A 55,182-nucleotide genomic window follows, 5' to 3' on the forward strand; every position below is an offset into this window, starting at 1 on the left:
GGGGGTCATCACCCTCGGCAAAGATCATTCGGGCCTGGGCATTGCGGGCCCGTGCATTGATCGACCTCATGATGGACGCGGTTGGATCGAGCCGCGATTTCAACGCAAGTTCATAGGCGTCCATATCCACGATCGGTCGCCGTGCGGCGCCGGTATCCATACAGGCGCGGGCCACGGCCGGCGGGATCGTGTGGATCAGGCGCGGGTCGAAGGGTGTAGGAATAATGTAATCGCGCCCGAAAGACAGTTTCCTGCCATAGGCTATCGCCACTTCATCAGGCACGTCTTCTCGCGCCAACCGGGCAAGGGCATGAGCGCAGGCGATCTTCATCTCGTCATTGATCGCCCGTGCATGCACGTCGAGCGCGCCGCGGAACAGGTACGGAAAGCCCAGGACATTGTTCACCTGGTTGGGATAGTCCGACCGGCCGGTTGCAACGATGGCGTCGGGCCGAACCTCGTGCGCATCTTCCGGGGTGATTTCCGGATCAGGGTTGGCCATGGCGAAGATCACCGGATCGGGAGCCATCGACTTGACCATGTCCTGCGTCACCGCACCTTTGACCGACACGCCGAGGAAGACGTCGGCATCCTTCATTGCCTCTTCCAGCGTCCGCAGCTCGGTACTCACCGCGTGGGCCGACTTCCACTGGTTCATGCCGTCCTGGCGGCCCTGATATATGACTCCCTTGGTATCGCAGGCTATGCAGTTTTCGTGCCGTGCGCCCATGGACTTGAGCAGTTCGATACAGGCGATGCCTGCGGCGCCGGCGCCGTTCAGAACGATACGGCAATCTTCGATCTTCTTACCCGAGAGGTGCAGCGCATTGATGAGCCCCGCCGCACATATCACCGCCGTGCCGTGCTGATCGTCGTGAAAGACCGGAATATCCATCTGTTCCTTGAGCGTTTGCTCGATGATGAAGCATTCCGGTGCCTTGATATCTTCGAGATTGATGCCACCGAAGGTCGGGCCCATCAGCCTGACCGCCTTGATGAAATCCTCCGGATCTTCGGTATCGAGCTCGATATCGATGGAATTGACGTCAGCGAACCGCTTGAACAGCACCGCCTTGCCTTCCATCACCGGCTTCGAGCCCAGAGCGCCGAGATTGCCGAGACCGAGCACCGCCGTCCCGTTGGAAATCACTGCCACCAGGTTGCCCTTGTTCGTGTAATCGTAGGCAAGTTCGGGATTTCGCGCGATCTCTTCACAAGGCACCGCCACACCGGGAGAATACGCCAGCGACAGGTCGCGTTGCGTGGTCATCGGCACGGTCGCCGTTACCTCGAACTTGCCGGGCGTGGGTTCGAGGTGGAAGGCAAGCGCCTCTTCACGGGAAAACTTGGGATTGGGCATGGTGTCCGCTGTCATTTGTCGATGTGTCGGTTGATCCTTACCGGGGGTTTGCCTGCGGCTCAACAGTGGTGAGAATTGGGTTTCGCCCGCGACGCGCCGTTTGTAAGGTCTGGCGAAGTAGGAACGGGGGAAATCGTGACGTCGCAGAAGCCAGCCGTGACGCCGATGATGGCGCAGTACCTGGAGATCAAGGGGCAGTATCCCAATGCTCTCCTGTTCTATCGGATGGGCGATTTTTACGAACTTTTTTTCGACGATGCCGTTGCGGCAGCCGAGGCGCTGGATATCGCGCTGACGAAACGGGGCAAGCATCTGGGAGAAGATATCGCAATGTGCGGGGTGCCGGTGCATTCCGCCGAGGGATATTTGTTGACGTTGATCCGCAAGGGCTTTCGCGTGGCGGTGTGCGAACAGATGGAAGACCCGGCCGAAGCAAAGAAGCGTGGGTCGAAGTCGGTGGTGAAGCGCGATGTCGTGCGTTTGGTCACGCCGGGCACCCTGACCGAAGAGAGCCTGCTGGAGGCCAGGCGTCATAATTTCCTCGCGAGTTTTTCACGCGTCCGCGGGGAAAGCGCGCTGGCATGGGTCGATATCTCGACAGGTAGCTTTCACGTCATGCCTTTGCCCGAGGTTCGCTTGGGGCCGGAACTGGCGAGATTGGCGCCCAGCGAGCTGATCCTTTCGGAAACCGATGAGTTGAACCTGGAGGACGTGACCGCCGAGGCCGGTGTTTCGGTGACACCTCTGGGTCGGTCTGCCTTTGACAGTACGGGTGGGAACGATCGGCTTTGCGCGTTGTTTGGTGTCGAAACGCTCGAGGCCTTCGGCAGTTTCACGAGGCCGGAAATTGCCGCCATGGGCGCACTGGTCGAGTACCTGGAGATAACGCAGAAGGGCAAACTGCCGCTGTTGCGCACGCCTGTCCGCGAAGCGCAGGCACGTGTCATGCAGATAGACGCTGCCACGCGCCGCAATCTCGAATTGACCCACGCGCTTTCGGGCGGACGGTCGGGTTCGCTTCTGGCTGCGGTCGACCGGACGGTGACAGCCGGTGGCGGACGACTTATGGAGCGGCGTTTGTCATCTCCATCACGCGTGCTCGACGTGGTTCAGCAACGGCAGGATTGCGTGGCTTTTGCCGTGGAACAGTCTCGTTTCTGCAATGATCTGCGAGAGGCCTTGCGGCGCGTACCGGACCTTGATCGGGCCCTTTCACGGCTTGGTGTCGATCGTGCCGGACCGCGAGACCTTGCCGCGATCCGCAATGGTCTGACCCAAGCCGCGCAGATCGCCGGTTTCATCGGCGGGATGGACCTGCCTGATCTGATGACGCGTGCCGTGCGCGACCTGTCTGGCCATGACGAACTGCTCGATCTTCTTGACCAAGCCCTAGTTGCGGAGCCTCCACTCCTCGCGCGCGAGGGGGGGTTCATCGCGGAAGGATATGACCAAGAACTCGACGACGCGCGCCGCCTTCGGGATGAAGGTCGTGGCGTGATCGCGGGCATGCAAGCAGATTACGTCGAGCTTACCGGCATTCAGAGCCTGAAGATCAAGCACAACAACGTTCTGGGTTATTTCGTCGAAGTCACGGCGACGCATGCCGAAAAGATGCTTTCTGCTCCACTGAACGAAACCTTCAAACACCGCCAGACCACTGCCAATCAGGTCCGGTTCACCACGGTTCCGCTAAGCGAGATGGAAACCAAGATCCTGAATGCCGGCGGGCGAGCTCTCGATATCGAAAAAAGGCTCTACGAAAGCCTGAAAGCGTCGATACTGGACGAGTCGGCATCGCTATCCCAAACCGCGACGGCCTTGGCAGAGCTCGATCTGGCGACCGCGCTTGCAGATCTCGCTCGATCCGAAAACTGGTGCCGGCCCAAGGTCGACGCGAGCCGCGCGCTTCTGATTGAAGGAGGGCGCCACCCGGTGGTGGAGCGCGCGCTTCGGTCGCAAGGCGGCGACCCTTTCATCGCAAACGACTGCGCCCTCGGCGACGACAGCGATATCTGGCTTCTTACCGGCCCGAACATGGCCGGCAAGTCGACTTTCCTTCGCCAGAACGCACTGATCGCCGTGCTGGCCCAGATGGGCGCCTACGTTCCGGCGCGTTCTGCTCATATCGGCATGGTCAGCCAGCTCTTCAGCCGGGTCGGCGCGTCTGACGACCTGGCCCGTGGGCGTTCGACCTTTATGGTCGAGATGGTGGAAACCGCCGCCATTCTCAACCAAGCCGACGATCATGCCCTGGTCATTCTCGACGAGATCGGGCGCGGCACGGCGACGTATGACGGCCTTTCCATTGCTTGGGCCACGCTGGAGCATTTGCACGAAATCAATCGCTGCCGCGCCCTGTTTGCCACGCATTATCACGAACTGACCAATCTCAGTGACAAGCTGGAGCGCGTCGACAATGCCACGGTCGCCGTCAAGGAACACGAAGGCGACGTTATTTTCCTGCATGAGGTGCGCCGTGGCGCTGCAGACCGGAGTTATGGGGTTCAGGTGGCCAAGCTGGCCGGTTTGCCGCAATCCGTGGTCGATCGGGCGCGCGTCGTTCTGGACGCCCTGGAAAAAGGCGAACGCGAAGGACACGGCAAGCGAGAAGCCTTTATCGACGACCTGCCGCTCTTCGCCGCGAGCCCGCCGCCGCAACCCAAGGCACCGACAGAAACCTCACTTGCGGAGAAACGGCTCGGTGAAATCCTACCCGACGAGTTGACGCCGAGAGAAGCGCTCGAACTTGTCTACGAATTGAAAGGCCTTCTGAAAGGCTGACGCATCAGCTCTGGAAAGAAGACACGCCCACCTGTGCCGGCCGCAGAATTCGATCGTAAAGCATGAATCCCTGTGCCGAGACCTGGATGATGTCGCCCTGCTTCGTGCCAGGCAACGGCGCTTCGAACATCGCCTCGTGCTGTTGCGGATCAAACCGGTCGCCGACCTGCGGATCGATGACCCGGATGCCGTGCTTTTCGAAGACCTTGATCAACTCGCGCATGGTCAGCTCGATCCCCTCGATCATGGGGCCAGCCACCTCGCGCTGTTCATCGGTCACGGATTCGACGGCACGCTTCATGTTGTCATAGACCGGCAACATGTCACGAGCCAATTTGGAACCGCCGTAGTTCTCCGCCTCTGTCCGGTCTTTCGCCGCGCGTTTCCGCGCGTTTTCGGCATCGGCGAGCGCCCGCATGAATTTGTCCTGCAGGGCATCGCGTTCCGCCCTTAGCGTTTCGACCTCGTCCTGTTCCTCCGGGCCGTCATCCGCCATGGAAGCTTCTACTTCTGCCTCCGCCTCGGCGATATCGTCCAGGAACCGGTCTTCGTCACGCTCTGCCATTCTTGCACCTCTAACTTCGGTCCGCGATCAGTTTGCCGACGATCTGCGCCGTGTAGTCAACGATCGGCACGATGCGGCCATAGTTCAAGCGCGTCGGGCCAATCACGCCCACCGCGCCAATAATCTTTCGGTCAGCGTTCATATATGGAGAGACCACCAAAGAGGAACCCGAAAGTGAGAAAAGTTTGTTCTCTGAGCCAATAAAAATTCGCACGCCCTCGCCCTCATCGGCGAGTTCGAGAAATTCAGCGATGTCACGCTTGCGCTCGAGGTCGTCAAACAGCGTTCTGATACGGTCGAGGTCCTCTTCCTCGGTCTCGGGGTTCAGCAAATTCGAACGTCCGCGCACGATCAGCCTTTCGTAGTTGTCTGATTCGCCCTCCCAGATGGCGAGGCCGCTTTCGACCAGTTGCTGGGCCAACTGGTCAATCTCCTGCCGGCGTGACTCGATCTCCTTGGCGATGACCGATTGAAGGCCGGACAGCGTCTTTCCTTCGACCAGCGCGTTCAGGAAATTCGCCGCCTCCCGCATCGAACTGGGCGTTTGGCCCGGTGGCGGCGTAAATATACGGTTTTCGACATGTCCGTCGGCAAAAACGAGGACGACAAGCGCGCGATCATGTCCGAGGCCGACGAACTCGATATGCTTGATCGGCGCTTCATGCTTTGGCGCCAGCACCAGGGACGCGCCGTGGGTCACACCGGAAAGTGCCGAGCCGATCCGGTCAAGCGCCGTGCCAACATCATCGGAATTGCTTCCGAGTGTGGCATCGATCATCTGCCGGTCCGTGCTATTCAGGTCGCCGACTTCGAGTAGCCCGTCCACGAACATCCTCAAGCCTTCTTGCGTCGGGATACGGCCTGCGGAAACGTGCGGGCTATTGAGGAGGCCAAGATACTCCAGATCCTGCATCACATTGCGGATTGTCGCAGCGCTGACCTTCTCGCTCATGTTGCGCGTCAACGTGCGAGAGCCCACAGGATCGCCCGTTGCGAGATAAGTTTCGACGACGCGACGAAACACTTCGCGCGAGCGCGCGTTCATCTCTTCGAGAACCTTGCCTGCGTCGTTCATGCCGAAGGACATCCTTCTTACGTGATCCGCCATTAAAGACGGACAAATGAAAACGTCAATCGGGGTTGCGCATGCCGATGGCGGACATGTATCCCCAACGCACCAAATAACGAGGTATTTGCCATGCGGCCTTCCGGGAGAGACTTAAGCGAGATGCGTCCGGTTTCAATCGAAACCGGGGTTACGAAACATGCAGAAGGCTCGTGCCTGATCAAGGTCGGTGACACGCATGTTTTGTGCACCGCGACGATCGAAGACCGCGTGCCGCCGTTCATCAAGGGATCAGGCCTTGGCTGGGTAACGGCGGAGTACGGTATGCTGCCCCGGTCGACCACCAGCCGCATGCGGCGCGAGGCCACGGCGGGCAAACAAGGCGGGCGTACTGTCGAAATTCAGCGGCTGATCGGCCGTAGCCTTCGGGCCGGGATTGATCGGGTTGCGCTGGGCGAACGGCAAATCACGGTTGACTGCGACGTCATCCAGGCCGATGGCGGCACCCGTTGCGCCTCGATCACCGGGGGATGGGTCGCGCTTCGCCTCGCGGTTCAGAAGCTGATGAAAGTCGGTGACGTTATCAGCGACCCGATGACCGACCCTGTTGCGGCTGTCAGCTGCGGCATTTACGCGGGGCAACCCGTGCTGGACCTCGATTATCCCGAAGATAGCGATGCCGGCGTCGATGGAAACTTCATCATGACCGCGTCGGGCCAGCTGATCGAGGTTCAGATGAGCGCTGAAGGCGCAACCTTCTCGCGCTCTCAGATGGATCAACTCATGGATCTTGCAGACAAGGGCGTTCGCGAACTGGTCGAAGCACAGAACGCGGCGGTCAATGCGTAAGTTTTCGGGCGATACACTTCTGGTCGCAACGCATAACGCCGGCAAGCTGGAAGAAATCGGCAATTTGTTGGAGCCTTACGGCGTCGGTGTCTTGGGCGCCGCCGAAAAAAACTTGCCTGAGCCAGAGGAAACCGAAACCACGTTCGTCGGAAATGCCCGGATCAAGGCTCACGCCGCGGCCAAAGCCACCGGCCTGCCGGCGCTTTCCGATGATAGCGGTATCGAGATCGACGCTCTAGGCGGCCGGCCGGGTGTCTGGACAGCGAATTGGGCTGAAACGGAAACCGGACGAGACTTCGTTATGGCGATGACGCGGGCGCATGACGAGCTGCTTCAGGCCCAAGCCCCCCAACCCTGGACGGCGCGCTTCTGCTGCACCCTCGTGCTCGCCTGGCCCGACGGACATGATGAAGTCTTTCCCGGAACCGTGGAAGGACGCATCGTCTGGCCCATGCGGGGGAGCGAAGGCCACGGCTATGACCCGGTTTTCCAACCGGACGGGTATGATGTGACATTCGGTGAGATGGATCGCTGGGGAAAGAACCGCATCAGCCATAGGGCCGACGCCTTCGCCAAGCTCGTGCAGGGCTGCTTTGACTGACGATTGGCAGAATGGTGGCTTCGGCCTCTACATTCACTGGCCTTTCTGCGAAGCCAAATGCCCCTATTGCGATTTCAACTCGCACGTCACCCGAAACATCGACCAGAACCGCTGGAAGAGAGCCTATTTATCCGAGATAGATCGCTATGCGGAAATGCTCCCGAACCGTGTGTTGAACACGGTTTACTTCGGTGGCGGCACGCCCAGCCTGATGGATCCCAGCGTTGTTTCTGACGTTCTTGAGCGAATCCGCAAAAGCTGGCCCGTTGCGAACGACCTTGAAGTCACGCTGGAAGCCAACCCGGGCTCAGTCGAAGCGGGGCGCTTTTCAGCGTATGCAGACGCCGGCGTTTCCAGGGTTTCCATGGGCGTTCAAGCATTGAACGATGCTGATCTGCGCAAGCTCGGGCGCATTCATTCAGTTGCCGAAGCTTACCAAGCGTTTGATATCGCAAGAAAATTCTTCAATCGTGTGAGTTTTGACCTGATCTATGCGCGCCAGGATCAGACAGTCGAAGCCTGGCGCAGTGAACTCAAAGAAGCCTTGTCGATGGCCGTGGATCATCTTTCTCTTTACCAGCTCACCATTGAACCTGGTACGGCCTTCGGAGAGCGATTTGAACGAGGAAAACTGCGCGGTTTGCCCGATGACGACCGATCCGGCGATTTGTACGAGGCGACGCAAGAAATCTGCGGTACAGCGGGCCTTCCGGCATATGAGGTGTCCAACCATGCCAAACCTGGTGCGGAATCCCGGCACAACCTTGTCTATTGGCGCTATGGTGATTACTGCGGAATTGGGCCCGGGGCCCATGGACGGATCACACTTGATGGTCAACGCCACGCCACCGAGGCGTTCTGGCAACCAGGAAAATGGCTTGCCGGGGTAGAGGCTTCCGAGAAAGTTGAAGACCGAAGCGCGATTGGGGGCCAAGATCAAGCCGACGAGTATCTCATGATGGGCCTTCGTCTCACCGATGGCATTGATGCACGGCGGTACAAGGCTATGTCTGAAAAGGACCTGTCAGCCAACACGCTGACTCGGCTCGAGGAGATCGGCATGATCGTGCAGGACAGACACTATATTCGGGCCACTGCCGGGGGCCGGATGGTCCTCAACGCCGTGATAAAAGAGCTTCTCTCGGATTAAACCATGCGGATCGTCTGGCTTGTCTTGGGACTGCTCTGCATTGGCCTTGGGCTTGTTGGTGTTGTCTTGCCTCTTCTTCCCACCGTACCGTTCATGCTCCTCGCCGCGTTTTGCTTCGCGCGTTCTTCGGAACGACTTCATCATTGGCTTCTGACGCACCCGCAATTCGGCCCCGCCATCACCGACTGGCGAGAAAGGGGTGCAGTAAGTTTAAGAGCGAAAAAACTTGCGACCGTGTCTATTGCAGCGGTTTTCGCCCTGTCCTTGGTTCTCGGTCTGCGCCCGATGATCCTGTTAATTCAGGCGAGCGTTCTCAGTTGTGTTCTTATCTTTCTGTGGACAAGACCTAGCTACTGACACTCAGGATCCGGCAAAGATCGTCAAGCTGCTCAAGCGTGTCATAGGCGATAACGATCTGGCCGTTTTCTTTTCCCGGCTTGTGATCGATCAGTACTTTCATTCCGAGCCCTGCTGACAGGTCTCCTTCAAGCGCCTTGGTGTCGGCATCCTTTTCCGACTTGGCCGTCGGGGTCGTTTTGGCTCCGGATGACGAGACACTCTTGTTTTCCGACTTGGCCAACTTCTCCGCTTCGCGAACCGACAGGCCCTTCTTGATGATCTGCTTGGCCAGGGCCACCGGATCATCCGCGGTCACAAGTGTCCGTGCGTGCCCGGCCGATAGTTTTCCCTCGCGCACATAGGTCTGTACTTCGTCCGGAAGTGTCAAAAGACGCACAGAGTTCGCGATATGGCTACGGCTCTTGCCAAGTGCCGTGGCAAGACGCTCCTGTGTGTGGCCAAACTTTTCCATCAGTTGGTTGTAGCCGGCGGCTTCCTCCACAGCGTTGAGATCAGCCCGCTGGACGTTTTCTATGATCGCGACCTCGAGAACCTCGGTGTCATCGAATTCTCGAATTAGTGCCGGCACGGCATGCAGCTTCGCCATTTGCGCAGCGCGCCAGCGCCGTTCACCCGCGACGATCTCGAACTGCCCTTCCGACTTTGGACTCGGGCGAACAATAAGCGGCTGAATGATGCCTTTTTCGCGGATCGACGCAGCCAGGTCTTCCAGCGCCTCTGGATCGAATGCGCGCCGAGGCTGGTCGGGATTCGGAGCGATCATCTCGATGGGGATGACCCGATCAGGTTGTTTGGCGTCTCCTGCCTCTTCGCCATGCCCCTCGTTCACGTCTGCCATCAATGCCGACAACCCGCGTCCAAGACCGCGCTTGGGTTTCTTCTCTGCCATCCCGGCCTCTCCCTTGTTTTTTATGCCGCCACGGGCGTTTGGTTGCGGATCATCTCGGCTGCCAATTCGCGATACGCCTGTGCCCCTTTTGACGCCGTGTCATACCGCAGAACCGGCACCGAGTACGACGGCGCCTCGCTGACACGAACGTTTCGCGGGATCAGAGTTTTGAACACGAGGTCTCCGAGGTTCTGACGCGCGTCTTCTTCGACCTGCGCCGAGAGGTTGTTGCGCATGTCATACATGGTCAGCACGATCCCTTCGATACGAAGGCTTGGATTGGCAGACTGGCGGACTTCCCGAACAGTCAACATCAGTTGCGACAACCCTTCGAGCGCAAAGAACTCCGATTGCAAAGGAACCAGGACAGAGTGCGCTGCCACCATCGCATTGACCGTCAGAAGATTCAGCGAAGGCGGACAATCAATCAGTATGTAATCAAGGCCGAACTGGTCGATCGCCGGCTGACGCAGCGCGTCATGAAGCAGGAAACTGCGCTTTTCGTTGGAAATAAGTTCGATGTCGGCCGAACTGAGATCGACCGTTGCGGGAATGATCTGAAGGTTGTCTTCCCCGGTCTTCAGAACGACATCCTCAAGATCAACCTCATCCAGAAGAAGATCGTATGTCGTGTATGTCCGCGCGTCGGGCTCGATGCCCAGACCCGTCGAGGCGTTGCCTTGTGGATCGAGATCCACAATCAGCACGCGGCACCCGGATTCGGCCAGCGCTGCACCAAGGTTTATGGTTGTTGTCGTCTTGCCCACGCCACCCTTCTGGTTGGCTACAGCGATGATTTTCGGTGTTTTCGGCCGGGTCGGATCAGACACGGGCAACTCCTGCAATGCTCAATATTACGGGGCCATCTTCGGTCTTACTCTTAGCAACCCGGTGCTCGAAGTTCCACTTCTGTTGAGCTTCAGCCATCTCTTTTTTCCATGACGCACCTTTTGGAAATAGTGCCGTGCCCTCGGGCAAAAGATGGCGCTCCGCAAACTCCATCAGATGCGAAAGATCAGCCAGCGCTCGCGCGGTCAGGACATCACATTCGAGTGGCGTGATCGCCTCGATCCGGTCGGTCACGACCGTCGCAGGCGCTCGGGTCTCCCGAATAACTGTTCGGAGGAAAGCGCATTTGCGGGCATCGCTCTCAACAAGCGTCACGCGCTTCGGTGTGTCGTTCTCCAGTGCCATGATGGCAATCACCAAGCCGGGAAAGCCGCCCCCTGAACCAAGATCCGCCCAATGTTCAACAGGATGTGGAGCAAGATGGTAAAGTTGAGCTGAATCCTCGAAATGCCGATGCCATATATCGTCGATCGTGGATTTTGCCACCAGGTTGATCCGCGGATTCCATTTTTTCAGAAGTTCCGCATAGACCTCCAACCGATCCATTGTTTCACGTGAAACACCCCACGGCTCCGCGCCGCTCATGCGGTTCTCTCACGTTTCAAATGCCGCAAACGCGCGAGAACCAACGTCAACGCAGCTGGAGTCATTCCATCAATTCGACCAGCCTGGGCTAGATTTGACGGCCGCGTGGCAGACAGCTTGGCCTTCAGCTCATTTGAAAGCCCGTCAATCGCGCCGAAATCGAAGTCGACTGGTATTGCATGAGCCTCATCACGCTTCATCATCTCAACGTCACGGTTCTGCCGTTCGATGTAATTCGCATACAAGGCGTCTTTCTCGATCTGCGATCGGGTAATTTCGTCGACGTCAGACAAGCTCTCATCAAGTTTGAGCAGGGTTCTGAAATCAATATCGGGGAAGGCAAGCAACTGGAAACCAGTACGCCGCGAACCGTCCTGATTCACCTTCAAGCCAATCGCCGTAAGCTCTCTCGGCGTGAAGCTCTTGTCACCAAGGCGACGCCGAGCTTCCCCCAGCCTATCCATCTTATCCTGGAATGACGCCTTTCGATCATCACCGACACAGCCAATCGAAACCCCGATCGGCGTCAATCGCTGATCGGCATTGTCTGCGCGCAAGGAAAGGCGAAACTCGGCACGAGATGTGAACATCCTATAGGGCTCCGTCACACCCCGCGTGATCAGGTCGTCGACCATCACGCCAATATAGCTGTCCGACCGACTAAAGATCACCGGTTCCCTTTCACGAACAGCCAATGCCGCGTTCAAGCCAGCCACAATCCCTTGAGCTGCCGCTTCTTCGTAGCCCGTTGTGCCATTGATCTGTCCCGCAAGATACAAGCCCGGAACGGATTTCACGGCTAACGTCGCATCGAGCGCTCGAGGGTCAACGTAGTCATACTCAATCGCATAGCCAGGCTGAAGGATTCGAGCGGCTTCCAGTCCAACAATTGACCGTACATAGTCTTCCTGAACCTCCTCTGGCAACGACGTGGAAATCCCGTTGGGGTAAACCACGTTATCAGACAGGCTTTCCGGCTCGAGAAAGATCTGGTGCGAGGTCTTGTCTGCAAAACGCACGATCTTGTCCTCGATCGAGGGACAATAGCGCGGGCCGACGCCATCGATATGGCCTCCATACATCGCAGACCGGTCAAGATTCTGTCTAATGATCTCGTGTGTCGTTTCATTCGTGTGGGTGATGCCGCATGACACCTGGCGCGCGGAAATCCCCTCTGACATGAAAGAGAACAGAACCGGCTCTTCATCCCCCGGCTGTTCTTCAAGAACGTCCCAGTTAATCGTTGCTCCGTCCAACCTCGGGGGCGTTCCTGTCTTCAATCTTCCGAGGTTCAATCCGAAAGTGTCAATCCGCTCCGCAAGCTTGACGGATGGCCTATCTCCCATGCGACCACCTGGCCGCGATACGTCCCCGATATGTATCACGCCACGGAGAAACGTACCCGTTGTAAGGATGACGGCGCCGGCCCTGACCTCGCTCCCATCCGCGAGGATGACGCCCGCCACGCAATCACCTTGCATGATGAAATCCGCAGCTTCGCCCTCGATGATATCGAGGTTCGGCTGAGCAGTCATCTCTGCAAGCATTTCTTCCCGATAGATCTTTCTGTCCGCCTGCGCACGCGGGCCTTGAACAGCCGGGCCTTTCCTGCGGTTGAGAAGACGAAACTGGATGCCGGCCTTATCCGCGACACGCCCCATGACCCCATCCAGCGCGTCGATCTCACGCACGAGATGGCCCTTGCCCAAGCCACCGATCGCGGGGTTGCAAGACATGACCCCAATACCGTCTCGGGAAAGAGTGATCAGCGCTGTGCGCACGCCCATTCGTGCAGCTGCATGCGCTGCATCCGCGCCAGCGTGACCGCCGCCAATTACGATGACGTCAAAATGTTTCACGTGAAACACTCCTTACTTCCCGAGGCAGAAGCTCGCGAAAATCTCGTCCAGAACATTCTCGATATCGATGCGTCCTACCAGAGAATCAAGAGCACGGATAGCTGTCCGAAGCTCCTCTGCCGCAAGGTCGGCACAGTCTTCCCCCATGGGCAGCAGCTGCAAGGCAGCCTCAAGAGCAACCATACCGCGCCCCATGGAATCCTTGTGACGTTGGCGCGTTGCTACACCACTCCCGGTAGCCCGGGCCGCCAAGGTCTCCCTGATACGATCCACGAGACCTGTCACCCCCTCGCCGGTTTTCCCGGAAATCCCGTTCCCTACGTCTGAATTCAGATCAGACTTGGCGGTCAAAACGATGTCATCGTCCATCGGTTGGATTTCCGGAACTTGCCCAGGCTCAACCAAAAAGACGCGAAGGTCAGCTTGATCAGCACGGTTCCGCGCTCGATCGATCCCGATGGATTCCACGGCATCTTCAGTTTCGCGAAGGCCGGCGGTGTCCAACAACGTTACCGGCAATCCGCCAAGATCCATACGTACCTCAATAACATCCCGAGTTGTTCCCGCGTGTTCTGACGTAATCGCAGCATCCCGCCCCGCCAGGGCATTGAGCAGCGTCGACTTCCCAACGTTGGGAGCTCCAACGATCGCTACTTCGAACCCGGTGCGAATACGTTCCGCAATACCAACTCCATCGATTTCTCTTCGTAGCTCTTCGACCACGTTCATAACCAGCGAACCAACTTCCGGCGACACGTCGACCGGAACCTCTTCATCTGCAAAGTCAATCGTGGCCTCGAGAAGCGCAGCCGCACGAATCAAGCTACGCCGCCAAGCCTCGGCCTTTTGACCAAGATCGCCGGACAGCACGCGCATCGCCTGACGCCGCTGAGCCTCGGTTTCCGCATCGATAAGATCAGCCAAGCCCTCAACCTGAGCAAGGTCCAACATACCGTTCTCAAGGGCTCGTCGGGTAAACTCCCCTGCCTCAGCTGGCCTCAACCCATCCATGGAGCCCAATTCATCCAGCAATGCCGTGGTAACGGCCGTGCTGCCATGAACCTGGAATTCAGCGGAAACCTCTCCAGTAAAACTGCGATCCTGCTCGAAAGTAAGGATCAAGGCTTCGTCCAGTCGCCGGCCTTCTCGATCCCGCAGGACACGTAAAGACGCCTGGCGTGCAACCGGTACATCTCCGCAAAGCGATCGCACGGCATCATGCGCGGCCGGTCCCGACACGCGGATGATCGCGACACCGGCTTTGCCCGGCGCCGTCGAAAGAGCGAAAATCGTGTCCATGAGCGCCCTCCGCAGAGGCTCCCGGTCAGGTGTTCATCGAGTCGAAGAATTCCGAGTTCGTCTTCGTCTGTTTGAGTTTGCTCAACAGGAACTCGATCGCATCGGTCGTGCCCATCGGGTTGAGAATGCGGCGCAGAACAAACGTCTTCTGCAGATCTCCCTTGTCAATGAGCAGATCTTCTTTCCGCGTCCCTGACTTGAGAATGTCAATCGCCGGGAAGACACGCTTGTCAGCAATCTTCCGATCGAGCACGAGTTCCGAGTTACCGGTGCCCTTGAATTCTTCGAAGATGACTTCGTCCATCCGGCTGCCGGTTTCGATCAGTGCGGTCGACACGATGGTCAGCGACCCGCCTTCCTCGATGTTCCGTGCAGCACCGAAAAAGCGTTTCGGTCGTTGCAGCGCGTTCGCATCGACGCCACCCGTCAGAACCTTGCCTGACGACGGAACAACGGTATTGTATGCCCTACCAAGTCTTGTGATAGAATCGAGAAGAATAACAACATCTCGCTTGTGCTCGACCAGCCGCTTCGCTTTTTCAATGACCATCTCGGCCACGGCAACGTGCCGCGCAGCAGGTTCGTCGAAGGTCGATGAAATCACCTCACCCTTCACCGAACGCTGCATGTCCGTCACCTCTTCCGGCCGTTCGTCGATAAGCAGGACGATCAGGTAGCACTCCGGATGGTTACGTTCGATGCTGGCCGCGATGTTCTGAAGGATCACCGTCTTACCCGTCCGCGGCGGTGCCACGATAAGCGAACGCTGACCTTTACCAATCGGCGCAACCAGGTCGATGACCCGGGCTGACTTGTCCTTGATCGTCGGGTCCTCGATTTCCATCTTCAGCCGCTCATCCGGATAGAGCGGTGTCAGGTTGTCGAACGCAATCTTGTGACGCGCGTGTTCCGGATCAGAGAAGTTGATCTGGCTGACATTGGTCAGTGCGAAGTACCGCTCGTTGTCGTCAGGCGCACGGATTTCACCTTCGACCGTGTCCCCTGTCCGCAACGAGAACTGACGGATCGTATCGGGCGAGACATAGATGTCATCGGGCCCGGGAAGGTAATTCGCTTCCGGCGAACGAAGGAACCCGAACCCGTCCTGCAAGACCTCTAGCACCCCATCGCCAAAGACCGTCCAACCTTCATCCGCCCGCTCGCGAAGGATCTGGAACATCATTTCGCCCTTGCGCATCGTCGAGGCGTTCTCGATTTCGAGCTCCTCGGCCATGGCGAGCAGGTCTGCTGCGGTCTGAGCTTTCAGATCCGACAGGTTCAAACGGTCTTGGGACATGGGAAGACACCTTTTGGCTCGGCACGTATCGTGCGCGTCAACCAATTTCATTCATGGAAAACCAGCGTCCCGGACGGGAGCCTGTCGGCGGATATAAGGAGACACGCCCCTCATGTCAACGAAAGTCAGAAGCGCACGACCACGGCCAGAACAATCACCACCATCAAAAGCGTCGGTACTTCGTTCATCATCCGGTACTGCCGCCCGGTCAAAGTGTTCCGGCCTTCCTTGAAGTCTTTCCGTCTTTTCGCAAGCCAATGATGGAACCACGTCATTGCAAGCACACCCGCTGCCTTGACCCACGGCCAGACGGAACCCCAGTCGACAATGCCAGGCGTGAAGACAAGGCAGAGCCCTAGCACCCACGTGACGACCATCGCCGGGTTCATGATGACGCGAAGAAGCTTCTCTTCCATCATCTCGAAGATCGGATCTACACCGTTCTTCTGCTCTACATGGTAAACGAACAGCCTTGGCAGATAGAAAATGCCTGCCATCCAGGAAATCACGGCCATGATGTGAAATGCCTTGATCCAAGGGTAAGCTATTGCAAGCAGGTCTGTCATGGGGCGCCCCGGTGTTTCCGTTCCTCCTAATAATAATAAAAGAAAGAAGAAAGGATGATGTGTTTGTTGGGAGCCCCGGGTCTGTGGATTACGCAGTTCTCAACAGAAATATGAACATTCTTTGGGGATGTGGGCAAAGTTGTAGAAAAATCAGGAAAGATATCTAAAATAGTTGGATAAATACAGATAATTCAAAGTGTTACTCTAGTAATGATGAAGCTCGGCCTTGTGGATAGAATTTTGGTCAACGCCTTGGTAATCGAACTCCTCCCCCGATGCAGTTTATCCTTCCCCACAACCTGATAACCGTCGAAGATTTTCCCGGGACCAATGGGAAATCTTGCACCCCGATCGATGGCATGGAAATGTCCGGCTTCAGTCCACGATCAGACCAACAATAATCCCTCGGTTTATCCACATGGTTCAGAAACTTGTGCTCGCCTCTGGCTCGGAAATCCGGCAGCAATTGCTCCGCAACGCTGGCGTGACCTTCGACGTTCAACCGGCCCGGGTGGATGAGGTGTCTCTCCGCGAGGCCATGCAAGCCGAGGCAGCCCCGCCGCGCGACATCGCCGACGCGCTGGCCGAGATGAAGGCGCGCAAGGTTGCCATGCGCGATACAGGTGCACTGGTTCTAGGCTGTGATCAGGTTCTGGCGCATCGCGGCGATATTCTGGGAAAACCCGAAACTCCGGAGGAGGCAAAAAACCAACTTCTCCAACTGCGCGGTGACACGCATCAACTTTTGTCTGCCGCAGTGATCTATGAAGATGGTGCGCCGGTCTGGCGGCATGTCGGTGTCGTGCGGCTGACGATGAAGGCGTTTTCCGACGAATACCTCGAGACGTATCTGCAACGCAACTGGGACAGCATCCGTCATTCCGTAGGCGGCTATAAGCTTGAAGAAGAGGGTGTTAGACTGTTTTCTCAGGTGCAGGGCGATTACTTCTGCGTCCTCGGCCTGCCGTTGTTGGAACTCTTGGCCTTCTTGGGACTACGTGGGGTTATAGAAACATGAGCAATACAAGGATCCCACTTGCCGCGGTTATCGGGTCGCCGGTGGCGCACTCCAAGTCGCCCCAGCTTCACAACCATTGGCTCAAGGTCAACGGCCTGCCCGGCTTCTATATCCCGATGGAGGTAGATACCGAAGACCTCGAAACCGTTCTTCGAACGCTTCCCAAGATGGGGTTCGTGGGGGTCAACATCACGATCCCCCACAAGGAAAAAGTGCTGGAGATCGCTGATCTGATCACCGATCGGGCCACACTGATAGGCGCTGCGAACACGTTGATCTTCCGGCAAGACGGCAAGATTCACGCCGACAATACCGATGGCTACGGCTTCATCAACAATATCCGGCAAAACGCCCCCAAGTGGGAACCGTCATCCGGCCCGGCCGCCATTCTCGGCGCAGGTGGCGCCGCGCGCGCAGTTGTTGCCTCCCTGCTCGACGCAGGCGTGCCAGAGATCCTGATTTCCAACCGTACCAAGGTACGGGCCGAAGCGCTCCGGGCGGATTTCGGCAAGCGACTGACCGTGGTTGACTGGGTTCAAGCCGGCAACATGCTTGATGATGCCGTGACCGTGGTGAACACGACGTCGTTGGGCATGATCGGAAAACCGCCCTTGCGCGTGCCTCTCGACGGTCTGCGACCTGGCGCCGTTGTCAACGATCTCGTCTATGCTCCGCTCAAGACCCAATTCCTTGCCGAGGCAGAGGAGATGGGCTGTCATATCGTCGATGGGCTGGGAATGTTGCTGCATCAGGCCGTTCCGGCATTCGAGCGCTGGTTCGGCGTGCGTCCCGAGGTCGACAGCGCAACACGGGCCGCGGCGCTTCGATGATCTTTCTGCTGGGCCTGACAGGATCCATCGGCATGGGCAAATCGACGACGGCGAGGCTTTTCGCCGAAGAAGGCTGTGCTGTCTGGGATGCCGACGCCGCAGTTCACCGCCTTTACAGTAAAGGCGGGGCGGCCGTCGAACCCTTTGCCAAGGCGTTCCCCGAAGCCATCGAAGACGGCGTAGTGTCTCGCCCGCGTCTCAAGGATATTATCGGCAAAGACCCAGGCGCCCTCGCCCAGATAGAGGCGATTGTACATCCGTTGGTAGGCCAGGATCGTGAGAACTTTCTCCGGACAGCCGACACCGATATCGCTGTACTCGACATCCCCCTCCTTTTCGAAACCGGGGGCGAGAAATCCATGGATGCAACCGTTTGCGTCACCACCCCGCCGGGTGTACAGCGCGCACGTGTCCTCGAACGCGGCACCATGACCGAAGCGCAGTTCGAGGCCATCCTCGCCAAGCAGATGCCCGACGAGGAAAAGCGCCGCCGCGCCGATTTCATCATCGTCACCGACACGGTTGAGCATGCCCGCGAACAGGTTCAGGATGTGGTGAAACAAATCAGGAGCAGACTGGCCAATGCGTGAGATCGTCCTCGACACCGAAACCACCGGCTTCAAGCCCGAGGAAGGCGACCGTATCGTCGAGATCGGGGCTGTCGAGCTGTACAATCACATGCCGACTGGCCGCACCTATCACCAATACATCAATCCCGAACGGTCGATGCCGCAGGAAGCGTTCGAAGTGCATGGGCTTGGCGATGATTTCCTGCGCGACAAACCGGTCTTTGCCCGGATCGCACAGGATTTTGTGACTTTCGTGGCCGATGCGAAGCTGGTGATCCATAACGCCGCCTTTGACATGAAGTTCATCAATGCCGAGCTTGGCTGGGTCAACCTGCCTTCGATTCCATGGGAACAGGCAATCGATACTCTGGATATCGCGCGCAAGAAGTTCCCGGGATCGCCGGCCAGCCTCGATGCGCTGTGCCGCCGGTTCGGCATAGACAATTCGTCGCGCACCCTGCACGGCGCCCTGCTCGACTCCGAGATCCTGGCCGAGGTTTATCTGGAGCTCATTGGCGGCCGCCAACCGGACCTGGGAATGACAACGGGTCAGTCTTCATCCGCCAGCGCTCAGGTGGAAGCTGACAGTTCATGGCGCCCTCAACCGCGCCCGAACGCCCTGCCCTCGCGGTTGAGCGAAGACGAAGCCGCCGCCCACGCGGCCTTTGTCGAGGCGATGGGCGACGGCGCGATGTGGAACAAAACCGGTTAAGCGTCAGGCGTCTCGGGCTGGCCCGAGGCCGATTGCCGGCGGGCAATCTCGTTCCGGTACAGTTGAACCCAGTCGATGTTCTCAAGGTTCAGCGGCGGGAAGCCCCCGTCGCGGGTCACGTCGCTGACGATCCGGCGCAGGAACGGGAACATCATCCGCGGGCATTCGATCAAAAGGAACGGGTGCAGCTGGTCATCCGGCACACCCTCGATGTGAAAGACACCGGCATATTCAAGTTCGAGCAGGAAAAGCTGCTGCTCGGTTCCCTTGTTCTTGGAGCTTACACGCAGTTTGGTCGTGACTTCGTAGGTGTCGGGATTCTGACGCTTCTTTGCGTCAAGGTTTACCGAAACCTCTATATCCGGCGTCACTTCGCCGCCTGTGCCCTGCTGTGCGAGGATGTTTTCGAAGGACATGTCCCGCACGAACTGGGTCACGATGTTCATCTTGACCTGCGGCGGCTGTTGGGGCTGTTGCGGCTGCGCGCCGCCGTTTTCCTGTTCGGCCATGGAGCTCTCCAAAAAGCGGACTTAAATCGAGAGTTGCCTTAGCAGGAAGGCAAACGGGCCTCAATGCCTAGTCCAGCCTGACGGCCCCTGGTTCGGACGGTCGCCGAGATCGAGGTCTTCATATTCGCCCTCGATGATGTCCGGTCCTTGAGGATGCCGATGCGGAGGTTGTCGCCCGGGGCCTTCAGGACCCATGTCAAACCGTTGAACATGAACGCGCTTGCGCAGGTAATTGAAGGCCGCGTGGCGTACAGGCGGCATCAGCAGGGCAAAGCCGACGGCATCGGTGAAAAAGCCCGGCGTCAAAAGCAGCGCACCGGCGATCAGGATCATCGCGCCATGGGCAAGCGGTTCGGACGGGTCATCCAGCCGCGAAAAAGAAGAGCGCAACTGCCCCATCGCCATGGCACCCTGGGTGCGGACCAGCCATGTACCGATGACCGCCGTCAGCACCACGATCCCCAGCGTCGGCCACAATCCGATCGCGCCGCCCACCTGAATGAACAGGGCAATCTCGATCAGCGGAACCGTAAGGAACGCAAGGAACAACCACATTGTAAAAACCTCGTCTTGCAGCCCACCCTGTACGGTGGACTTGCCTGCATCTGTCACCTACATAGGTTTGCAAACCATGTGTTACCATGCCCCGCATGTGAAGAGGTGCCTATGAATTCCCCGCTACTGCAGCTTTTGGTGTTGGCAGGTATTGCCATATTCCTGATCCTGCGCCTGAAAAGCGTCCTTGGCACGCGGGACGGGTTCGAAGGTCCGCCGCGTCGCGGTGCGTCCGAGCCTGCCAAGAGTGACCGACGACAGGAATTCGAGGTGATCGAAGGCGGGCCGGATCACGACATCACCGACCATGTCCCGGAAGATTCCGAAGCTGCTGCCGCGCTTGCCGACATGAAGCGTATCGAGCCGTCGTTTACCGTGACCGACTTCCTTCAAGGCGCCCGCGGCGCCTATGAATGGATCCTGATGGCCTTCGAGAACGGCAACCTGGATCAAGTTGCGCCGTTCCTCGCCGAAGACGTCTACGAGGCTTTTGCTCAGGTCGTGGATTCGCGTCAGGAACAGGGCCTGACGGTCGAAGCCGAATTCGTGGGCGTGCGCGGAACGACCCTGGCGGACGCCCGGTTCGACAACACTTCCAACCGAGCCGAAGTGACCGTCAAGTTCATCGGCGAGCTCATTTCCGTCGTAAAAGATCAGAATGGCGAGATCATCGAGGGCAAGCCGGGCCAATCCAAACGCCAGAAAGACACCTGGACGTTTGAGCGGGTCATGGGGTCGGGCGATCCCAACTGGCGGCTTGTTGCGACGGGCGAATGATCCGGCACTTGTGGGCGGCGATATGCCTCTGGATGCTGGCGGCTGCGACCGCCGCATCTGAGGACGTCACCCACAAGATCCTTGAATTCGATGATCTGGAAGGCTGGAACTTCGATACCCACGAGCGGGCACTCGAAGCGTTTCTTGTCACCTGCCCCGACCTGCGTGACCCGGATTGGAGCTCGCTTTGTGCCCTGGCCCAGCAGAACCCCGACGCAAAGACGTTCTTCGAGCTCTTCTTCCGCCCTATGCTGATCGAGAATGACAGCAAGGCCCTTTTCACCGGCTATTTCGAACCCGAACTCGATGGCGCGCTGTCTCCCAGCGCCCGGTATCGCTATCCGCTCTATCGCGAACCGGAGGTCGCAAAGGTTGCGAACCCGTGGCTCACCCGTCGAGAGATCGAAACTGGCGATTACATGAACGGAAAGGGGTACGAGATCGCTTGGGTTGATGATCCGGTGGAGCTTTTCTTCCTTCAGATCCAGGGATCGGGCCGCATACGTCTGCCAAGCGGCCGGCGCATTCGCGTGGGGTATGGAGGCTCGAATGGTCACCCGTACCGTTCCATCGGTGTCGAACTTGTCCGCCGGGGGATATACAAGCCGCACCAGGTTTCGGCCGAGGTCATTAAGAACTGGGTCAAGCGCAATCCGCAGGAAGGGCGCGAGCTTTTGTTTCACAACCCCTCCTACGTGTTCTTTCGCCGTGTCGACCAGGTACCGCCCGAGGCCGGCCCACTTGGCGCGATGAACCGGTCTGTCACGGCCAAGCGAACCATCGCCGTCGATCCGGCCTATACCCCGCTCGGTGCACCTGTCTGGGTCGAAAAAAAAGGCGCAGATCCCTTTAACCGGCTGATGATCGCACAGGATACCGGATCGGCCATCAAGGGGCCGCAGCGGGCCGACGTCTTTTTCGGTACCGGTGATGCGGCTGGCAAGGCGGCCGGTATGCTGAAGGATCCCGGCCGGATGGTCGTGCTGCTGCCGATCCAGCGTGCCTTTGCCACGGCAACGGAGCCGTATCAGTGAGCCGGCGCAAATTGCGGCCGGACGAGCTGGAGCTCTGGAGCAGGGTGGCCAGGACAACGGAGCGAATGCACCCGTCGAAGCCGTCAAAGTCCAAGAATGACTTGCCGTTTCGCAGTGAGAAGAAGGCCGCCGAACCCCCGGCCCGCGAGCCGATCGAGCGGTTCGAGATCGGTCAGAAGGCCAATGGCAAACCTGCGCGCCACGATGTTCTTCCCGGCATGCCGGAACAGATCGCGGCGGCCCCGGTCAAGATGGACAGGAAGGCCTATGATCGCCTGAAACGCGGCAAGCTCAAGCCCGAGGCCCGGATCGATCTGCACGGCATGACACTCGACCAGGCCAGGCCGGCGCTTCATTCGTTCATCATGAAATCCTTCTCGCGTGACCGGCGGCTTGTTCTGGTGATCACGGGCAAGGGCCGGGAGTCACCGGATGATGGCCCCATCCCCCGGCGACCCGGGGTGTTGCGCCACACCGTGCCCCATTGGCTGCAGACGCCGCCCCTGTCCCAGATGGTGCTGCAGATTTCCGAGGCGCATGTGCGCCACGGGGGTGGCGGGGCCTATTACGTCTACCTGCGCCGAAAGAGGTAGCTGGAAGACCCGCCGGTCGCCATATTTCCGCCCAAGAGAAGCCCAAGCTCACTGTTATCAGCGGCGAACGTTGATTTCGTCAAAGAGCTTGGAAAAGATGATTGCATCCCGCCGTTCCCACCGAACAAGCGACATCGATATCTGCATACCGGTCTACAAGACCGATCCGACGCCGCTCATTCTTCAGCTTGCACAGCAGAACGGGGCCGAACGTGCCGCGCTTCGGATCTACGATGATGGCTCGGGCGATCCGGCCTTGATCCGCAGCATCAAGGATGCGCTCGCCCGGTTTCCGGGGCGCACCACGCTGATCGAAGGCTTCGAGAACAGGGGCCGGTCGGTGGCCCGGAACAGCCTGCTTGCGGTGGCCGAAGGCGACTGGCTCTTGTTGATGGACTGCGACATGAGGTTGCCGGGGCCCGGGTTTCTCGATGCGTATCGTGCGGCGGCGAAAGAACAAAGCGGGCCGTGTTGCATCGTGGGCGGGTTCCAGATCGATCCGCAGGCTGTCACCAGCGCCACGCGGTTGCATGCGCTCCAGTCCATGGTATCGGACTGTCTGCCCGCGCAGGTGCGGTCGGCTGATCCGGGGCGGTACGTGTTCACCTCGAACATCTTCATGCATCGCGCCATTGCCGAGAGCGTGCGTTTTGACGAGGGGTTCAATGGCTGGGGATGGGAAGATGTCGACTGGGGCCTGCGTATCGTGAACCGGTATCCGGTTCAGCACATCGACAACCCGGCCGTTCATATCGGGCTGGATACGACTCCGTCGATCCTGCGCAAGTACATGGAGTCGGTACAGAATTTCCTTCGTATGCTGGAAAGCCACCCGGATGCCGTGGCGCGGATGCCGATCTATCGCTGGGCGTGCCAGTTCTCGCGGCTGCCGGGATGCGGGGTTCTTGTCTTCGTGGCGCGGGGGTGTGCGAACGCGCAGGTGGTGCCGCCGCGGGTGCGTCTTCTGGCGTTGAAAGTGTACCGGGCGGGGCTTTACGGGAGCGAATTGCACCGTGCCGGACACTGACGTTTATCAGCCGTCGCGGGGCCTGCTGCAGCGGGTGGCGCGGCGGTGGGCGGCGGGGCGTGCGGTGGCGCCTTTGGGCTTGGAAACAAGGGGTTTCGTGCTGTCCGTCTGCTTTGACGATGCGCCGGTTTCGGCGGTCACGCAAGGGGCCGAGATCGTTGGCGACGCCAGGGCCACGTATTACATTGCGACCGGGTTGCTTGGCGGTGATGGCGTGAGCGGACGGGTTGCCGACGCCGCCGATATTCGGCGGCTTGCGGAGGCCGGGCACGAGGTTGCGCTGCATGGGCACGGGCATGAAGACATGAGCCGGATGAGCGCCGCGGACGTGCTCAAGGATATCGCGCGGAACCGCGAAGAGTTGTCGCAGATCATCGGGAAGGAGCCCGCCGGGCACTTTGCCTATCCCTTTGGAGCGACCAGCCTTGCGATCAAGAAAACCCTTGCGGACAAGGTGCTTACGGCGCGCGGGGTCCTGCCCGGGATCAACGGAAAACAGAGCGATCGGGTGCAGTTGGCGGCGTTTGACCTGCGGCCGGATGCGGCGCGGATTGCGCGGGCGGAGGCGGCGATGGGCCGGGCGGCGAAAGCGGGGGGATGGGTGATCTTGTTCACGCATGACGTGGCCGCGGAGCCCAGCGATTACGGGGTCACGCCGGAGGTGCTGGCCGGGCTTCTGGGGCGTGCCAGGGCGCTCGGGGCCGAAATTCTGCCGGTGGGGGCCGCCTGGGAGCGGATGTTAACGGAGCGTGCGGGGGTGCGGACCGGGGTTTGACGCCCGAGGCCGCGAATCGGGAGTTAATGCCTGCATTTCAAGGGAAATGGGACGTCGGTATCGCGTCGGTATTACGTCGGTATCACGTCGGTGTTTTTGCCGGCATAAGCCCGGTTAACGCATCGCGCGCCGTGCAACCGGGCCGTTTGCGCGCAACAGGGCGACCGAGAAGCCGCCACGGGATACGAATTATGAAGGGGTACCGGGGCTAGGTCGCCGCGCGCGTCGCGGTCATCCGGTCCAGTTTCGGGCCGGGCCGCTGTCGATATGCACGAAGTTTGCGTAGGTTCCGACGCCGCCCGTCAGTGTTTCCCGGGCCAATGCGCCCAGGTCGGAGGCAGAGATGCCCGGCAGGGCAAAGTCGATGGCCTTTGCCTTGATATGAAGCGAGTTGCGCGCGGCGCGCGCGCCTCGGCGTCGCAGCAGGTCGTTGGTTTGGCGGGTGCGGTAGCCCGAGGTGATCTGAACCTCGCCCTGCCAGCCATGGCGCATGGCGTCCGCGACAAGCCGTGCCAGACCGCTGATGATGGTCGGGTCGACCGGCTTGATGATGTTCTGCCGCCAATCGCGCAAAAAGTGGTTCAGACGGGCCGGGTTTTCGGCAACGAAACTGCCGTCCTGGTCGTTGAACCGCATTGTCAGGCGTTCGTCGGTATTCACACTGTGCAGGGAAAGCGTCAGGTCGTCGCCATGGCGGGGCCGGACGGAGGGTTTGGCAGGCTGCCGCAGATCACCGGCGGAAGCATCGAGGTCGATCAGGGGTTCGGTTGCGCCGTCGAAGAGCGGTTTGCTTTCGGAGGAAAACACGAAGGCCTGCGCCGTGCCGGGGCAGAGCATGGCAAGACCGGCTCGCAGGACATCCCGCCGGGAGGGCAAGGGCGATGTGAGGACCGCCCTGTTGCAGGAGCTGTAGCTGAAACGCGTTCCGCTTGACCGTTGCACCAATCAAAAACCCGTGGCCTAGCCGTCTTTCTGACGGCATGGGGCACGGATAGATGCAAATGGTGGAGGAATGCTGAAGACCGGCCTCGTGCCGGCCGGGCATCATGCCGGGCCGAAAGCCTAGGACGGGCGGGGTTTTTCCATCACGAGGAAGGTCATCATGCCCAGCGGCGGGATGGTCTTGCGGTCGGTAATGGAGAGGTCATCGCGCAGGACGGTGTCGAGGTGGAAATCGGAATGCCAGCCGAGCACGTTGGCGAAGGGTGCCGAGATGCGTTCGAGGAAGGCGAGGAAGCCTTTCTCGCGCACGAAATGGTTGGTGATGATGATCCGGCCGCCCGGGGCGCAGACGCGGGCGATCTCGGCCATGCAGCGCTCGGGTTCGGGGACGACGGAGAGCACGTGCATCGCCGCGACCGTCTCGAACGCGTTGTCGGGGAAGTCGAGGGTGCGGGCATCCATCTGGCGGAGCTCTTTGACATGCGACAGGCCGCGGGCTTCGACCTTGTTGCGGGCCTTTTCGAGCATCTCGTCGGAATAGTCGATGCCGGTGACGCGGCAGGCCGGGTCGTAATGCGGCAGGGCGAGGCCGGTGCCGACGCCCACTTCGAGCACGGTGCCCGGTTTCTCGTTGATCCGTTTGACGGCGCGGCGACGGCCGGCATTGGTGACCGCGCCAAAGGTGGCGTCATAGACGGGGGCCCAGCGGGCGTAGGAGTTTTCGACGGCGTTCAGTTCCATTCAGCGCTTCCTTGTCAGGTGCCTGCGGGATGCGGCGAGCGCGGCCCAGAGGACGGTGGCGAGGTAGATCGCGCACAGGACGATCATGGTGACCCACTTGAAGATGAAGAACGCGCCGATCAGCAGAATTGATCCGGCGGCGATCAGGACGGCATTGCCGCGGGCGACGTTCAAACCCTTGAGCGAGAGCGTTGGCACGCGGCTGACCATGAGCCCGGCGATAAGCAGCAGGTAGACGCAGATCGCGAGGTCCGGCAGGATCGGGCGGTCGGTGAAGGCGAAGGCCACGAACATCGGCACCATGGCGAGGGTGGCGCCGGCCGGGGCCGGGATGCCGACGAAGCCGTTGCCGTCATTCGGCAGGGTGCCGGCGCGGTTGCCCACGTTGAACCGCGCCAGGCGGACGACGCAGCAGAGCGCGAAGATCAGCACCACGATCCATGACAGGACGCGCATTTCCTGCAGCGCCCAGAAATAGACGACGAGCGGCGGGGCGACGCCGAAATTGAGGAAATCGGCCAGCGAGTCGAGCTCTGCGCCGAGTTCGCCATCGCTGCCGATCATGCGGGCGACGCGGCCGTCGAGCCCGTCGAGCACCACGGCGACCAGCACGAGAAGGACGGCGGGCCCGTAATGCTCTTCGAACCCGAGGCGGATGGCAGTGAGGCCCGCGCATATCGCGGCCAGCGTCATCAGGTTGGGCAGCATCCTGACGAACAGATTATCTCGTAATTGTTTTCCGTGCCTTTGTGGCATCCGTTTCGACTGTCAGCTTTCGATTGGCGCGCCGGTCTCTGCGATGACGGTCTCTCCGGCGATCATGGTCTGCCCCGGTTTCACGAGGAGCTTTGCCCCCTCGGGCAGGTAAACGTCGAGCCGGGACCCGAAGCGTATCAGCCCGAAGCGTTCCCCACCGTTTAACCGATCGCCTTCCGAGATGAAACTCACAATTCGCCGGGCCACGAGGCCGGCGATCTGGACGGTGACGAGGTCGCGGCCGTCTTCCATGCGGATGATGAGGCCGTTGCGCTCGTTGTCGGAGGAGGCCTTGTCGAGGGAGGCGTTGAAGAATTTGCCGGGCCGGTAGGCGATGCGGGTGACGGTGCCGGCGACCGGGGCGCGGTTCACGTGGCAGTTGAAGACCGACATGAAGACGCTGACCCGGGTGAGGGGCGTTTCGGGCAGGCCGAGTTCCTCCGGGGGGATGGCCGGTTCGATCAGCGAGACGATGCCATCGGCCGGGCTGAGGATGGCGTCGGGCCGGTCGGGGGGCGTGCGTTCGGGATCGCGGAAGAAGTAGTAGCACCAGATGGTGAGGCCCACGCCGAGCCAGCCGAGCACATCCCAGATGAGGAAGAGCACCAGGGTGATGGCCGCGAAGATCGCCACGAAGCGGCGGCCTTCGGGATGCATTGGCTTGATGAAGGTGGACATCATGTTCATGGCCGGACCTTCCGGTTATGGGCGCGAAAAGGCACCGGTCAGAGCACGTAGCGCGACAGGTCGGCGGAGCGTGCGAGTTCGCCGAGGTTGGTTTCGACGAAGTCGGCGTCGATTGTGATTGTCTCGCCGGCGCGGTCGGGGGCGGTGTAGCTGAGCTCCTCGAAGACGCGTTCCATGACGGTGTAGAGGCGGCGGGCGCCGATGTTTTCGACCGACTGGTTCACCTCGGCCGCGATGCGGGCGAGGGCGGCGATGCCGTCTTCGGTGAAGGAGACGGTGACATCCTCGGTGCCCATGAGGGCGGTGTACTGGCGGGTCAGCGCATTGTCGGTTTCGGTGAGGATGCGGACGAAATCCTCCTCGGTCAGCGCGCGGAGTTCGACCCGGATCGGCAGCCGGCCCTGCAGTTCCGGCAGCAGGTCGGAGGGCTTGGCGATGTGGAAGGCGCCCGAGGCGATGAAGAGGATATGGTCGGTTTTCACCGCGCCATGCTTGGTGGAGACGGTCGTGCCTTCGATCAGCGGGAGCAGGTCGCGCTGGACGCCCTCGCGGGAGACGTCGCCGCCGCGGGTGTCGGACTTGGCGCAGACCTTGTCGATCTCGTCGAGGAAGACGATGCCGTTCTGCTCGACCGCTTCGACGGCGGTGCGGTTGACGGTTTCGTCGTCGAGCAGCTTGTCGGCCTCCTCGCCGATCAGGATCTCGTAGCTTTCGGCCACGGTCATCCGCTTGCGGGTGGTGCGGCCGCCGAAGGCCTTCCCGAAGATGTCGCCGAGGTTCATCATGCCCATCTGGCTCCCGGGCTGGCCGGGGATGTCCATCATGCCCATCGGGTTGGAATTGTCGGCGATGTCGAGCTCGATCATGGTGTCGTCAAGCTCGCCGTTCTTGAGCTTCTTGCGGAACATCTCGCGGGTGGATTCACGGGCGTCGTCGCCGGCGATGGCCGAGATCACGCGTTCCTCGGCATTGGCGTGGGCCTTGGTTTTCACGTCCTCGCGCATCCATTCGCGGGTCTGGTTGATGGCGGCGTCGACGAGATCGCGAATGATCTGTTCGACATCGCGGCCGACATAGCCCACCTCGGTGAACTTGGTGGCCTCGACCTTGATGAAGGGCGCGCGGGCGAGTTTGGCCAGGCGGCGGGAGATTTCCGTTTTGCCGACACCGGTCGGGCCGATCATCAGGATGTTCTTCGGGTACACCTCCTCGCGCAGGTCATCGGAGAGCTGCTTGCGGCGCCAGCGGTTGCGCAGGGCCACGGCTGTGGCGCGCTTGGCGTCTTTCTGGCCGATGATGAAACGGTCCAGCTCGGACACGATTTCGCGCGGGGTGAGGTCTGTCATCTGTGGCTCCGGCTTTGGCTTTCAGGTCACATACGTATCCTGACGGCAAAGTCCAAGGGGGGTTGCGATTTGTATCTACATAATGTAGATACAAAAGCGAGTTTACGCCTGTTTAAGCCCTTTCCCTTAGCAAGGATACGGAGCTGTTCCGCCATCGGTCATTGAGGATTCTCCCATGTGACGCGCGTATCGGGGCAGTGAGCCGGCCAAGGGACTCCTCGATGTTCGAATGGGACGAGGACAAGCGAAAGCTCACGTTGGAAAAGCATGGTCTGGACTTTCTCGATGCGGCGGAAGTCTTTGCGGAGGATCACCTGGTTCTCAGAGCTCGAAGCGAGATCGAGCAGCGCCGGATCGCAATTGGCCCGATTAACGGCATGTTCATTGCCGTTGTCTTCACGATGAGGGGCGATACGATCCGGATCATCACAGCGCGGAGGGCGCGACGAAATGAGCGGGAAGCATATGACGCGCATGTCGCTCGACGAGATGCGGAAAACGAAAAGCCGGACTGACTGGGACCGCGTGACATCGGCCCCGGATCATGAGGGCGATCAGGAAATTGATGTTGATTGGGCCAAGGCCGAGCTGGTCGAGCCGTCGCCCAAGAAACTGATTTCGCTTCGGATCGACGAGGATATCGTCGAATTTTTCCGGAGCCAGGGCAAAGGATATCAGACCCGGATGAACGCGGTTCTGCGCGCCTACAAGGACGCGGTCGAGAAGAAGGGCTAGCGCTTTACGCCGTGGGAGGCAGCCGGTCGAGCGGCAGGAAGGGCATGAGCCGCAGGAGGCGGGCCCGGATCTTTTCCCAGAAGGCGCCGAGGATCAGCAGGACGATGCCGAGCGAGAGCACGGTCGTGGGGGCGCCATCGCCGCCCAGCACGGTGAAGGCCAGCGCCACGGAATAGCCGATCGCCGCCAGCAGGAAGGAGCGGCGGTCGATCACGATGGCGACGAGGGCGAAGAAGGCGAGCACCGCCATGAGCAGCAGGTTCGACCCGGCGGTGCCGCTGTCGAGCAGGCTGAGCGCGATGGTGTTCACCAGCGCGGGCGCCGCGACGACGTGCAGCCAGAAGCCGTTGGCCGACCGGCGCGTCACACGGTGCGGGTCGCTCATGTCGAACCACATGGCGACGAGGAAGACGGCGAAGCCCAATGCCAGCGTGATGAAGGCGAAGGGGCCGCCGGCGGAGAGAAGGAACAGGTCGTCGATGCTGTCGGGCGTACCGGCGGAGGTGGCGGCGAGGAGCATGGCCACCGCGAACAACCCGATGGCGATCATCGCCATGGCAAAGGGCACCCGGAAGCGGAACCAGAAGACGAAAAGCGCCAGCGTGGCGAGGAAGGTGGGCAGGGGCAGGCTCGAATAATCCTCCTGCGCGAGCATGAAGATTTCCGAGAAGGCGGCCGCCAATCCGCTGACCGCATTGCCGAAGAACAGGATAGAGAGGGCGATGGCGGGCGCGACCATGCGGCGGCGGCGAATGAAGTATTCCGACAGCAGCCAGAGCACGCCTGCACCGACCGCGGCCATGGTGATGACCTGTGTGCGGTAATTGACGATCTCGGTCAGCATGGTGGCCGCGTTCACCGCGACCCAGCCCGAGGCGAGGATGATGAGGCCGACGACGATGAAGATCTCGTTGAAGCCCTTGAAGAGCTCGAAGGGTTCATCGCCCGGGGCGAGATCTTCGCGCGCGCCCCGGCGGCTGTCGGCGAGGCTGGCCAGCGACGCGGCCTGCGCTTCAGAGACGATTCCAGCCGAAACGCCGGCGCGAAGATCGTCGCGGCCGATCATTTGCCGATGGTTTCCACGGTCAGGTTACCGTTGGTGTAAACGCAGATATCGGAGGCGATGGCCATCGCCGCGCGGGCGACATCCTCGGCGGATTTATCGCTGTCCATCATGCCGCGGGCGGCGGCGAGGGCAAAATTGCCGCCCGATCCGATGGCCGCGATATCATGTTCCGGTTCCAGCACGTCGCCGGCGCCGGTGATGACGTAAAGTTGTGTGCCGTCGGTGACGATGAGCATTGCCTCGAGTTTCTGCAGGTACTTGTCGGTGCGCCAGTCTTTCGCCAGCTCGACGCTGGCGCGCTGAAGCTGGCCGGGCGTGGCCTCGAGCTTGGCTTCCAGCCGTTCCAGAAGCGAGAAGGCATCGGCGGTCGAGCCCGCGAAGCCCGCGACCACGTCATAGCCGCCCGGGCTGAGCTTGCGGACCTTGCGGGCGGTGCCCTTGATGACGGTCTGGCCGAGGCTGACCTGCCCGTCGCCGGCGACGACGACATGGCCGCCTTTCCTGACGGCGATGATCGTGGTGCCGTGCCAGCCGGGGAATTCTTTGGTCATGGGGGCCTCCGCTCTTGTGCTTGGGGGTATATGGAAGGGGTGGGCGCAGGGTGCAAGGGCGGATCAGCCCAGCAGATCGCGCGCCACCTGTTCGAAAATCCGCACGGCGGGGGCGATCAGGTCGTCGGGGAAGTCATAGTCGGGGTTGTGCAGCGCGGCATGGTTTTCGCCGGCGCCGAGCAGGAACATCGCGGACTTCGCGGCATGGCCGAAGCGGCCGAAATCCTCGGAGGCGCGCCAGGGCTGGCCGGAGGTGTCGTGGGGGATTTTCAGGGTGTCGAGGGCGTTGCGGAGGAGGGCTGTGGCCTCGGGGTCGTTCTCGGAATGGAGGAAGACATCCTCGAAGGTGTGGCTGGCGGTCAGGCAGTGATGGCTGGCGCTGTGGTTGATGAGGGTGAGCGCGTCGTTCACCAGGTCATCCATGCCGTCATCGGTCAGCGTGCGCAGGGTGGCGTAAAGCGTGGCCTCGCCCGGGGCGATGCCGAAGGCAGGCTCGCCCATGCGCAGGTGGGTGACGGTGACGAGCTTGAAATCGGGGTCGGGCAGGGTGCATTGGCTGAGGTTGGTCAGGGCGGGCATGAGGGAGGAGACGGCGGCCATGGGCGAGGTGCCGCTTTCGGGGTTGGAGGCATGGGCCGCCTTGCCGGAGAGGGTCAGGTGCAGGCCGCGGGAGGCGCAGTTGACGGGGCCTTCCGTCAGACCGATGGCGCCGAGTGGCAGGCCGGGCATGTTGTGGAGGGAGAAGGCGTAATCGGGAGCGATCTGCGCGAACTGCGGGTCGGCGATGACCTCGGCCGCGCCGGCGCCGGTTTCCTCGGCCGGCTGGAAGAGCAGAACCGCGCGGCCTTTCGTGGGCCGCTGGCGGGAGAGGCGGCGGGCAAGGCCGGTGACGATGGCCATGTGCCCGTCATGCCCGCAAAGGTGCCCCTTGCCGTCAGTTTCCGAGCGGTAGTCCGGCGTTCCGGTCTCGTGGATCGGCAGCGCGTCGAGTTCGCAGCGGAAGAGCACGGTGGGCCCCGGTTCGGCACCCTCGTAGACCGCCGCGATGCCGTGGCCGCCGAGGCCGGTGATCAGGTCGTCCGGCCGAAAGGGCGACAGGGCGAACAGGATGCGCTTGGCCGTGCCCGCCTCTTCGCCTGACAGTTCGGGTGTGCGGTGCAGGTCGCGCCGCAGGGTGATCAGCTCGGCGATATCGGAATTGGTCAGGGTCATGGGGTGTAAAGAACCACTCCCGCCGACAAAAGGAAAGCCGCCCCCGTGCTTCTTCTGGCCGGAAATATCCCGGGGAGCGTTGAAACCCTGCAAGGGTTTCGACGTGGGGCGGAGCCCCAGAAAGAAAACGGGCCGCCACAAGGCGACCCGTCTCGATCCGGTCCCGTAAGGGCAGATCAGATGCTGTCTTCGATCCAGCTTTGCAGCGCGGCCTTGGGGGCGGCGCCGGCGCGGTTGGAGATGACTTCGCCGTTCTTGAAGATGAACAGCGCGGGGATGCCGCGGATGCCCAGTTGGGTGGCGGTGTTGGGGTTCGAGTCGACGTCGACCTTGGCGATCTTCACCTTGTCGCCCATCTCGGCCGAGATTTCCTCGAGCGCGGGGCCGATCTGTTTACAGGGGCCGCACCATTCGGCCCAGAAATCCACCACGACGGGGATATCGGAGTTCTTCACTTCGGCGTCGAAGGTATCGTCAGTCACGGCAACGGTGGCCATTTCGGTTCTCCCGGGAATGAGGTGAGTGTTGGCACCGCAAACTATGGAGCGGGGCGCGGGACGTCAAGGTATATGGGTGTTGCGGAGGGCCTGCGTCACAAGATCGTGTGGCAGGGGCATGAGTTGGGCGGTTTGCGTCCAGAGGAGCGCGGTACGGATGTCGCGGTCGGGGTAGAGCTGCTGAAGGGCGTGGGCATAGGCGCCCATTTGGCGGAGCAGCCCGTCGGGGCAGGTTTCGGGGGTTTCCGGCACGATGGCGTTTGTCTTGTAGTCGATGGCGGTCACGTGGGTCGGCGTGACGATCAGCCGGTCGATGATGCCGTGGATGCGGGCGCCGTTCAGGGCGTCGAGCTGGGCGGTTATCGGGACTTCGACGAGCGCGTCGGGGGTGAAGATGTCGGCCAGCGCGGGTGCGGTCAGCACGGACCCGGCGGCCTTGGTCAGCGCGGCGAGGTCGTCGCCGGTGGCGGCGTCTTCGCCTTGTGAAAGTACGCGGGCCGAGAGCTCGGGCCAGTTGTCTTCCGGCGTGCCGGCGAGGGTTTCGAGCAGGAGGTGGATCTGGCGGCCGCGGCGCTTGGCGGTGTCTTCGTCAAGCCCGGCTTCGCCCGGGAGCGCCTTGGCGCCGCCGAGATCGGTGGAAGGGCTGAGCGGCGCCGGCGCGACCTGGGGTTCGGGCGCAATTTGCGCGAAAAAGGGTGGAACAGAGACTGGTTCCGCCTCGTCCTGCGCCTCTGTTTCAGTGGCCGCGGCGGGCCAGTCGCCGACCTGGTGGCGCAGGCCCTGCCCCTGATCGGTGATCAGCGGCACGGCATCGGTCTTTTCCAGCCCGGTGCGCACCTTGTCGTGCCAGCTGAGCCCGTCGGAGCCGAGATTGCCCGCCGCGGCGACGATGAGCCATTGCTCGGCGCGGGTCATGGCGACGTAGAGAAGGCGGTCGCGCTCGGCCTGTTGGGCGAGCTTTGCCTCGTCATCGGCTTGGCGCTGAGCCTGCGGGGCGTCCTCGGCACCCATGCGCCAGACCAGCGTGCCGCCGGTGGCCGCCGTCTGGTCGCGCAGGCGGAGTTGCCACTGGTTGGTGTCGGGCAGGATCACCACCGGGGATTCGAGCCCCTTGGCGCCGTGAACGGTCATCACCCGGATGCGGTTGCCGGCATTGTCCATCTGGCGCTTGATCTCGAGGTCGTCGGTTTCCATCCAGACGAGGAAGCCGGTGAGGCTGTCGACGGCGTTGCGTTCATAGGCGAGGGCCTGGCTCAGCAGTGCGTCGATGCCGTCTTCGGCCTCCTGCCCGAGGCGGGCGAGGAGTTTGCGGCGGCCGTCGTGGCGGATGAGGATGCGTTCGATGATCTCGTAGGGTCGGAGGTAGTCGGCCTGTCGCCGGAGATCGCCGAGGATGGCCATGGTTTCGGGGAAATCATCGGCCCGGTTGCGAAGCTCGGCCCAGAGGTATTTTTCGACCCTGTCATGGGCCAGCTCGTAAAGTTGCGCCTCGGACCAGCCGAAGAGCGGCGAGCGCAGGGCGGTGGCCAGCGCAAGGTCATCCTCGGGCGTGGCGAGAAAGGAAAGGAGCGCGCCGAGGTCTTTTACCGCCAGTTCGGCGCCGACCTTGAGCCGGTCGGCCCCGGCGACGGGAAGGCCACGCGCCTTGCATTCGCGGATGACGTCGTGGAACAGGGCCGACCTGCGGCGGACGAGGATGAGGATGTCGCCCGCTTCGATGGGCCGGGCTTTGTCGCCCGTCTGGTCGGGGAGCGGCGTGCCGATCATGCTCTCGATGGTCTGCGCGAGGGTCTTGGCCAGCACGCGGGCCGGATCGTCGGGCGCCTTGACGTCGACCGGGTCGTACCAGTCGGGGTCTTCGGGCTTCTCGGGCGCTTCGATCAGCGGCCAGAGATCGACGCGGCCGGGCATGTCCTGCTTGAAGGCCTTGTGCCTAGAGTCGTCACTGAACCCGCTGGATTCGTGATGTTCGAAGGTGGCATCGACAATGTCGAGAATGGCGCGGGAGGAGCGGAAGGAGAATTCCATCTCCATGTCCTGCAGCGGGGTTTCATTGTTCGAGAGACGCGCCGCGAATTCGGATTTCATCCGGTCGAATTCACGCGGGTCGGCGCCCTGGAAGGAATAGATCGACTGTTTCTTGTCGCCGACCACGAAGATGGTGCGCGGCGCGTCGGGGCGGGTGCCCTGGCCGCTGGTGAATTCCTGGGCGAGGCGTTCGATGACCTGCCATTGGACGGGCGAGGTATCCTGGGCCTCGTCGACGAGGATATGGTCGAGCCCGCCGTCGAGCTTGAAGAGCACCCAGTCGGCGACCTTGCGATCGGTGATCAGGTCGCGGGCCTTGAGGATCAGGTCATCGAAATCGAGCCAGCCGCGTAGGAGCTTGGCCTCTTCATAGGCCGGGAGGAAGACACGGGCGAAGGCGTGGAGGGCGGCGGTGCGTTCTTTCGCCTGAAGGGCGATGCGCTGGGCGCGGGCGGTTTCGACGCGGGCCATGAGGGATTCGAGTGCGAGCATTAGTGCGGCGTTCGACTCGCGGCAGGCCTTGGTGGGAAAAGAGCCTATCTTGGCCGAAAACGCTTTCTTGCCGGATTTGAAGAGAAAGACGTCCTCCATCACTGCGAGAGCGTCAAAGCCGGGGTCGGTAATGCTGGCGAGTTTGCCGCCCGCCGTCTCATCGCTGGAACTGCTCGCAGCCAAAGCCGGGCACAGGGACTGGAGCAGGTCCATCTCTCCGCCCAGAAAGACGCTGGCGGCGATGGTCTCGCGGGTCGTGCCGGGGGTGAGGTCGAAGAGGTTGTCGAGCCAGCCGGTTGAGGCGGGTTCGGCGAAGGTGGCGCGGTGCCGGACGATTTCCTGGGTCAGCTCGTCGAGCGTTTCACCGGTGTGGTGCCGGGCGAGGGTGTAGAGCTTGTCGGCATGGGGGCCGCCGGCCAGGGCCTCGACGATTTCGGCGCGCAGGAGGGTGGCGGCGCGGTCTTCCATCTCGGTGAACTGGGGCGTGACGCCGGCCTCGAGCGGGAAACGGCGGAGGAGGGCGGAGCAGAAGGAGTGGATCGTCTGGATCTTGAGGCCGCCGGGGGTTTCGATGGCGCGGGCGAAGAGACGGCGGGCGTGGTTGAGCGTGTCTTCCGTGATCACAAGCTCGTGGCCGAGGTTCTGGAGCTTGGCGGTCAGCGCGTCATCGGGGAGCATGGCCCATTCGCCGAGCGTATCGAAAAGCCGGTTCTGCATCTCGGAGGCGGCGGCCTTGGTGTAGGTGAGGCAGAGGATGTGCTGGGGGTCGACCTGATCGAGCAGCAGGCGGGCGACGCGGTCGGTGAGCACCTTGGTCTTGCCCGAGCCCGCGTTGGCGGAGAGCCAGGTGGAGCGGTCGGGCATGGCGGCCTTGATCTGGCGCTGGGTGGCTTCGTTGTGGCCGATCATTGGCCCACCTCGCTTGGGTCGGGGTCGTCGGTGATGTCCCATTCGCCGAAGCGGGCGAGCTGGTCGTAATCGCCGCTGTCGGTGGTGCGCTCGAGGGCGCGGCGGGAGGTGAAGCCGAGGTCTGGGGACATGTAACTGGCGATCAGGGTGCGGAATTCATCCCAGACCTTTTCGGGCGGTTCAGTGTCTAGTGGCGCCGGTTCCTCGGGTTTGCCGCTGCCGAGGCTGATGAAGACGGCGCGGGCGACTTTTGCGGGCGCGATCTGGCCGAAGCCGGACATGGTGGCGATGGCGGCCGAGAGGAGGAGCTGCTTGTCGAAATGGGTCTGCTGGTCTTTCGAGGGGGCCTTGCCGGTCTTGTAGTCGTAGAGGTGGAGGTTGCCGGCGGGGTCGATATCGATGCGGTCGGCCTTGGCGGTGAGGCGGAAGTTGAGCTCGGGCAGCTCGGCGGCGCCAGTGGCTTCGAGCGCGGCGGGTTGGGCGAGCTGGCGACGGGCGTGCTCGCCCTCGATGAAGGTGTCGGCGGCGCGTTCGAGTTTGGCTTGCCACATGGCGCGGGTGTCGGCCCAGGGGACGGCGTCGGCCAGAACGGTGGCAGTTTCGGCGATGAGACGCTCGCGGGTGATCTGTTCGGGGGCGTCGCGGGTGGCGTCGATGAAGCGTTCGAGGGCCTCGTGGATGACGGTGCCGCGGAGGAGGGCGTCGGGCACGCGCATCAGCGGATCGAGCGGTTTGAGCCGGAGGACGTGGCGGGCGTAGATGGAATAGGGGTCGCGGATCAGTCTCTGAATCTGCGTAACAGAGAGCTGTTTGGGGCGCGCGGCGGTGGGGGGCTTGGGGGAAGGCCGGGTTTCGGCGGGGGTGGTGCCCGGGTCTTCGAAGGCTTTGGCGAGGTCGAGCCAGTGCTGGCCGCGCTGGCGCATTTGCTCAAGCGCTGCCTTGCCACCCTGATCGGGGAGGCCGGAAAGGAGGTTCTGCAGGCGGTTGAGCCAGCGGGAGGGCACGGTTTCGGTGTCGTCGGAGCGGATCGAGCGGGTGATCCAGACCTCGGGGGCGAGGAGGGCCTGTTGGAAGTCGTGCGCGGCGAGGCCGATGCGGCGTTCGGGGAGGAGCAGGCCGGCCTCGGCGCGCATGTCGCGGTTGAGCCAGGGGTCGGGGCTGGGGCTTTCGGGCCAGCTGCCTTCGTTGAGGCCAGCGAGGATGAGAAGGTCGGCGCCCTGAACGCGGGCCTCCAGCGTGCCCCAGATCTTGATGAGGGGGTGGGCCTTGATCGTCTTGCGCACGTCGCCGCGAGAGAGGATGGCGTGGAAGAGGGCGGCATAGTCGCGGGCGTTGACGGCGCCGCCGTGTTGGGCGTTTTCGGCAAAGTCAGAGACTGTTTTAAGGGCTTGCTGGCCGTCATCGTCGGCCCAGAGCTTGCCGCTGCCGTCGCCGTCGGCGCCGCGCGCGATGTGCTCGGCCAAAGCGATGTGGCTTGTGGTGCGGTCTTCCAGCGAGACCTCGCCGGGGAGTTCCTTTTCGGTGAAACAGGCGATGAGCCACTCGACCCAGGATTCGGCATGGGGGTCTTTGGAGGCGGCGGCCCAGGCGTGGAGGTCTTGCGCGGTCGGGTAGGGCGGGCCGTGGCGGCGGATGTGGAGTTCGAGTTCGCGGGTGAGGCGGAGATGGGGGCCGCGATCGGCGCCGGTGTGGGTGAGCGGGTGCTTGAGGAGGGTGAGCAGCGCCTCGGCCGAGAGGGGGAGGTGGAACAGCTCGGCGACGTGGCGGAGGAAGCGGCCGACCGGGGCGAGATGGAGCGGCATGCCGGCGCTGTCATCGGGGACGATGCCCCAACGGGTAAGGGCCGCGGTGACCTGGCGGCTGAGCGTCCGGTCGGGGGTGATGAGCGCGGCGGAGGTGCCTTTTTCGGCGGCGTCGCGGAGGCGGAGGGCAATGGTGAGCGCCTCGGTGCGGGTCGAGGGCGCCTCGAGGAGGGTGACCTGCGACATGGCAGGCTCTATTCCGGGCAGTTTCGGGCCGTCGCGGCGCCATTGGTCGGTGATTGGTGCGGGCCGGAGGGCGAGGGAAACGAGACGGTTGCGCTCGGGGCTGGCGGGGGTGTCGTCGGACCATGTGGGGATGTCCGACGGGGAGAGGTCGAGCGCCTGGAGGAAGGCGGCGAAGCGGTATTGCGGGTGATCTTCGGAATGCTTGGGGTTGTCGAAGCGTTGCCAGACGTCTTCGGGCATGTCGCGGTCGAAGCCGGGGAGGATGACCGCGCCCTGGGGCAGGCGGGCGACGGTTTGCATCAGGAGCTGCGTGGCGCCGCGCGAGCCGGTGGAGCCGGCGACGATGATGGGGTGTTGGGGCGGATTTTCCGCCCAGATTTGCGCAAGGGTTTCGACGACGAGGCGCTGGCGGGTTTCGACGTCGGGGAGGGCGGTGGCATCTTCGAAATAGTGTCTGACAATGCCCAAAAAGGCCTGAATTCGGGCCCAGTGGCCGGATTGGTCGGTGACGTCGAGCTGGCTGATCCGGTCGGGCGAGACGCCCTCGCCATGCATTTCGTCCATCAACCCGGCGAGGCTGTCGGCGAGGTCGTAGAGGGCGCTGCGCGGGGCGAGGTCGGGCTGGGCGTCGAGGAGTCTGGAGACGAGTTGCAGGAGTTCGAGCCGGCGACGGAGGGGCGAGACCGGGTCGGGGATGTCGGCCATCAAGGCGTGTTCGCCGAGATCGGTGACGAGGCCGATACGGGGGAGGAGGCAGGCGGGGCCTTCGTCGTAGATGGAGCGGATACGGCGGGCCATGCGGCGGGTGTTGACGAGAAGGTGGGCGCGGGCAAGGGCCTCGGGCGGTTGACCGTTTGTGCGGGTGGAGAGGCCGCGGACGAGGGCTGCGGGGAAATCGACCCCGAGCGGGACGGCGAAGACGCGGGGGCGGTCGGACGGCTCAAACATGGGTGTAGTCAAGCATGTCCTCGGCGAGTTCGATACCCTCGGGGCGGCCGACATCGCACCATTTTCCGGGATAGGTGGTGGCGAAGAGACGGTTGTTTGCGAGCATGTCGTCCCAGAGGCGGTTGAGGGAGAAATAGGTTTCGGGGATGGCGGCGAGGCCGTCGGTTTTCAGGATCTGGAGGCCGGAATAGATGGCGCCGGGGCCGCGGCTTGCGTGACCGGTTTCGGCGATCTCGAAATCGCCCTTGCCGGTGTGGCCGATGGCGTTATCGGGCGGGATGCAGAGGAGGAGGCCGTCCATCTGATCCGGGTTCCAGTTTTGGGCGAGGTGGGTCAGGGGGTTGGGGCCGGACCAGACGGCATCGGAATTCATGGTGTAGACGGGGCCATTGCCCAGAAGCGGCAGGGCGTGGCGGAGGCCGCCGCCGGTTTCGAGGATCTCGGGCTGTTCCTCGGAGAAGAGGATATCGGTATCGGAGAGGTGGGCGCGGAGGTGTTCGGGTTTGTAGTGCAGGTTCACGACGACGCGGGTCAGAGCCGCATCGCGCACCAGGTCGAGGGCGTGGTCGATGAGCGGTTTGCCGGCGACGGGGATCATCGGCTTGGGCTGATCGGCGGTCAGGGCGCCCATGCGGGTGCCGAAGCCCGCCGCGAAGATCATGACAGGGAGGGGATCGTCGCGCATTTGTCTTTCAGCCTTTGGAGGATGTCGGGGCTTGGGGCGGGGAGCGTGTCGAGCGCCGGGCGGACGGGGGCGAGGGCCGGATGGGCGAGGTCGCGCTGGAGGAGGTTCCAGACGCGGGGGATCATGTCGACATACCATGCCTTGCCGTCGCGGACGCAGAGCCGGGCGAAGACGCCGAGGATGCGGAGGTTTCGTTGCGCGCCGAGGAGGTGGTAGGCGGTGCGGAAGCTGTCGTCATCCTGGCGGGTGGCCTCGATATAGCGGGCGATCATGGCGGTTTCGGTGGCTTCGGGCACGTCGCGGCGGGCGTCTTGGAGGAGCGAGACGAGATCGTAGGCGCGGTGGCCGATCATGGCATCCTGGAAGTCGAGCAGGCCGACGCGGGCGGTGCCGGAGCGATTAGGGAGCCAGAGGAGGTTTTCGGCGTGGTAGTCGCGCTGGATGAGGACAGTTTCCGTGGTGTTGTCGGCGAGGAGTCGGTGGAAGCAGTCGTGGAACTGCTGGCGGGAGTCGGAGGGCTTTTCGCCGGTAGCGGCGAAGGCGTACCAGTCAAAGGCGAGGGCCGCGAGGTCGGTCATCCGGGGCGGGTCGTAGGGGTCGAGACCTGCGGGCGGGTCGTTCTCGTGCAGCTCGGCAAGAAGGTCGGTTGCGGTGGAATAGAGACTGTTTTCGAGCTCGGGCTCCGTTTCGAGGACGCGGGCGAATAGGGCGTCGCCCAGGTCTTCGAGGAGGAGGAGGCCGGTGGCGTCATCCTCGGCGAGAACCTTTGGCGCTGAGAGGCCGAGGCTAGTGAGGTATTGGGCGATATGGACGAAGGGGCGGATATCCTCGCCCTTCTCGGGGGGTGCATCCATCAGGACGGCGTTGCCGCTGTCGGAGGCGAGGCGGAAGTAGCGGCGGTTGGAGGCGTCGCCGGCGAGGAGGGACACCTCGGCGGCGGACCAGCCGGAACGGTCGATGAAGGCGTCGATCAGGTCGGTGCGGTCAGACATGGTGGAGGCTTTCGGTTTTCGCGGTCCATTTGTCGTCGGTCCAGGTGAAGGCGAGGGTTCGCACGTCTTCGGGCCCCGGCGCGGTGAAGGTGATGGACAGCGCGTGGGCGGGGGTGAGCGGGCCGAGACGGTCGGGCCATTCGATGAGGCAGATGGCGTCGGTGAAGGCGGCATCGAGGCCGAGTTCCTCGATCTCGGTGACATCGGTGAGGCGGTAGAGATCGGCGTGCCAGATCTCGCCGGGTTTGGCGTGATAGGTCTGGACGAGGGTGTAGGTGGGCGACGGCACGTCTTCGGGCTGGTCCAGCAGGGAGAGGATGGCGCAGCGGGTGAAATGGGTTTTTCCGGCGCCGACATCGCCCGACAGGAGGATGGTGTCGCCGGGCGCGAGGTTTTGCGCCAGCGTGCGCGCGACACGGTCGGTCGCGTCGGGGCTGTCGCAGGTGAGGGTGAAGGGCGCGCCGGGCATGGGGGGAAATTACACGCGCCGCCGCCACCTGCAACAGGGATCAGTCGGGGGTGAGGTTCAGCATGGTGAAGCCGCCCGGCAGGGGCTCGGTTCTGACATGGACGCGGCCTGTCGTGTCGTCGCCCGCCCGCCCTTCGATCGGGCTGCGCCCGGAGCCGGCGAGGATGTCGGCCCAGAGGTCGTCATTCGGAAAGCGGCTGCGGGCGGTGCGCACGATCTCGTCGAGGGAGGTTTCGGCAAAGCTGTCATCGGGGGGGATGCCGAGACGCTCGCGGAAGGTGTCGTTGCAGAGGATGAGGATATCGTTCGGGCCGATGACGGCAATGGCGGTGTCGAGCCGGTCGAGCACCGCCTGCCGGATTTCCAGCTGGCTTTTGGTGCGGCGGCTGAAGGAAATCTCGTCGGTGATGTCCTCGATCAGGAAGGCGATGGCGCCGTCGGGATGCGGGCGGCCGGTGACGCGGTAGGTGAGGCCGTTGGGCAATGTCCAGGCCTCGGCATAGTGCCCGTCGGAGGCGGTTTCGATCATCTCGTTGATCTGGGCGCGCCAGGTTGCGTAGTTCTTCGGTTCCGGCAGGACCTGCCGGTCGCGCAGGCGGTCGAAGAAGTCGAGCAGGCCGGGGCGGCTGCTGAGGAATTCGACGGGAAGCCCGGTGAGGTCGACCAGCGCGGGGTTGAAGAGGACCAGGCGCTGGCCGCGATCGAATACGGCGAGCCCGGTGGCAAGGTCGGCGAAAGTCTTTGTCAGGGTTTGGATGAAGCTGCTGCGCATCGCGTCGGTGTTGATCAGCTCGGTAACATCGGTGGCGTAGAGAATGTGCCTGTCACCGGCATCGATCGAGGTGAGGTCGACATGGCGCTGGCGGCCGCCTTGCGGATCGGTCAGCACGACCGGATGACCGGCGGCCTCGTTCGGCGAGGCGACGGCGGCGAGGATCTCGCCCTCGTCCTTTTCGGAGAATTCCTGAAAGATGGCGTTGCGCCAGGTGATCTTGCCCTCGTGGTCGAGGATGCAGATGGCGATCGGGGCGTTTTCGGATGCCATGCGGTGCAGGCGCTTGAAGGCAAGGCGCGCCTTTGCGTCGTGCCATTCGGCGGGCATGGGCAGCGCGCGTTCGATCAGGGTGACGCGGTGGCCGTGACGCAGCACCGAAATGGTGACCTGCGCCTCGTCATGCGGGTCGCGTGCCGGGAAGGTGACCACCTCGCCGGCCTGCATGGCGGGCAGGTCGTCGGGCAGGTCGATGAAACGGTGGCCGAGCCACTCTTTCAGCTGGGGCCAGCCGGAGATGCCGAACAGCGGGTCGTTGGCCGTGCCCGGACGGGTGATGTCGTGATCGACGAGGAGCCCCTCGCGGAAGAGGAAATAGTTGGAGGACTGGCGCGATGGACGACCAGCGATATGTGACTTGTCGAGGGGCCATCGCGCGAGCGCCCAGACGACGATACCAGCCATCAACCCCGAAAGGGCGATGGCGACCGGCATCCCGATTACGATGCCCTGCATCCCCTACCTCCTGCCTTCCCAGGGAAGCATTGCGCAGGAAAGTTAACGTATTGTTAATTTTCGGAAAGTGATGGGGACAATCACGCCTTGATCGGCTGGTTCTCTCCGAGCGGCGCGCGGCTTTCGGGGGTATCGGCGGCAATCACCCTGCGGGGCCAGCGGACTTCGACGAAGGCGCCGGTGCGCTGGGCGCGGTCGAGGTTGTTGCGGAAGGATTCCGTGCCGTTGGCGAAGCTGAGATCTGCGCCGGAGCGTTCCAGCAGGGTCTTGGCGATGAAGAGGCCCAGCCCCATGCCCTCGTATTCCGGGCGGCGCGGGTCGCGGCCGCCGCCGCGCCGGCGCATCAGGGGGTCGCCGATGCGGCCCAGCAGGTGCGTCGGGTAACCGCGCCCGTCATCCATGATGCGCACGGTGATCTCGTCATCCGACCACAGGCTTTCGACCCAGACATTGGCACGGGCGAAATCGACCGCGTTCTGCACGAGGTTGCGCAGGCCGTGGATGACCTCGGGCCGGCGGTAGATCTCGGGCTGGAAGGCGGTGCTGTCTTCGGCGGGCCCGTGTTCGAAATGCATGAGCTTGCCGCGGTCGATATGGGGGTCGGCGGCTTCCTCGACCACGGCCGAGAGGGGGGCCTTGCGCAGGTGCAGGTCATCCTTGCCGGCCCGGCCCATCGACTTGAGGATATCGCGGCAGCGGTCGGCCTGTTCGCGGATCAGGAGGGCATCCTCGCGCAGGTCGTCGTTGTCGGCGAGCTCCTCGGCCAGTTCGGAGCTGGTGAGCTTGATGGTGGCAAGCGGGGTGCCGAGCTCATGCGCGGCCGCGGCCACGACGCCGCCGAGGTCGGTGAGCTTCTGCTCGCGGGCGAGTGCCATCTGGGTGGCTTGCAGCGCCTCGTCCATGGCGCGCATTTCCGAGACGATCCAGCGGGAATAGACCCCCAGGAAGATCACCGCGATGACGATGGCGACCCAGTTGCCGAAGAGGAAGATCTGGGGCACGCGAAGGAGGAACCCCTCGGCCGTGCGCAGTGGCAGGTGAAACGGGATCAGCACGGTAACGATCAGGATCGCCATGACCCCGAGAAACACGGTGGAGCGTGACGACAGCGCCGAGGCCGAGACGGTGACGGGCCCGACGATCAGGATCGAGAACGGGTTGTGCAGCCCGCCGGTGAGATAGAGCATCAGCGCCAGTTGCAGCATGTCGAAGAGCACGACCAGGCGGGTTGCGGATTCGGTAAGGCGCTTGTTCTCGGGAAAGACGAAGCCGGCGATCAGGTTGGTGATGACAGCCGCGCCGATGGCGACGTAGCAGAGCCCGACCTCGAGCTCGAGATTGTAGAGGCGCTGGGCGACGATGAGCGCCGAGATCTGCCCCATGATCGCCCACCAGCGCAGGAACACCAGCGTGCGCAGCCGGATCCAGTTGTCGCTGTCGCGCGTGTCGGCCGGAGCCGTTCGATGTTCCGCCATTCGTGACCCGGTGGACGTTGCAGTTTTCGCCCGTGATGTTAGATGTGCGGCATCCTGAAAAGAAGCCCGGAATTGAAAGGGACCCCATGCAACGGATCATCGCCATCGGTTCGGCCGTCGTGCTTGTCGCCATGCTTGGCCTCTTTTACTGGCTGGCGATGGCCGGCGACCCGGATGACCAGTTCGCCCAGTGCCGGGCCGGCAACGTAGCAGGGGGCGCCGGTGCCATCGGCGGGCCCTTCGAGCTGGTGAGCGAGACCGGCGAGACGGTGACCGACAAAGAGGTGATCGACCAGCCGGCGCTGATCTATTTCGGCTATACGTTCTGCCCCGATGTTTGCCCGATCGACGTGGCACGGAACGCGCAGGCCGTTGAAATCCTTGAAGAACGGGGCGAGATGGTGAAGCCGGTCTTCATCTCTGTCGACCCCAAGCGGGACACGCCCGAGGTGGTGGACGATTTCACCGCCAACCTGCATCCGCGGATGCTGGGCCTGACGGGATCGCCCGAGCAGGTGAAGGCGGCGAGCCAGTCGTACCGCACCTATTACAACGCCCAGGACAGCGGCGATGACGAGTATTACCTTGTCGATCACTCGACCATGACCTACCTCGTCTTTCCCGAGACCGGGTTTGCCGATTTCTTCCGCCGGGATGCCTCGGCCGGGGAAATGGCGGACCGGGTCCAGTGTTTTCTGGACGCCCGCTAAGGTTGCTGCGATTGTTTGACGCATGCGGTGGTGCACGATAGACATGATCGGCGCTCCGGGCGCGTTCACGGGAGGGAATGAATGGCCGAAAACCAGCGCGACATTGGCGAGGACAAGACCCTGTTGCTTGTCGATGACGACGAGCCGTTCCTGAGACGTCTCGCCAAGGCGATGGAGAAGCGCGGCTTCGAAGTGGAGACCGCCGGGTCGGTCGCCGCGGGGCAGGCCATCGCGACGGCACGGCCACCGGCCTATGCGGTCTGTGACCTGCGGCTGGAGGATGGCAACGGGCTCGACGTGGTGGAAACCATCCGGGAAAAGCGGCCCGATGCGCGGATCGTGGTGCTGACGGGGTATGGCGCGATTGCCACCGCCGTGGCGGCGGTGAAGATCGGGGCGACGGATTACCTGTCGAAGCCGGCGGATGCGACGGATATCACCAATGCGCTTCTGGCGACGGAGGACGAGCTGCCGCCGCCGCCCGAGAACCCGATGAGTGCCGACCGGGTGCGGTGGGAGCATATCCAGCGGGTCTACGAACTGTGCGACCGGAACGTGAGCGAGACGGCGCGGCGGCTCAACATGCACCGGCGGACATTGCAGCGGATCCTGGCGAAGCGGTCGCCGCGCTGAGGCGTCGGAATTCGAGTATTTCTGGAAAGATGAAAGCCGGGGATCAGCCCATCTCGGTCAATAGCTCTTCGTGGCGGGCCGTGTAGGCGGCGCGGGTTTCGGTGGGCGGGCGCAGGTGGATGTGCAGGCCGTCGATGGTGGCCGGATCGGGCTTGCCGAAGAAGCGGTTGGCCTCGGGCTCGGAGAAGCCGGCGATCTGGGTGGCTTCCATCCAGGCACTGATCTTGTCGGCCTTCTTGATCTGCTTCTTGACGGTGACCGGGATCGTGGCGGGCAGGCCGAAGCGCAGGTGGACGGCGGCGGCGAGGCGTTTGTCGAGCTCGTCGTAATCGGGGCCGACGGCAGCCTTCACCGGCGAGATCATGTCGCCGATGACGTATTCGGGGGCGTCGTGGAGGAGCGCGGCAAGGCGCCACTTGGCGGGTGCTTTCGGGTTCAGACGGGCATAGAGCCGCTCGACCAGAAGGGAATGTTCGGCCACGGAATAGGCGAAATCGCCCAGGGTCTGGCCATTCCAGCGGGCGACGAAGCTGAGCCCGTGGGCGATGTCTTCGATTTCGACATCAACCGGGGTCGGATCGAGCAGGTCGAGCCGGCGGCCCGAGAGCATCTTTTGCCAGGCGCGGGGTTTGGCCACGGGCCACCTCCGGAAAGAAACGAGTAAAGCGCGGGCACTCATAGACCCGGTAGGCGGCTTTTGCAAAGGCCATGGCCCGGGGTCAGGGGGCGCGGGGCTTTGACGTATTGCCTGCACGGGGGGGCGGTGCTATCTGCCTTGCGAGTTTTGGATTGCAAGGAGCCACCATCATGGCAAAGGACTTTCTGGTCAAGGATATTGGTCTCGCCGGGTTCGGGCGTATGGAACTGGACATTGCGGAGACGGAGATGCCGGGGCTGATGGCCCTGCGCGAGGAATACGGCGAGGCGAAACCTCTCAAAGGCGCACGGATTGCCGGGTCGCTGCACATGACCATTCAGACCGCCTGCCTGATCGAGACGCTGGTGGCGCTGGGCGCGGATGTGCGCTGGGCGAGCTGCAATATCTTCTCGACTCAGGACCACGCGGCGGCCGTGATCGCCGAGAGCGGGACGCCGGTTTTCGCCGTGAAGGGCGAGACGCTGGAAGAATACTGGGACTACGCTGACCGCATCTTCCAATTCGAAGAGGGCGGCGCGAACATGATCCTCGACGATGGCGGCGATGCCACGCTTTACATCCTGATGGGGGCCCGGGTCGAGGAGGGCGAGACCGACCTGATCGAGAACCCGCAGAGCGAGGAAGAGGAATTCCTGTTCGCGCAGATCAAGAAGCGGATGAAGGAAAGCCCCGGCTGGTTCGTCAAGCAGCGGCACATGATCAAGGGTGTCTCCGAGGAGACCACGACCGGTGTGCACCGTCTCTACAAGATGATGGAGAAGGGCCACCTGCCGTTCCCGGCGATCAACGTGAACGACTCTGTGACGAAGTCGAAGTTCGACAACAAGTATGGCTGTAAAGAGAGCCTTGTCGACGGCATCCGCCGGGCGACCGACACGATGATGGCCGGCAAGGTCGCGGTCGTGTGCGGGTATGGCGACGTGGGCAAGGGCTCGGCCGCCTCGCTGTCGGGCGCGGGCGCCCGGGTGAAGGTGACGGAAGTCGACCCGATCTGCGCGCTTCAGGCGGCGATGGATGGCTACGAGGTGGTGACGCTGGAAGACGTGGTCACATCGGCCGATATCTTCATCACCACGACCGGCAACAAGGACGTGATCCGCATCGAGCATATGCGCGAGATGAAGGACATGGCGATCGTCGGCAACATCGGCCACTTCGACAACGAGATCCAGGTGGCGAGCCTGAAGAACCACAAATGGACCAACATCAAGGACCAGGTGGACATGATCGAGATGCCTTCGGGCGCGCGGATCATCCTTCTGTCGGAAGGCCGCCTGCTGAACCTCGGCAATGCCACGGGGCACCCGAGCTTCGTGATGTCGGCGAGCTTCACCAACCAGGTTCTGGCGCAGATCGAGCTTTGGACGAAGGGCGATCAGTATGACAACAACGTCTACATCCTGCCCAAGCATCTCGACGAGAAGGTCGCGCGCCTGCACCTCGAGCGGATCGGCGTCAAGCTGACCCAGCTGCGCGACGACCAGGCCGACTATATCGGTGTGCCGCAGGACGGCCCTTACAAGCCCGAGCACTACCGCTACTGATCACCGGCCTTGGCCGAAACGGAACGCGCTGCCGGACACGGCGGCGCGTTTTTGTTTGGGACGGATTCAGATTTCAGGCGGCAGGTTGGAATACTGCGCCCGTATTGCTTGACAGCGTGCCTTCAGACCGGGCCAGGCAGGGTTGTTCGGGGGTTTCCGGCGCTGTTTTTGGGGGCTGATTTGAGATTTCCCTGAAAATAGTCTGTTTTTTCAACTGGTTGAGAAAACAAGCGCGTCTTGTTCGCTTTTCTTCGAAAGGTTGTAGGGACTAACGCCTCTCGAGGCTGGTCGTCGGCGGTTTCCGCCCGTTGGAGCCCCAAAAAAGTGGATTCAAGCGGGAACCTGCCTGCGCGAAGCTGGTCAAATGGCGCACAATCGCCTGAAAATCGCCAATTCGGGCGGCGGATATAGGCCCGGGGAAAAGCCCTCCTATCTCGAATTTCACGTTGTGTGAGAAAAGGAGGCACATCATGACCCTGAGTAAGTTTCTGACATCGGCCGCCGTGGCCGCCCTTCTGACCGGTGCGGCATCGGCCCAAGACACGACCACTGAATCCGGTACCGGCACTGCCACCGGCACCGAGCAATCGACCGGCATGAGCGATACCGGCACCGGTACCGGCATGACCGACACCAGCGGCACCTATGCCGAAGGCGAAGCCGCCGCCGAAGCGCCGAAATCCATCGAGGAAATGACTGTCGGCCAGGTTATCGGCCGCTCGGTCGTCGACCCCGAAGGCAATACGATCGGCGAGATCGACTATGTGATCGAGCAGCCTGAAGGCGTTGCCGGCGTGATCGGTATCGGCGGTTTCCTTGGGCTTGGCGAATACACCGTCGCCATCCAGATGGACGAGTTCGAATACTCGCCGGAAGAGACGACGCTGATGCTCGACACCGACAAGGAGACGCTGAAAGAGCGCCCCGAGTTCGATGAATCGAACGCCGAGAGCCTGCCGGACGATACGCAGATGGCAAGCCTGATGTCGGGCGATGACGCCGCTGACGACAGCGCGTCGGACATGAGCGGTTCGGATGACGGCGCTGCCGCATCGACCGACATGGAAGACGGTGCCGACACCGAAGCCGAAGATGGCGCCGCAGCCGATACGGATGCTGCGTCGGAGGAAGACGCCGCTGCCGATACGGACGCTGCGACGGAAGAAGACGCCGCCGCGACCGAGGCTGAAGAAGGCGACGCCATGGAAGAAGAAGGCGCAAGCGCCGAAGATCCTGCGGCCGATGCCGAGGAAGAAGCTGCTGCCGACACGGAAACCGAGCAATCGGACGAGTCGACCGCCGCTGACGAAAGCGTCGAAGAAGAGACGGACGCCGATCAATCGTAACGGCCTGTCCTAGAGACTGATGCAAGGGCGCCGGGGCCATGCCGCGGCGCCCTTTCCTTTGCGCGGGTGCTTGACGGAGGGTTTTGCCTGTCGTCTGATCACGGCAGTGATTTTGCGGCGTGGGCCTTATGTTGAAACATGTGCTTTTCCCCATCCTTGCCCTTGTCGGTGTGCTTGGCGCCGTGCCGGCGCTGGCCAATCCGACGATCAAGGAGAACTGGGAGACCTACCCGGTTGACGGGACGACGGCGGATGACATCCTCGTGCAGATGCAGCAGCGGGGGCCCGAGGGGTACTGGGCCTATGCAAGGTGGTACGTGCGGTGGAGCGCGGATTGCCAGGTGCGGTTGAGGATCAACTATACAATGCCGCGGCACGTGAACCCGGCGCTTCTGGACGAGAAGCTTCGGCTGAGCTGGGAGAAGATGCTGAAGGCGCTGGGCAAGCACGAGGAACAGCACGGTGCGCATGGGGTGAATGCGGCCAGGGAGCTTGTGGAGAAGGAGTGCCGGAACGGCAATGCCATCGTCGACAGGTGGGCCGAGCAGGACAAGATCTATGATCGCGAGACCGATCACGGGCGGTTCGAGGGGGTTGTCTTTCCGCATCCCGAGGCGGTGGAGGGGGCCAAGGTGTCGGGCGGCGGTCTGACGGATGCGGCGAGGCAGTAGCCGGGGCAGGCCAAGTGGGCCAAAGCGTGGGCAATTTTCCCTTTGTACGGGTCCGAACACTCGCTATCGTCAAAGGCAGCCAATCAGGGCTGTCAGAAAATAACCTCAGAAAACCGGCGGGGATGCCGGTACATTCGGGAGAAAGACTATGGGACGTCGTGACGATCTGATCGAAACCTATGCCGAGGACCTTCGCAGCAAATGCGGGATGCAGCCGGATATGGACCTGCTGACCAAGGTGACCATCGGCTGTGGCCCCGCGATCTATGATGCCGACGCTTCGACGGTGGCTGCCGGGCAGGAGCATGAGCTGGAAACCGTGAAGGACAATTTCCTGATCAAGAAGCTGGGGCTGACGGACGGGCCGCAGCTGATGGAAGCGATCAACCAGGTGATCGAGACCTATGGCAAGTCGGAGCGGAACAAGTACCGTGCGGTCGTTTACTACATGCTGACCAAGCATTTCGGCAAAGAGTCGGTTTACGGCTGATCCGGTCGTTGGCCGAGGACCGTGAAAGCCCGCTCGGCCGAGCGGGCTTTTTAGTCTTGGTGTAACGGGAGGTGCGGCTAGCTATGAGGGATGAGCCCGCCGAGAGACCGGATCGCCGAGGAAATCCTGCGCCAGTGCCACGCGCGTGGGCGGGGAAAGACGATTTGCCCGTCGGAGGTGGCCCGGGCCCTGGCGGATGAGTGGCGCGCGCTGATGCCGGAGGTGCGGGACGTGGCCAGGGGGCTGGCGGAGGAGGGGCGGATCGCGGTTTACCGGAAGGGCGAGGTTGTGAGCGACCACGACACCGGGGGTGTGATCCGGCTTGGCCTGCCGCCCGGCTAGGCCTTGTTGCGGCGGCAGCGATCGGAGCAATAGCGGACTTCGTCCCAGACCCGGGCCCATTTGCGGCGCCAGGTGAACGGGCGGCCACAGGTGGCACAGATCTTGGTCGGCAGGTCGGATTTTCGGCGGTGTTTCATGCCCGATGTCGCTGTCTGGACACGGCAGATTTAGTGCCGGGCGGGATTATTGCCAGCGGCCGCAGACGCCTTCCGAGATGAGAAGCTGGCCGATGTCGCGGCCGTCGGCCATCTTGCAGGTGCCGACCTCGCGGTCATGGGAGCGTTTTCCGGTCAGGTTGCAGGCGAGGGGCCCGGCCGAGGCCAGCCGCAGCATCACGCGCGTGGCGCGTTCGCCTTCCGAGGTGCCCTTTTCCGCGCAGTCGAGATTGGCGATGCGCACCGGCACGCCGGCAATCTCGACGGTGTCGCCATCGCGGACATGGGTGACCTGCCCGGCAAGGCGTTTGCCGTTCAGGGCGAGCCCTTCTTCACGGGAGACGGGCCGGATGCCTGCCAGGGCATCCCCGCCGCGCAGGGCGTTGCCGGAGGGTTGGTTGGCAACGGTGTGCACCGAGGTCGCGCCCTGCCGTGGCTCGTACCACGCGGAAAGGTAGGGGACCGTCACCAATGCCAGCCCGACCAGTATGGCCGAACGGACCGACGAGATGATGCGCCCCAATACGGAACTTGGGCTGGGCCGGAGCAGAAACAACATGCCGTCAAGGTAGGTAACCTCTTCGGCAGAAATATGGCCCGGCATGGGCGATTCTTTTGCAGGGAAGGGCGTGGCGCTGGTGCGCCGGCCGGGGTTTCATGACAGGGATCTGCAGCGCGGTGTCGTGACGCGGGGTCGAGACATGCAAGGGCGCGTCTGTAGGCATGGGCAGTCTACGTCACGGCAAGGAGAGCGATATCTTTCTTAAACTGTTCGTCGAATTCCGGCACAGGCAAGACGGAGCGCCTGGCCACACGCGTACGGGCGCGGCGGTCGTCGGTGTGGCGAGCGTAGCCGACGAATTCGAACTTCGCCCCCGGCTCTCCGGTTACTGTAAGGCGAGATGACCGGAACCTCGTCGGCAATATGACCGTCATCAGTTCCCGACCTTCGGCTTTGTCCGGACCTTTCAGCGAAATGACCTGTTCATGGTCAGTGGACAAGACAGAATCCGTCATCTCGGAGTTGAAGGCGATTCCCACAACGTCGAAGCTATCCATCAAGCCGATGCTTTCGCCGACGCCGAGACATGCGATTTTTTCTGTCGCAAAGCCGTTTTGCCGTTCGATCAACCCGGCCTCCGGTTCTGGAAAGCAGAATTCGATTCTATCGAAGGCCAGCGCGTGGTCGCTGGTCGCCACGCGGTCGGAGTGGAAGGATCTGCGGATGGCGTCGGCCAGGCGGCTACCGACCAACCGGCTTATCGGGCGCTTGATATGAGCCACGCCGTCAAAGAATGATCTTTTGTACACCGTGACGGGCGCGCGTTCGACCGCGTCCTCAACCATTTCATACATGTCGACGAATACGACGCCGAGCTCACGACAATAGGCCTTGATGGCGTCATGAACCACGCGCTCGCGATTGAGGAAATTCTGTCTCGGGAACGACAGCACGATCGGCACGACACCGTGTTCCGCCGCCGCGTCCAGGGCGCTGCAAAGGTTATTCTTCACATCTTCGATCGTCGTCTGTCCGAGCAACACGAAATTCTCTTCGTTGTTCAGTACGTCGATCACCAGAAAATCGGTCTGGCTCAGGTCGATCTTGCCGAGGGCGTAGGGCAACACCGTGCTGCTGCTTGCCCCTCTGGAATGGTTCACCACGTCGAAATCGGGAGAGTTCGACAGAACCCAAGCATAGCATCTGGCCATGACAGAGTTGGACGTGCCAGCGATGGCAATGGATGGACGCAAGAGTTCAAGCTCCGGAACAGGAAATCTGGCAGTTTTTTGGGGGTTATCGTGGCTCGTACCCGTTGATCAACGCATTCGGAAAGAACTTGTTCCATAGATTCTGCGCAGGAATTCCAGTTTCGGCGGTGATGTCATTTGCGAGGCGATTGCACGCTGGCTTCGACTTGAAGCATTAAGCGGCATCGGGCCCGGCTGGCAGGGATCAGGCCGCGTAACCGAGGGACCGAAGCAAGTTTCGCATTCTGGCGTTGCCCGCACGGTTCCAGTGTGTGTCGCATGGCTGGTAGTCCGAGAGTTCAAAACAATCGCCTTCGTGGACTTCGGACCGCGGAAGTTGCTCGACGACCTGCGACTTGAAGAATTCCCAGCCACTGAGATGGTTTTGTCTCAGGTCCCGCAGGGCCGGGTGTTGGAGGTGCGAGAACGCGAGCTCTTCCTTGGTGGGAAGTCGAACCACGAGCACGTTCTCGAACGCGCTGAGCATGTCGACGAGCCCCTTCGTGGCAGGACGGTATGTCTGCTCAACGAAGCCTTGGTCAAAAAGGGAGTATTTGGCATTGAGCAGGTACAATTGCCCGAGTACCTCGGCAATCATCAGGTTCTTGTTTTTGCCTTTCGACATCGTCCCAATGATTTTTGCCCCCTTTTCAAATGCCTGAGCCAAATCCAGGGACCACCTGAATTCCGTGAAGGCGTCGACGTCTTTGCCGCGCAAGGTACTGAACTTAACTTCGTGACCCCAGATGTTCGGATGGTACAGAAAGATGGCAGTTCGACGTGGGCCGGTATGCAGTTCCTCTAGCAGGTTCTGCATTTCTGCGATTCCGACAGGCAGGCCGAGATTCAGCGCGCCGTCTTCGAAATCCAGCTCGTCGTACCAGTTGTCTCCGTTGTCGACAGTCATACCCATCGCAAAGGACGTGCCGAAAATGACTGTGCCGGCGTCCGGTTTGTCCGGGCCGCGCAGACCGAAGCCGTTCGAAGAAAAGCTGAACCCCATATCCGCAGCTGGACGTGAGACGTTGGGTTTGATCCGGATCCCGGACAACGGGTCGTTCTGGAGAAGCGCCAGCCACTTTCGTGCCTGGAGGGGGAAGGCAAGGTTCACGTTGGTCAGGAAAACGGTTTCAAGCACACGATCATCGGGTCGTTCGATTATCATGACTGCGGCATGTCCTGATCAGGATTTGAAACCTGCGGACGGTCAGGTCCGCCCACATGCGAACAGACGAAGCCCGACGCTAGTGCAGTAAGTGGTGCCGCTGATAGGACTCGAACCTACGACCCCATCATTACGAATGACGTGCTCTACCAGCTGAGCTACAGCGGCCCCGTGACGCGGGGCTATAGCACCGGGACGGGGGCGGGGGAAGCCCTAATTTGCGGCTTTCCGCTCCTCTTCCGGGGCCGGGTCTTCGACGATTTCCGCGTCGGCGATTACCGGGTCGGGCCGGGTTTCGCCGGTGGCATCGGCCGGGCCATCGCCCGTGGCTTCGGTGGGCTGATCGTCGCGCGACTTGTCTTCAAGCGAGCCGACGATGAGGGGCAACATCTCGACGCCGGTCGAACTGGTGACCGTGGCGGCCGGAGGTGATTTCCACGACAGGGTGTCGAAGGACTGGCAGTTTTCGCAGGCCGGCACCCAGTGGGCGTGGATGTGGTGGCAGTTGTCGCAGACCCATTGCGGGCCGCGCGGCGCCGCGAGCGCACGGGTCAACCAGCCCTTGACCACGGCGTCGGAGGCGCCTTCGCCGCGTTCGATGGCGGCCATGATGGTGAGGGTGCGGGCATCCGGGTCATCCTCGGCGAGGGTGCCGAGCGCGCGGCGGGCGGCCGGGAAATCCTCGTTCGCGATGTGCAGCTCGGCCTCGACCAGCTTGGTTTCGCGGTGCTCGGGGTGGATCTTGAGCAGCTTGGCAAAGCGCTTGAGCCGCTCCTTGGGGCTTTCGCCCGGTTCGATCTCGGCGAAGGCGGCGGCGAGGTCGGGGTGGGGCTGTGCATCCCATGCCTTGCGCAGGACGCGGACGGCATAGCGCTTGGAATCGGCGCGGATATAGCTGCGCGCGGCCATGACGGCGGCGGGGATCAGGTCGGGCGAGAGGCGGTTGGCCTCGATTGCCTGTTCCTTGGCCTCGATATCCTTGCCTTCGTCGAGGATGTCCTGGGCCTCGGAGAGGGCCAGCACCGCGTCGCGGCGGCGGTGCACGTCGCGGGGCATGTTGCCGTGCTTCAGCTTGGCGCGAAGGGTTTCGCGGGCGCCGGACCAGTCGTGTTTCTGGGCCTGAAGCTTGAGGAGCGTATCCTGCACCTCTTCGTGGCGGGGTTTGAGGGCGAAGGCGGTCTGGGCCAGTTTGAGGGCGGTGTCTGTGTCGCCGTC

The 55,182-nt window shown here is 62.1% G+C and carries 57 protein-coding genes and 1 tRNA gene (2 of these 58 cut by a window edge); 23 read left to right on the plus strand and 35 right to left on the minus strand.

Going from position 1 to position 55,182, the window contains the following annotated elements:
• Positions 1 to 1,360 carry the 5' portion of an NADP-dependent malic enzyme gene (locus RIdsm_RS25900; protein ID WP_057813242.1) on the minus strand. The gene continues 896 nt to the left of window position 1, outside the view, so only the first 1,360 of its 2,256 coding nucleotides appear in the window; its start codon is at positions 1,358 to 1,360; its stop codon lies off the left edge, out of view.
• A gap of 165 nt (positions 1,361 to 1,525) precedes the next feature.
• On the opposite strand from RIdsm_RS25900, the gene mutS reads away from it, so the two are divergent.
• Positions 1,526 to 4,141 (plus strand): DNA mismatch repair protein MutS, encoded by a 2,616-nt coding sequence (gene mutS, locus RIdsm_RS25905; RefSeq protein WP_057812095.1) that lies wholly within the window; start codon positions 1,526 to 1,528, stop codon positions 4,139 to 4,141.
• Positions 4,142 to 4,145: 4 nt separating this feature from the next.
• Here mutS and RIdsm_RS25910 read toward each other — a convergent pair whose 3' ends face one another.
• Positions 4,146 to 4,706: a nucleotide exchange factor GrpE gene (locus RIdsm_RS25910; RefSeq protein WP_057812093.1), complete on the minus strand. Its 561-nt coding sequence runs from the start codon at positions 4,704 to 4,706 to the stop codon at positions 4,146 to 4,148.
• Positions 4,707 to 4,716: 10 nt separating this feature from the next.
• Entirely contained in the window at positions 4,717 to 5,781 is a 1,065-nt protein-coding gene (hrcA, locus tag RIdsm_RS25915; protein ID WP_057813240.1) for a heat-inducible transcriptional repressor HrcA, read from the minus strand.
• 123 nt (positions 5,782 to 5,904) lie between these two features.
• On the opposite strand from hrcA, the gene rph reads away from it, so the two are divergent.
• From rph to RIdsm_RS25935, 4 genes are read left to right on the plus strand one after another with little or no spacing between them, the layout of a single operon-like run.
• Positions 5,905 to 6,621, plus strand: a complete 717-nt coding sequence (gene rph / locus RIdsm_RS25920; RefSeq protein ID WP_057812091.1) for a ribonuclease PH — start codon at positions 5,905 to 5,907, stop codon at positions 6,619 to 6,621.
• On the plus strand, positions 6,614 to 7,222 hold the full coding sequence (gene rdgB / locus RIdsm_RS25925; RefSeq protein ID WP_057812089.1) for an RdgB/HAM1 family non-canonical purine NTP pyrophosphatase: 609 nt from the start codon (positions 6,614 to 6,616) through the stop codon (positions 7,220 to 7,222). Before rph ends, rdgB begins: the two co-directional genes overlap by 8 nt.
• Positions 7,215 to 8,372, plus strand: a complete 1,158-nt coding sequence (gene hemW, locus RIdsm_RS25930; protein WP_057812087.1) for a radical SAM family heme chaperone HemW — start codon at positions 7,215 to 7,217, stop codon at positions 8,370 to 8,372. Before rdgB ends, hemW begins: the two co-directional genes overlap by 8 nt.
• Before the next feature lie 3 nt (positions 8,373 to 8,375).
• Positions 8,376 to 8,729: a YbaN family protein gene (locus tag RIdsm_RS25935; RefSeq protein WP_074939923.1), complete on the plus strand. Its 354-nt coding sequence runs from the start codon at positions 8,376 to 8,378 to the stop codon at positions 8,727 to 8,729.
• Here RIdsm_RS25935 and RIdsm_RS25940 read toward each other — a convergent pair.
• The 7 genes from RIdsm_RS25940 to hemJ all read right to left on the minus strand — a co-directional run bounded on the left by RIdsm_RS25940 (position 8,719) and on the right by hemJ (position 16,076).
• Positions 8,719 to 9,621, minus strand: a complete 903-nt coding sequence (locus RIdsm_RS25940) for a ParB/RepB/Spo0J family partition protein (protein WP_057812084.1) — start codon at positions 9,619 to 9,621, stop codon at positions 8,719 to 8,721. The two genes, RIdsm_RS25935 and RIdsm_RS25940, sit on opposite strands and share 11 nt — an antisense overlap.
• 20 nt (positions 9,622 to 9,641) lie before the next feature.
• Positions 9,642 to 10,451 (minus strand): ParA family protein, encoded by an 810-nt coding sequence (locus tag RIdsm_RS25945; RefSeq protein WP_057812082.1) that lies wholly within the window; start codon positions 10,449 to 10,451, stop codon positions 9,642 to 9,644.
• Positions 10,444 to 11,055, minus strand: coding sequence for a 16S rRNA (guanine(527)-N(7))-methyltransferase RsmG (gene rsmG / locus RIdsm_RS25950; protein ID WP_057812080.1), 612 nt, complete (start codon positions 11,053 to 11,055; stop codon positions 10,444 to 10,446). The genes RIdsm_RS25945 and rsmG overlap by 8 nt, the downstream gene beginning before the upstream one ends.
• Positions 11,052 to 12,923: a tRNA uridine-5-carboxymethylaminomethyl(34) synthesis enzyme MnmG gene (gene mnmG, locus RIdsm_RS25955; protein ID WP_074939919.1), complete on the minus strand. Its 1,872-nt coding sequence runs from the start codon at positions 12,921 to 12,923 to the stop codon at positions 11,052 to 11,054. Before mnmG ends, rsmG begins: the two co-directional genes overlap by 4 nt.
• 3 nt (positions 12,924 to 12,926) lie before the next feature.
• Entirely contained in the window at positions 12,927 to 14,213 is a 1,287-nt protein-coding gene (gene mnmE / locus RIdsm_RS25960; RefSeq protein WP_057812077.1) for a tRNA uridine-5-carboxymethylaminomethyl(34) synthesis GTPase MnmE, read from the minus strand.
• A 25-nt stretch (positions 14,214 to 14,238) separates the two neighbouring features.
• Positions 14,239 to 15,510, minus strand: a complete 1,272-nt coding sequence (gene rho / locus RIdsm_RS25965; protein ID WP_057812075.1) for a transcription termination factor Rho — start codon at positions 15,508 to 15,510, stop codon at positions 14,239 to 14,241.
• A 125-nt stretch (positions 15,511 to 15,635) separates the two neighbouring features.
• Entirely contained in the window at positions 15,636 to 16,076 is a 441-nt protein-coding gene (hemJ, locus tag RIdsm_RS25970; protein WP_057812073.1) for a protoporphyrinogen oxidase HemJ, read from the minus strand.
• Between the two features lie 418 nt (positions 16,077 to 16,494).
• Here hemJ and RIdsm_RS25975 point away from each other — a divergent pair, with 418 nt between their 5' ends.
• The 4 genes from RIdsm_RS25975 to dnaQ are packed head-to-tail and all read left to right on the plus strand — an operon-like array spanning position 16,495 to position 19,205.
• Entirely contained in the window at positions 16,495 to 17,094 is a 600-nt protein-coding gene (locus tag RIdsm_RS25975) for a Maf family protein (protein ID WP_057812072.1), read from the plus strand.
• Positions 17,091 to 17,924 carry a shikimate dehydrogenase gene (locus RIdsm_RS25980; RefSeq protein WP_057812070.1) on the plus strand — a complete coding sequence of 278 codons (834 nt, stop codon included), beginning with the start codon at positions 17,091 to 17,093 and terminating at the stop codon, positions 17,922 to 17,924. The genes RIdsm_RS25975 and RIdsm_RS25980 overlap by 4 nt, the downstream gene beginning before the upstream one ends.
• Complete coding sequence (coaE, locus tag RIdsm_RS25985) at positions 17,921 to 18,514, plus strand: dephospho-CoA kinase (RefSeq protein WP_057812068.1); 594 nt, start codon at positions 17,921 to 17,923, stop codon at positions 18,512 to 18,514. The genes RIdsm_RS25980 and coaE overlap by 4 nt, the downstream gene beginning before the upstream one ends.
• The gene (gene dnaQ / locus RIdsm_RS25990) at positions 18,507 to 19,205 is read left to right on the plus strand and encodes a DNA polymerase III subunit epsilon (protein WP_057812066.1); all 699 of its coding nucleotides are present in this window, start codon (positions 18,507 to 18,509) and stop codon (positions 19,203 to 19,205) included. The genes coaE and dnaQ overlap by 8 nt, the downstream gene beginning before the upstream one ends.
• Here dnaQ and secB read toward each other — a convergent pair.
• Both secB and RIdsm_RS26000 read right to left on the minus strand, forming a co-directional pair.
• Positions 19,202 to 19,714, minus strand: coding sequence for a protein-export chaperone SecB (gene secB, locus RIdsm_RS25995; protein WP_057812064.1), 513 nt, complete (start codon positions 19,712 to 19,714; stop codon positions 19,202 to 19,204). The genes dnaQ and secB overlap by 4 nt on opposite strands.
• A 60-nt stretch (positions 19,715 to 19,774) precedes the next feature.
• The gene (locus RIdsm_RS26000; RefSeq protein ID WP_057812062.1) at positions 19,775 to 20,269 is read right to left on the minus strand and encodes an FxsA family protein; all 495 of its coding nucleotides are present in this window, start codon (positions 20,267 to 20,269) and stop codon (positions 19,775 to 19,777) included.
• A 111-nt stretch (positions 20,270 to 20,380) separates the two neighbouring features.
• Between RIdsm_RS26000 and RIdsm_RS26005 the strand changes: the two genes are divergently transcribed.
• From RIdsm_RS26005 to RIdsm_RS26025, 5 genes are all read left to right on the plus strand, one after another.
• Positions 20,381 to 21,046: a Tim44/TimA family putative adaptor protein gene (locus RIdsm_RS26005; RefSeq protein WP_057812060.1), complete on the plus strand. Its 666-nt coding sequence runs from the start codon at positions 20,381 to 20,383 to the stop codon at positions 21,044 to 21,046.
• Positions 21,043 to 22,080 (plus strand): murein transglycosylase A, encoded by a 1,038-nt coding sequence (gene mltA, locus RIdsm_RS26010; RefSeq protein ID WP_057812058.1) that lies wholly within the window; start codon positions 21,043 to 21,045, stop codon positions 22,078 to 22,080. The genes RIdsm_RS26005 and mltA overlap by 4 nt, the downstream gene beginning before the upstream one ends.
• Positions 22,077 to 22,673, plus strand: a complete 597-nt coding sequence (locus tag RIdsm_RS26015) for a Smr/MutS family protein (protein ID WP_057812056.1) — start codon at positions 22,077 to 22,079, stop codon at positions 22,671 to 22,673. The genes mltA and RIdsm_RS26015 overlap by 4 nt, the downstream gene beginning before the upstream one ends.
• A 97-nt stretch (positions 22,674 to 22,770) precedes the next feature.
• Positions 22,771 to 23,700 carry a glycosyltransferase family 2 protein gene (locus RIdsm_RS26020; protein WP_057812054.1) on the plus strand — a complete coding sequence of 310 codons (930 nt, stop codon included), beginning with the start codon at positions 22,771 to 22,773 and terminating at the stop codon, positions 23,698 to 23,700.
• Positions 23,687 to 24,475, plus strand: coding sequence for a polysaccharide deacetylase family protein (locus RIdsm_RS26025; RefSeq protein ID WP_082647223.1), 789 nt, complete (start codon positions 23,687 to 23,689; stop codon positions 24,473 to 24,475). The genes RIdsm_RS26020 and RIdsm_RS26025 overlap by 14 nt, the downstream gene beginning before the upstream one ends.
• A 231-nt stretch (positions 24,476 to 24,706) precedes the next feature.
• On the opposite strand, the gene RIdsm_RS26030 is transcribed toward RIdsm_RS26025, so the two are convergent.
• The 5 genes from RIdsm_RS26030 to hslU form a co-directional block, all read right to left on the minus strand.
• The gene (locus tag RIdsm_RS26030; protein WP_057812050.1) at positions 24,707 to 25,312 is read right to left on the minus strand and encodes a YcbK family protein; all 606 of its coding nucleotides are present in this window, start codon (positions 25,310 to 25,312) and stop codon (positions 24,707 to 24,709) included.
• Between the two features lie 225 nt (positions 25,313 to 25,537).
• Positions 25,538 to 26,158 (minus strand): class I SAM-dependent methyltransferase, encoded by a 621-nt coding sequence (locus tag RIdsm_RS26035; protein ID WP_057812048.1) that lies wholly within the window; start codon positions 26,156 to 26,158, stop codon positions 25,538 to 25,540.
• Positions 26,159 to 26,866: a CDP-diacylglycerol--serine O-phosphatidyltransferase gene (gene pssA / locus RIdsm_RS26040; RefSeq protein ID WP_236553159.1), complete on the minus strand. Its 708-nt coding sequence runs from the start codon at positions 26,864 to 26,866 to the stop codon at positions 26,159 to 26,161.
• 60 nt (positions 26,867 to 26,926) lie between these two features.
• Positions 26,927 to 27,601 carry a phosphatidylserine decarboxylase gene (locus RIdsm_RS26045; protein ID WP_057812045.1) on the minus strand — a complete coding sequence of 225 codons (675 nt, stop codon included), beginning with the start codon at positions 27,599 to 27,601 and terminating at the stop codon, positions 26,927 to 26,929.
• Positions 27,602 to 27,639: 38 nt separating this feature from the next.
• Positions 27,640 to 28,947, minus strand: a complete 1,308-nt coding sequence (hslU, locus tag RIdsm_RS26050) for an ATP-dependent protease ATPase subunit HslU (protein ID WP_057812043.1) — start codon at positions 28,945 to 28,947, stop codon at positions 27,640 to 27,642.
• A gap of 221 nt (positions 28,948 to 29,168) precedes the next feature.
• On the opposite strand from hslU, the gene RIdsm_RS26055 reads away from it, so the two are divergent.
• Both RIdsm_RS26055 and RIdsm_RS26060 read left to right on the plus strand, forming a co-directional pair.
• The gene (locus tag RIdsm_RS26055) at positions 29,169 to 29,462 is read left to right on the plus strand and encodes a BrnT family toxin (protein WP_057812041.1); all 294 of its coding nucleotides are present in this window, start codon (positions 29,169 to 29,171) and stop codon (positions 29,460 to 29,462) included.
• 10 nt (positions 29,463 to 29,472) lie between these two features.
• Entirely contained in the window at positions 29,473 to 29,682 is a 210-nt protein-coding gene (locus RIdsm_RS26060) for a BrnA antitoxin family protein (RefSeq protein WP_217625280.1), read from the plus strand.
• 4 nt (positions 29,683 to 29,686) lie between these two features.
• On the opposite strand, the gene RIdsm_RS26065 is transcribed toward RIdsm_RS26060, so the two are convergent.
• The 11 genes from RIdsm_RS26065 to regB form a co-directional block, all read right to left on the minus strand.
• Positions 29,687 to 30,748 (minus strand): hypothetical protein, encoded by a 1,062-nt coding sequence (locus tag RIdsm_RS26065; RefSeq protein ID WP_057812039.1) that lies wholly within the window; start codon positions 30,746 to 30,748, stop codon positions 29,687 to 29,689.
• Entirely contained in the window at positions 30,745 to 31,299 is a 555-nt protein-coding gene (gene hslV, locus RIdsm_RS26070) for an ATP-dependent protease subunit HslV (RefSeq protein ID WP_057812037.1), read from the minus strand. Before hslV ends, RIdsm_RS26065 begins: the two co-directional genes overlap by 4 nt.
• A 63-nt stretch (positions 31,300 to 31,362) precedes the next feature.
• On the minus strand, positions 31,363 to 32,511 hold the full coding sequence (locus RIdsm_RS26075; RefSeq protein WP_057812035.1) for an amidohydrolase: 1,149 nt from the start codon (positions 32,509 to 32,511) through the stop codon (positions 31,363 to 31,365).
• A gap of 176 nt (positions 32,512 to 32,687) precedes the next feature.
• A complete protein-coding gene (gene trxA / locus RIdsm_RS26080) occupies positions 32,688 to 33,008 on the minus strand; it encodes a thioredoxin (protein WP_057812033.1) in 321 nt (106 codons plus the stop codon).
• A 63-nt stretch (positions 33,009 to 33,071) separates the two neighbouring features.
• Positions 33,072 to 36,437, minus strand: coding sequence for a double-strand break repair helicase AddA (addA, locus tag RIdsm_RS26085; RefSeq protein ID WP_057812031.1), 3,366 nt, complete (start codon positions 36,435 to 36,437; stop codon positions 33,072 to 33,074).
• Positions 36,434 to 39,373, minus strand: a complete 2,940-nt coding sequence (gene addB, locus RIdsm_RS26090) for a double-strand break repair protein AddB (RefSeq protein ID WP_057812028.1) — start codon at positions 39,371 to 39,373, stop codon at positions 36,434 to 36,436. The genes addA and addB overlap by 4 nt, the downstream gene beginning before the upstream one ends.
• A complete protein-coding gene (locus RIdsm_RS26095) occupies positions 39,366 to 40,058 on the minus strand; it encodes a nucleotidyltransferase family protein (RefSeq protein ID WP_057812026.1) in 693 nt (230 codons plus the stop codon). Before RIdsm_RS26095 ends, addB begins: the two co-directional genes overlap by 8 nt.
• Entirely contained in the window at positions 40,031 to 41,050 is a 1,020-nt protein-coding gene (locus RIdsm_RS26100) for an aminoglycoside phosphotransferase family protein (RefSeq protein WP_057812024.1), read from the minus strand. Before RIdsm_RS26100 ends, RIdsm_RS26095 begins: the two co-directional genes overlap by 28 nt.
• The gene (tsaE, locus tag RIdsm_RS26105; protein ID WP_057812022.1) at positions 41,043 to 41,519 is read right to left on the minus strand and encodes a tRNA (adenosine(37)-N6)-threonylcarbamoyltransferase complex ATPase subunit type 1 TsaE; all 477 of its coding nucleotides are present in this window, start codon (positions 41,517 to 41,519) and stop codon (positions 41,043 to 41,045) included. Before tsaE ends, RIdsm_RS26100 begins: the two co-directional genes overlap by 8 nt.
• Before the next feature lie 40 nt (positions 41,520 to 41,559).
• A complete protein-coding gene (locus tag RIdsm_RS26110; RefSeq protein WP_057812021.1) occupies positions 41,560 to 43,026 on the minus strand; it encodes a PAS-domain containing protein in 1,467 nt (488 codons plus the stop codon).
• 80 nt (positions 43,027 to 43,106) lie between these two features.
• Positions 43,107 to 44,501, minus strand: a complete 1,395-nt coding sequence (regB, locus tag RIdsm_RS26115; protein ID WP_057812019.1) for a sensor histidine kinase RegB — start codon at positions 44,499 to 44,501, stop codon at positions 43,107 to 43,109.
• Positions 44,502 to 44,587: 86 nt separating this feature from the next.
• Between regB and RIdsm_RS26120 the strand changes: the two genes are divergently transcribed.
• The gene (locus tag RIdsm_RS26120; protein ID WP_057812018.1) at positions 44,588 to 45,211 is read left to right on the plus strand and encodes an SCO family protein; all 624 of its coding nucleotides are present in this window, start codon (positions 44,588 to 44,590) and stop codon (positions 45,209 to 45,211) included.
• A gap of 81 nt (positions 45,212 to 45,292) precedes the next feature.
• Positions 45,293 to 45,844, plus strand: coding sequence for an ActR/PrrA/RegA family redox response regulator transcription factor (locus RIdsm_RS26125; RefSeq protein WP_057812016.1), 552 nt, complete (start codon positions 45,293 to 45,295; stop codon positions 45,842 to 45,844).
• A gap of 43 nt (positions 45,845 to 45,887) precedes the next feature.
• On the opposite strand, the gene RIdsm_RS26130 is transcribed toward RIdsm_RS26125, so the two are convergent.
• Positions 45,888 to 46,454 (minus strand): HD domain-containing protein, encoded by a 567-nt coding sequence (locus RIdsm_RS26130; RefSeq protein WP_177228393.1) that lies wholly within the window; start codon positions 46,452 to 46,454, stop codon positions 45,888 to 45,890.
• Positions 46,455 to 46,651: 197 nt separating this feature from the next.
• Between RIdsm_RS26130 and ahcY the strand changes: the two genes are divergently transcribed.
• The 5 genes from ahcY to RIdsm_RS26155 all read left to right on the plus strand — a co-directional run bounded on the left by ahcY (position 46,652) and on the right by RIdsm_RS26155 (position 50,895).
• On the plus strand, positions 46,652 to 48,046 hold the full coding sequence (gene ahcY, locus RIdsm_RS26135; protein WP_074939914.1) for an adenosylhomocysteinase: 1,395 nt from the start codon (positions 46,652 to 46,654) through the stop codon (positions 48,044 to 48,046).
• 470 nt (positions 48,047 to 48,516) lie between these two features.
• Positions 48,517 to 49,392 (plus strand): PRC-barrel domain-containing protein, encoded by an 876-nt coding sequence (locus RIdsm_RS26140; RefSeq protein WP_057817627.1) that lies wholly within the window; start codon positions 48,517 to 48,519, stop codon positions 49,390 to 49,392.
• A 140-nt stretch (positions 49,393 to 49,532) separates the two neighbouring features.
• Positions 49,533 to 50,063: a DUF922 domain-containing protein gene (locus RIdsm_RS26145; RefSeq protein WP_236553347.1), complete on the plus strand. Its 531-nt coding sequence runs from the start codon at positions 49,533 to 49,535 to the stop codon at positions 50,061 to 50,063.
• 148 nt (positions 50,064 to 50,211) lie between these two features.
• Positions 50,212 to 50,553: a DUF2853 family protein gene (locus RIdsm_RS26150; protein ID WP_057817625.1), complete on the plus strand. Its 342-nt coding sequence runs from the start codon at positions 50,212 to 50,214 to the stop codon at positions 50,551 to 50,553.
• Positions 50,554 to 50,643: 90 nt separating this feature from the next.
• The gene (locus RIdsm_RS26155) at positions 50,644 to 50,895 is read left to right on the plus strand and encodes a DUF3253 domain-containing protein (protein WP_057817623.1); all 252 of its coding nucleotides are present in this window, start codon (positions 50,644 to 50,646) and stop codon (positions 50,893 to 50,895) included.
• On the opposite strand, the gene RIdsm_RS26160 is transcribed toward RIdsm_RS26155, so the two are convergent.
• The 6 genes from RIdsm_RS26160 to RIdsm_RS26185 all read right to left on the minus strand — a co-directional run.
• Positions 50,892 to 51,032 (minus strand): DUF2256 domain-containing protein, encoded by a 141-nt coding sequence (locus tag RIdsm_RS26160; RefSeq protein WP_074939907.1) that lies wholly within the window; start codon positions 51,030 to 51,032, stop codon positions 50,892 to 50,894. The genes RIdsm_RS26155 and RIdsm_RS26160 overlap by 4 nt on opposite strands.
• 46 nt (positions 51,033 to 51,078) lie before the next feature.
• Positions 51,079 to 51,654 carry a thermonuclease family protein gene (locus RIdsm_RS26165; RefSeq protein ID WP_057817620.1) on the minus strand — a complete coding sequence of 192 codons (576 nt, stop codon included), beginning with the start codon at positions 51,652 to 51,654 and terminating at the stop codon, positions 51,079 to 51,081.
• 128 nt (positions 51,655 to 51,782) lie between these two features.
• Complete coding sequence (locus RIdsm_RS26170; protein ID WP_160325864.1) at positions 51,783 to 52,763, minus strand: SGNH/GDSL hydrolase family protein; 981 nt, start codon at positions 52,761 to 52,763, stop codon at positions 51,783 to 51,785.
• A gap of 244 nt (positions 52,764 to 53,007) precedes the next feature.
• Positions 53,008 to 53,967, minus strand: coding sequence for a hypothetical protein (locus RIdsm_RS26175; RefSeq protein ID WP_057817616.1), 960 nt, complete (start codon positions 53,965 to 53,967; stop codon positions 53,008 to 53,010).
• Between the two features lie 92 nt (positions 53,968 to 54,059).
• Positions 54,060 to 54,135, minus strand: a tRNA-Thr gene (locus RIdsm_RS26180).
• 45 nt (positions 54,136 to 54,180) lie between these two features.
• Positions 54,181 to 55,182, minus strand: partial view of a heme biosynthesis protein HemY gene (locus RIdsm_RS26185; protein ID WP_057817614.1) — the 3' portion only. It continues 525 nt past the right edge of the window; the window shows 1,002 of its 1,527 coding nt (coding positions 526–1,527); its start codon lies off the right edge, out of view; the stop codon is at positions 54,181 to 54,183.

Source organism: Roseovarius indicus (assembly GCF_008728195.1).
GTDB classification, from domain to species: Bacteria; Pseudomonadota; Alphaproteobacteria; order Rhodobacterales; family Rhodobacteraceae; genus Roseovarius; species Roseovarius indicus.

Excerpts from the sequence above, each read along its gene's own strand:
- RIdsm_RS26005 (WP_057812060.1), top strand. The coding sequence starts at position 20,381 with ATGAATTCCCCGCTACTGCAGCTTTTGGTGTTGGCAGGTATTGCCATA.
- RIdsm_RS26055 (WP_057812041.1), top strand. The coding sequence starts at position 29,169 with ATGTTCGAATGGGACGAGGACAAGCGAAAGCTCACGTTGGAAAAGCAT.
- RIdsm_RS26165 (WP_057817620.1), bottom strand. The coding sequence starts at position 51,654 with ATGCCGGGCCATATTTCTGCCGAAGAGGTTACCTACCTTGACGGCATG.
- RIdsm_RS26030 (WP_057812050.1), bottom strand. The coding sequence starts at position 25,312 with ATGCTCTGCCCCGGCACGGCGCAGGCCTTCGTGTTTTCCTCCGAAAGC.
- RIdsm_RS26170 (WP_160325864.1), bottom strand. The coding sequence starts at position 52,763 with ATGGCCAGATGCTATGCTTGGGTTCTGTCGAACTCTCCCGATTTCGAC.
- coaE (WP_057812068.1), top strand. The coding sequence starts at position 17,921 with ATGATCTTTCTGCTGGGCCTGACAGGATCCATCGGCATGGGCAAATCG.
- RIdsm_RS26160 (WP_074939907.1), bottom strand. The coding sequence starts at position 51,032 with ATGAAACACCGCCGAAAATCCGACCTGCCGACCAAGATCTGTGCCACC.
- RIdsm_RS26125 (WP_057812016.1), top strand. The coding sequence starts at position 45,293 with ATGGCCGAAAACCAGCGCGACATTGGCGAGGACAAGACCCTGTTGCTT.
- RIdsm_RS25935 (WP_074939923.1), top strand. The coding sequence starts at position 8,376 with ATGCGGATCGTCTGGCTTGTCTTGGGACTGCTCTGCATTGGCCTTGGG.
- RIdsm_RS26045 (WP_057812045.1), bottom strand. The coding sequence starts at position 27,601 with ATGAACATGATGTCCACCTTCATCAAGCCAATGCATCCCGAAGGCCGC.
- RIdsm_RS25910 (WP_057812093.1), bottom strand. The coding sequence starts at position 4,706 with ATGGCAGAGCGTGACGAAGACCGGTTCCTGGACGATATCGCCGAGGCG.
- rdgB (WP_057812089.1), top strand. The coding sequence starts at position 6,614 with ATGCGTAAGTTTTCGGGCGATACACTTCTGGTCGCAACGCATAACGCC.
- RIdsm_RS26065 (WP_057812039.1), bottom strand. The coding sequence starts at position 30,748 with ATGATCGGCCGCGACGATCTTCGCGCCGGCGTTTCGGCTGGAATCGTC.
- RIdsm_RS26020 (WP_057812054.1), top strand. The coding sequence starts at position 22,771 with ATGATTGCATCCCGCCGTTCCCACCGAACAAGCGACATCGATATCTGC.
- rph (WP_057812091.1), top strand. The coding sequence starts at position 5,905 with ATGCGGCCTTCCGGGAGAGACTTAAGCGAGATGCGTCCGGTTTCAATC.
- addA (WP_057812031.1), bottom strand. The coding sequence starts at position 36,437 with ATGATCGGCCACAACGAAGCCACCCAGCGCCAGATCAAGGCCGCCATG.
- RIdsm_RS26100 (WP_057812024.1), bottom strand. The coding sequence starts at position 41,050 with ATGTCTGACCGCACCGACCTGATCGACGCCTTCATCGACCGTTCCGGC.
- mnmE (WP_057812077.1), bottom strand. The coding sequence starts at position 14,213 with ATGGACACGATTTTCGCTCTTTCGACGGCGCCGGGCAAAGCCGGTGTC.
- addB (WP_057812028.1), bottom strand. The coding sequence starts at position 39,373 with ATGTTTGAGCCGTCCGACCGCCCCCGCGTCTTCGCCGTCCCGCTCGGG.
- RIdsm_RS25975 (WP_057812072.1), top strand. The coding sequence starts at position 16,495 with ATGGTTCAGAAACTTGTGCTCGCCTCTGGCTCGGAAATCCGGCAGCAA.
- RIdsm_RS26110 (WP_057812021.1), bottom strand. The coding sequence starts at position 43,026 with ATGCAGGGCATCGTAATCGGGATGCCGGTCGCCATCGCCCTTTCGGGG.
- rsmG (WP_057812080.1), bottom strand. The coding sequence starts at position 11,055 with ATGAGCGGCGCGGAGCCGTGGGGTGTTTCACGTGAAACAATGGATCGG.
- RIdsm_RS26095 (WP_057812026.1), bottom strand. The coding sequence starts at position 40,058 with ATGCGCGACGATCCCCTCCCTGTCATGATCTTCGCGGCGGGCTTCGGC.
- ahcY (WP_074939914.1), top strand. The coding sequence starts at position 46,652 with ATGGCAAAGGACTTTCTGGTCAAGGATATTGGTCTCGCCGGGTTCGGG.
- RIdsm_RS26175 (WP_057817616.1), bottom strand. The coding sequence starts at position 53,967 with ATGATAATCGAACGACCCGATGATCGTGTGCTTGAAACCGTTTTCCTG.
- RIdsm_RS26130 (WP_177228393.1), bottom strand. The coding sequence starts at position 46,454 with ATGCTCTCGGGCCGCCGGCTCGACCTGCTCGATCCGACCCCGGTTGAT.
- mutS (WP_057812095.1), top strand. The coding sequence starts at position 1,526 with ATGATGGCGCAGTACCTGGAGATCAAGGGGCAGTATCCCAATGCTCTC.
- mltA (WP_057812058.1), top strand. The coding sequence starts at position 21,043 with ATGATCCGGCACTTGTGGGCGGCGATATGCCTCTGGATGCTGGCGGCT.
- rho (WP_057812075.1), bottom strand. The coding sequence starts at position 15,510 with ATGTCCCAAGACCGTTTGAACCTGTCGGATCTGAAAGCTCAGACCGCA.
- trxA (WP_057812033.1), bottom strand. The coding sequence starts at position 33,008 with ATGGCCACCGTTGCCGTGACTGACGATACCTTCGACGCCGAAGTGAAG.
- pssA (WP_236553159.1), bottom strand. The coding sequence starts at position 26,866 with ATGCTGCCCAACCTGATGACGCTGGCCGCGATATGCGCGGGCCTCACT.
- dnaQ (WP_057812066.1), top strand. The coding sequence starts at position 18,507 with ATGCGTGAGATCGTCCTCGACACCGAAACCACCGGCTTCAAGCCCGAG.
- RIdsm_RS26120 (WP_057812018.1), top strand. The coding sequence starts at position 44,588 with ATGCAACGGATCATCGCCATCGGTTCGGCCGTCGTGCTTGTCGCCATG.
- RIdsm_RS26140 (WP_057817627.1), top strand. The coding sequence starts at position 48,517 with ATGACCCTGAGTAAGTTTCTGACATCGGCCGCCGTGGCCGCCCTTCTG.
- hrcA (WP_057813240.1), bottom strand. The coding sequence starts at position 5,781 with ATGAACGACGCAGGCAAGGTTCTCGAAGAGATGAACGCGCGCTCGCGC.
- hslV (WP_057812037.1), bottom strand. The coding sequence starts at position 31,299 with ATGACCAAAGAATTCCCCGGCTGGCACGGCACCACGATCATCGCCGTC.
- hslU (WP_057812043.1), bottom strand. The coding sequence starts at position 28,947 with ATGACAGACCTCACCCCGCGCGAAATCGTGTCCGAGCTGGACCGTTTC.
- RIdsm_RS26075 (WP_057812035.1), bottom strand. The coding sequence starts at position 32,511 with ATGACCCTGACCAATTCCGATATCGCCGAGCTGATCACCCTGCGGCGC.
- regB (WP_057812019.1), bottom strand. The coding sequence starts at position 44,501 with ATGGCGGAACATCGAACGGCTCCGGCCGACACGCGCGACAGCGACAAC.
- RIdsm_RS26035 (WP_057812048.1), bottom strand. The coding sequence starts at position 26,158 with ATGGAACTGAACGCCGTCGAAAACTCCTACGCCCGCTGGGCCCCCGTC.
- hemJ (WP_057812073.1), bottom strand. The coding sequence starts at position 16,076 with ATGACAGACCTGCTTGCAATAGCTTACCCTTGGATCAAGGCATTTCAC.
- RIdsm_RS26150 (WP_057817625.1), top strand. The coding sequence starts at position 50,212 with ATGGGACGTCGTGACGATCTGATCGAAACCTATGCCGAGGACCTTCGC.
- RIdsm_RS25940 (WP_057812084.1), bottom strand. The coding sequence starts at position 9,621 with ATGGCAGAGAAGAAACCCAAGCGCGGTCTTGGACGCGGGTTGTCGGCA.
- RIdsm_RS25980 (WP_057812070.1), top strand. The coding sequence starts at position 17,091 with ATGAGCAATACAAGGATCCCACTTGCCGCGGTTATCGGGTCGCCGGTG.
- secB (WP_057812064.1), bottom strand. The coding sequence starts at position 19,714 with ATGGCCGAACAGGAAAACGGCGGCGCGCAGCCGCAACAGCCCCAACAG.
- RIdsm_RS26000 (WP_057812062.1), bottom strand. The coding sequence starts at position 20,269 with ATGTGGTTGTTCCTTGCGTTCCTTACGGTTCCGCTGATCGAGATTGCC.
- RIdsm_RS26155 (WP_057817623.1), top strand. The coding sequence starts at position 50,644 with ATGAGCCCGCCGAGAGACCGGATCGCCGAGGAAATCCTGCGCCAGTGC.
- tsaE (WP_057812022.1), bottom strand. The coding sequence starts at position 41,519 with ATGCCCGGCGCGCCCTTCACCCTCACCTGCGACAGCCCCGACGCGACC.